Here is a 49894-nt window from a genome sequence, read left to right on the forward strand (position 1 = left end):
TTGCGTGCAGTGGCGACGAGTGGTCCGTACGCGATCAGGGTGACGTCGGTGCCCTCGGTGACCACTCGTGCCCGATGCAGCGGGTACGACGCGTCGGCGTCGAGGTCGATCGGACTCTTCTCCCAGTACCGACGCTTCGGCTCGAAGAACAGCACCGGATCGTCGCTTGCGATGGCCTGCTGAATCATCGAGTAGCCGTCGGCGGCGTTGCTGCACGTGACCACGCGAAGGCCCGCGGTCTGCGCGAAATACCCCTCGGGAGATTCCGAATGATGCTCTACGGCACCGATTCCGCCGCCGTAGGGAACCCGGATGGTCATCGGAATCTTGACGTTGCCACTGGTGCGGTAGTGCAACTTGGCCACCTGCGAGACGATCTGATCGAACGCCGGATAGATGAAGCCGTCGAACTGAATCTCGCACACCGGCCGAAAGCCTCGCATCGCGAGACCGACGGCGGTGCCGATGATTCCCGATTCCGCCAACGGCATGTCGAGTACTCGACCGGGACCGAAGTCCTTCTGCAGGCCGTCGGTGATGCGGAAGACGCCGCCGAGCTTGCCGATGTCCTCGCCCATCAGCAGGACCTTCGGGTCGTTCTCCATCGCCCGTCGCAGACCTGCATTGATGGCCTTGCCCAACGGAAGACTGGTGGGCCGTTCCAGGGTGGTCATGACGTAGCTCCTTCGAATCCGGCCTGGTACGAGGCGAATTGGGCGCGCTCGTCGTCGAGTAGGGGGTGGGGATCGGCGTAGACGTTGTCGAACACCGACATCGCGGTCGGTTCGACGGTCTCGAGGCAGCCGCGACGAAGCTCGGCTGCGACGTCGTCGGCGGTGCGCTTCACCGAGGCGGCGAATGCGTCGTCGAACACGCCGATTCGCCTGAGCAACTTCTCGATTCGATCGATCGGATCCTTGGCGCGCCATTCGTCGTCGGTGGCACCCGAGCGGTATCTCGTAGGGTCGTCGGAGGTGGTGTGCGGGCCCATGCGGTAGGTGACGGCCTCGATGAGCGTCGGGCCGCTACCTTCACGGGCGCGGGCGAGTGCTGCCCTGGTCACGGCCAGGACGGCGAGAACGTCGTTGCCGTCGACGCGGACCGACGGGATTCCGTATCCCTCACCGCGGGCGGCGATGGTCGCCTTCGTCTGCACCGTGACCGGTTCGGAGATGGCCCACTGGTTGTTCTGGCAGAAGAACACCACCGGTGCGTGGAAACTCGCGGCGAAGCCGAGTGCCTCGGAGATATCGCCCTGGCTGGTGGCACCGTCGCCGAAGTAGGTGATGGCCGCGCCCTCGGCACCCTCGAGTTGCATGCCGATGGCGTATCCGGTTGCGTGCAGGCCCTGAGATCCGACGATGATGGCCGGCGTCGTCATGCGGTATTCGTACGGGTCCCAGCCGGAGAGGGTCGATCCGCGCCAGAAGCGCAGCATCTGCGTCGGGTCGACGCCCCGGCAGTAGGCGACCCCGTGCTCGCGGTAGCTGGCGAACACGAAGTCCTCGGTGTCGAGCGCGCGGGCCGAACCGACCTGCGCCGCTTCCTGACCGAGCAGGGGTGCCCACAACCCCAGTTCGCCCTGTCGCTGCAGTGCGGTCGCCTCGGTGTCGATGCGGCGGACGACCACGAGATCGCGGTACAAGTCCATCATCGCGGCCGTGTCGATGTCGGCGACCAGCGGCGAGTAGGTCTCGTTGCGGACCACCGTCCCAGATTCCTTTATCAGCTGCACCAGCGAGGTGGTAGTCATGATCGTCGCACTCTCCGTCGTGATGTGATGTCCTTCACAAGGAGACCACCGACGTCCACCCTGCACAAGTGATGACTTCGTAACTGCGCAGTGTGCACAATATTGGGTAACGACCGAGCTACAGGAAGTGCGCAATGACCGATCTGGACAAGACCGACGCCCGACTCCTTCTCGCCCTCTGCGCCAAACCGCGCGCCACCGGTGTCGAACTCGCCACCACTCTGGGCCTGTCCCGCAACACCGTCCAGGCCCGCCTGGGTCGTTGGGACGACAAGGGATCGCTCACGCCGATCGATCACCGCATCCCACCGAAGTCGTTGGGACGCCCGTTGCAGGCGTTCGTGACCGCACAGGTCAACCAACACACGTTGGCCGCGGTCACCGAGCACCTGCGCACCATCCCGGAGGTGCTCGAGGTGTTCGGACTGTCCGGAGCAGCGGACATGCACATCCGCATCGCAGCCGTCGATGCCGACGACCTGTACCGCATCGCCGGTCTCATTCTCGATATCCCCGGGGTCGAGCGCACCAACATGTCCATCGCGATGAGCGAGTTGATCCAATACCGCACCAAGCCGTTGCTCGAGCAGCTCGCCGAGGACGGTCGTCGCTGAGCAGCCCGACCATCCCGGCTCGATCGATCCGGGATGCACCGTGCAACATGCACATTCTCGGCAACAGCGGTTGACCAGCGTGCACGTTCACGACACCCTTCGGGGACACGAATTCCGGATACCACCCATTTCCGGTACCGCCGCCTCATCACCGAAAGAGACCGCCTGTGTCCGTCGTTGCCGACCACCCCGCCGCATCGAGCACCTCGTCCGATTCCTTCCCCGCCGCGACCGGCGTCTTCGATCGTCCCGACATGCCGCGCGACTGCGCACACGAACGCGTCGTGTTCTGTCAGGACCCCGACACCGGGCTGCGCGCGATCATCGCGGTCCACTCCACGGCCCTCGGTCCGGCTCTCGGCGGAACTCGCTTCTACCCCTACGTTTCCGAGCAGGAAGCGTTGACCGACGTGCTGCGCCTCTCCCGCGGAATGACGTACAAGGCGGCCGTCGCGGGAGTCGATCTCGGCGGCGGAAAAGCAGTGATCATCGGCAACCCCAACGCCATCAAGACCCCGACGCTACTGGGTGCGTACGGCCGGTTCGTCGACTCGCTCGGCGGAACCTACGTCACCGCAGGCGATGTGGGCACCAACAGCGACGATCTCGACATCATCGCCGAGGAGACGGCGCACGTCGTGGGCAAGAACACCACCGCGGGCGGCACCGGCGACAGCGGCCCCCAGACCGCGCTCGGCGTCTTCCTCTCGCTCCTGGCCGCAGCCGAATCCACCTGGGGCTCGGACGATCTGACCGGCAAGCGCGTCGGCGTCGAGGGGGCGGGCAAGGTGGGCTACAACCTCGTCGCACTGCTTCGCGAGGCCGGTGCCGAGGTGGTCGTCAGCGACTCCTACCCGCCTGCCCTCGATCGCATCGCCCTGGACTTCCCCGGTGTCACGGTGGGTTCCGACATCATCGGTGCCGACATCGACGTCTACGCGCCCTGCGCCATGGGTGCCACTCTCGACGCGTCCTCGGTGGCCCGGTTGTCGGCGTCCATCGTGTGCGGCGCGGCGAACAATCAACTCCTCACACCCGATGTCGAGGCCATGTTGGCTGCGCGCGGAATCGTCTGGGTACCCGACTACGTCGCCAACGCCGGCGGCTTGATCCAGGTGGAAGGCGAACTGCGCGGCAAGGATTCGGCCGAGGTGATGGCCACGATCGGCAAGATCCGCGACACCGTCACGGGCATCTTCGCCATCGCCCGCGCCGAGGGCATCCTGCTCGGGGCAGCAGCCGACCGCCTGGCCGAGGATCGAATCGCGGCTGCTCGGAGCTGATCGCAGGCTTGCAACTGTCGCTCCACTCCAGGCTCGAAGTCACGTACTTCCGTGTGCCCGAGCGTGGAGTGGAGCGAAACGTGCAGATATCTACCGGAGCGCGATGTACTTGGTCTCGAGGTATTCCTCGATGCCCTCCGAGCCACCCTCGCGTCCGAAGCCCGATTCCTTTACGCCACCGAACGGGGCGGCCGCGTCGGAGATCGCGCCCCGATTGACCCCGACCATGCCGGTGTCCAGTGCTGCCGACACCCGAAGGGCTCGGTCGAGGCTCTCGGTGTAGAAGTACGCCACCAACCCGTACCGGGTGTCGTTGGCTGCGGCGACGGCCTCGTCCTCGGTGTCGAATCCGATGATCGCCGCGACGGGCCCGAAGATCTCGTCCTGCAACAGCTTCGCGTCGGCGGGGATTCGGTCGAGCACCGTCGGCGCGTAGAAGAAGCCGGGTCCCTCGGGCGCGGCTCCGCCGGTGCGCACCCGGGCTCCCTTCGAGACGGCGTCGTCGACCAGTGCGGTGACCGTTCGACGCTGCTTGTCGTTGATGAGCGGCCCGATGTCGGTGCCGTCTCGGTCACCCGGACCGACCGTGAGCGCGTCGATCCGAGCGGTCAGCTTCGCGGTGAATTCCTCGCGCACCGAGTTGGCAACGTACAGACGATTCGCCGCTGTGCACGCCTCACCTCCGTTGCGCATCTTGGCCAGCATCGCTCCGTCGACGGCGGCGTCGACGTCTGCGTCGTCGAACACGATGAACGGGGCGTTGCCGCCGAGCTCCATCGACGTCCGCAGGAGTCGGTCGGCTGCACTGCGCACCAGCAGTTTTCCCACCCCGGTCGAACCGGTGAACGTGATCTTTCGCAGCCTCGGATCGTCCATCAACGGTCCGGTGACGGACGCGGCGTCGGAGGCCGGGAGTATCGACAGCACGCCGCGGGGCAACCCGGCGTCGGCGAACACCTGCCCGAGGAGCAGCATCGTCAGCGGGGTGTCCTCGGCCGGTTTGACGATGACGGTGCAGCCAGCCGCCAGAGCCGGGCCGATCTTGCGGGTGCCCATGGCCAACGGAAAGTTCCACGGGGTGATCGCCAGAACCGGTCCGACCGGCGACTTGGTGACGAGGATCGAGCCGTTGCCCGCAGGGGCGGGGGTGAACCGGCCGCCGATTCGGACGGCCTCCTCACCGAACCAGCGCAGGAATTCGCTGCCGTACTTCACCTCACCGTGGCTCTCCGCCAACGACTTTCCCATTTCCAGTGTCATCAGCAGAGCGAAGTCGGCAGCACGCTCCTGCAGCAGGTCGAAGGCGCGCCGCAGAATCTCGGCTCGCTCACGAGCGGGCGTCGCCGCCCACCCCGGCTGCGCCGCGGCGGCAAGGTCGAGCGCGGTGATGCCATCGGCCGCGGTGGCGTCGGCGACGGTGGTCAACTCCTCGCCGGTTGCCGGGTTCAGCACAGCGAATCGTGCACCCGACGCCGACGGTGACTGCACGCCGCCGAGCCACAGTTCGGTGGGCAGCTTGGAGATCAGGTCTGTAGCCGACATGTCAGTTCCCCTGTGCCACAGCGCGCAGCGCGTCTTCGAGGACGGTGAGCGCTTCGCTCAGCAACTCGTCGGAGATCACCAGAGGAGGCAGCAACCGGATGACGTTGCCGTAGGTACCGCACGTCAGCACGATCACCCCGGCCGCGAGTGCCGCCGCCGCAACGGCTTTGGTGGCCTCCGGGTTGGGCTCACGCCCACCCGGCACGACGAGCTCGATCGCGAGCATGGCCCCGCGGCCACGCACCTCACCGATGATGCCGACCTCGGCACTCAACGCATTCAGGCGCTCGAACACGATCCGTTCGATGTCGCGGGCGCGGGCGTTGAGGTCGAGGGTCTCCATCTGCTCGATCGACGCCAGGGCCGCGGCGCAGGCGACGGGGTTTCCGCCGTAGGTGCCGCCGAGTCCACCGGGGTGCACGGCGTCGATCAGATCGGCACGGCCGGTCACCGCGGCCAGCGGCATGCCACCTGCAATCCCCTTCGCCATGGTGATCAGATCCGGCACGACGCCTTCGTGTTCGCTCGCGAACCACGCTCCGGTGCGGGTGAATCCGGCCTGCACCTCGTCGGCGATGAACACCACGCCGTTCTCGTGTGCCCAGTCCGCCAGGGCAGGCAGGAATCCTTCTGCGGGCACGATGAAGCCGCCCTCGCCCTGGATCGGTTCGATCAGGATGGCCGCAAGATTGGCGGCGCCCACCTGTTTTTCGATGACCGAGATCGCCCGGGCCGCAGCCTGGGCACCGGTGACCGCGGAACCGTCGGAGTTCAGGCCCTCCCTGAACGGGTAGGACATCGGCGCCCGATACACCTCAGGAGCGAACGGCCCGAACCCGCTCTTGTACGGCATCGACTTGGACGTCAGCGCCATCGTCAGATTGGTACGACCGTGGTAAGCATGGTCGAACACGACGACAGCCGACCGCCCGGTGGCGTGACGTGCGATCTTCACGGCGTTCTCGACGGCCTCGGCACCGCTGTTGAACAGGACGCTGCGCTTGTCGTGATCCCCCGGCGTCAACTCGGCCAGTTTCTCGGCGACCTGGATGTACCCCTCGTACGGCGCGATCATGAAACACGTGTGGGTGAAGTGTGCGACCTGATCCTGCACTGCCGCAACGACTGCCGGGTTGGACGCACCGACTGTCGTCACCGCGATTCCGGCCCCGAGGTCGATCAGCGAGTTCCCGTCGACATCGACCACGACGCCACCGTCGGCGTCGGCCACGTACACCGGCAGCGTCGACGCCACGCCTGCACCGACGACGGCCTTGCGGCGCTGCGCCAACGCCGCCGACTTCGGACCGGGGAAGGCGGTGACGATCTTGCGCTCCTGCGGAAGTCGGTACTCGATCGAGGCCATGGTCGCACCTTTCGTGTGGGCTTGTTCAGCCAGTATGCGACTCTCCGAGCGAGACAGCGGGACGCCATTTCGTACACATCAGGACGAGATCGCACTCCATTTCGGCAGCGACAGGGCTACAGTTCGACTGGTGAGCGTGCAGATGTCCTGGCTGCTGAGGCAGCAACACCTCCGCCTGAGTCATCGCGGCGGACCGGAGCGCAGCACTGCGCCGATCACCTTCGCACAGGCGACCGAACTCACCGATCCGAGCCCCTGGCTGTCCGGCGGTGAACTGATTCTCACGACCGGGCTCGGCTTCGATGCCGACGGCCCGGCTCTGGCCACCTACGTCCGGACTCTTGCGGCCGCGGGTGTCGCCTGCCTCGGGTTCGGAGTCGGGTTGTCCCACAGCACAATTCCGCGTCACATTCTCGACGCGGCCGAGGATGTCGGCCTTCCCGTCGTCGAGGTCCCCTACGACACCCCGTTCGCCGCCGTGATCAGAGCGGTCATGAAGCGCATAGCCGAGCAGGAATACGAGCAGGTTCTGCGCGCGGCCTCGGTCCAGACCCGCATCACTCGGGCAGCGTTGCACGGCGGCGTCGACGCGATCGTTCGCGAACTGGCCGTCGCCACGTCCACGTCGGTGGCACTGATCGGCAATCGCACCGAATCGTTCCATCCCGCCTCCGCAGCCGATCTCGTCGAGCGTGCCCGCGACGTCGCCCGCAGCATTCGCCCGTCGTCGTCACCGGCCACGGTCTCGGTCAGCGAACCGGGGTGCACCGTCACTCTGCACTCCGTCGCGATCTCCGGCGGGGCGTCGAGCTATCTCGCCATTCGAACCGCGGGCCCGGTGACGGGCGTCGAGCAGATCCTGCTCGGGCACGCGGTGTCGCTGGTGACACTCGAACTCGAGAAGCCCACGCGGCTGCGCGCCGAGCAGTCCCGACTCAACACGCTCGCGCTCGGGTTACTACTGGACGGCCATCTACCTTCCCCTGACGGCTCTGCGCTACCGAGCTATCTCGTCGACGCCGCCGACGACGACTCTCGCGTCAGGGTTGCGATGGTCCGCGGACCGGCCGAGCGCGTCGTCGAGGCCATCGATGCCGAGTGCCGGGCCCGGGCGCGGCCCACGTTCGCGCGCAAGACCGATACCGGTGTCGCGGTGTTGTTGCGCGGTACCGACGACTCCGATGTCGTTGCTCGACTGCTCGATTCACTGCCGAGGTCGGTGTGCGTCGGACTGAGTTCCAGCCACCACATCACCGAGACCCCCGTTGCGGCGCAGCAGGCTTCGCTCGCGTGCGCAGCGGCCGGCGCGAGCGATCGGATCGTCGAGTTCACCGGATCGATGCTGTTGGCTTCCGAACCGGTGCAGGAGTCGTTGCGTGCCATGGCTGCCGTCACCATCGCGGTACTGGCCGAGTACGACCGCACCCACTCCGCCGATCTGGTGGCATCACTCCGGGCTTTCCTCGAGGCGAACGGGCATTGGGAAACCGCTGCGGCGCACCTGTCCGTTCATCGTCACACGCTGAGGAACCGGATCACGCGGTGCGAGGAATTGCTCGCGGTGGATCTGGCGTCGGCGCGGGTGCGAGCCGAACTGTTGCTCTCACTGCTTGCCACGACGACGTGAATATCGGCAATCGTGTCAGGATCTCCCGATGACCACGCCTCGTCCCGAACCCCACATTGCCATCGCAACTGCGAAATCGGTTCGGCTCGGAGTTCTGCTGGCGGCAGTCGGTGGATTCCTCGACGCGTACACGTTCATCACCCGGGGCGGCGTGTTCGCCGGCGCACAGACCGGCAACGTTGTCCTGCTCGGTGTCGATGTCGCGGGTGGCCGATGGGTCGAGGCGCTGGCCTTTCTGCCCCCGTTGGCTGCCTTCGTCCTGGGCGTCGCGACCGCAGAATTCATCGCGCTGCCCGCGGTTGCGAAGATCGTACGACGACCGGTGCGGGCGGTTCTGGTGTTCGAGATCCTCGTGGTCCTCGTCGTCGGATTCCTGCCGGCGACGGTGCCCGATGCGGCGGTCTCGGTGATCCTCGCCCACGTTGCCGGCGTACAGGTGACCACCTTTCGCGTACTGGTGGATTCGCCGTTCAACACCACCATGACGACCGGGAATCTCCGCAGCATGGCGATGGCCGCATTCCATCGGGTGGTCGAACACGATCTCGAGGCCGGAACCCGCGCCCGACGGTTCGGCGCGGTGATCTCGGGATTCTTCGGCGGGGCGCTGCTCGGTGCAGTTGCGGTCGAGCTGTTCGGGTTACGGGCGATCTGGGTGGTTGCCCTCATGCTCACCATCGCGCTGGCACTGTTCGTGTTCGACGAGCGCTCCCCCCGGCCGCGATCGACGAAGCACTGAGCGAACGCTAGTCGCCCAATCGAAGTGGTGCGATGGCATCGAACACATCGCCCGGCCCCGGGTTGCCCTCGGCCGACGTTCCTCCCAGATGATGTACGACGCCCCACACCGCATTGAGTGCAGTGTGAATGGCACCCTCGGCCCACCCCGCCGTCCACGAGATGTCGTCGCCGGCAAGGAAGATTCCTCGATGTCGCGGGTCGAGTCGGTGTTGCACGAAGTGCGTGAACAGCCGTTCCTGGTAGCGGTAGTGACCCGGCAGGTTGGCTTTGAAGGCACCCATGAAATCGCGTTCGGTTTCCCAGGACAGCGTCACCGGCGTCGAGATGATGTGACTGCGGAAATCGACGCCCGGGTAGATCTCCTCGAGCGAGCGCAGCATGATGTTCATGCGCTCGGTCGGGTCGAGCGCCAGCAGCTTGAGCGAATCGTCGGACCACGTGTAGGACAGGCAGATCAAGCCAGGCTTGCCCTCGCCCTGGTCGAGTAGGTAGGTGCCCCGGCTCATTCGGTCGGTCAGCGTCATGCTGACCACATCGCGGCCGGTGACCGGATCCTTGTCCTTCCAGAACGGCCGGTCGACTAGTGCGAAAACCTTGGTCGAACCCATGTAGTGGGTGCGTTCGATGGCGGTCCAGTGGTCGATGGGAAACAGATCGTCGTCACACCTGATGTTGCTGAGCAGCATCCAACTCTGGGCGGTCACGACGGCGGCCGCGTACGTGCGAATGTTGCCGCGGTCGTCGTGGATCGTGGTGCCGCCGTCGGTACGTCTGATCTCGGTGACGCGCGACATCGTGGTGCCGCCGTTCAGTGACGCCACCGACGTTCCCGCGGGCCAGTGCGCCATGTTCGCAGGCGATTCGGTCCACAGCCGCATCGGCAGTTGCTGCGAGCCGCCGACGATTCCGCGGTGGTGGTCGTCCGCTGCCGTGATGACGACTCGAAGGATCTCGAGGATCGAGTTGGGATAGTCGGTGTCCCAGCCACCCGTTCCGAAACCGACCTGGCCGAACAGCTCTCGCATCCGAAACGACGAGAAGTGTTCGGATGCGGCCAGGAATCCGTAGAAGGTCTGATCGTCGAACTTCACGATCAGCTCGTTCCAGATTCGCTTGATCTCGGCAACGTCGCGCCTGCGAACGGCACGCTGCAGTGGAATCAGTTCGGCGTGTTCCTCGAGCGTCCGGTTCCACGCGTCGGCGACCTCGGCGAACACCGGCGGTAGATCCTCGAGCTTCTGGGCGTAATGGCTCTCGCCCTTGAGGTCGATCACCGTACTGGGGGTCGCTTCTGCCAACGGGTTCGGAAAGGGCGTGGTCTCGAGGCCGACTGCGTCGAGGTAGTGGAACAGCGCAGTCGACGACGGCGGAAACCGCATCGCACCCATCTCGGCCACCACACCCGGGTGCCCCTCGAAGGGCACCGACCGCATCCGGCCGCCGATCCGATCCGATTCGTAGACAACGGGTTCCAGGCCGAGCCTGAGCAGTTCGTGGGCGACGACCATGCCGGCGAGTCCGCCGCCGATCACTGCGACCTTCGTACCGAGGGCTGCGTCGGGAACGCTGCCGAGGCCGGCCGGGTGCGCCAGGTAGTCGTCGTAGGCGAACGGGAAGTCCGGACCGAACATCGTGAGCGGCTGGTCGGCCTCGGATTCGATCGCGCTGTCCGGGGTGACGGGTGTGGTCATCGGTCGGTCTCCTGCTCGGACCGCGAGGGTCCTGTCGGGTAGAGGTCGGTACGGCGATCGGCCAGGTGGGTGTTGACCGAACGGGATCGAGCGAGCTCGGCCGGATCCAGATCAACCGTCAGAAGCTCCTCGTGCGCGCCTGCTCGCGCGAGGTCGCTGCCACTCGGCGCGACGGCACAGGTCTGTCCGCAGTACGTCAGACTCGTCTCCGTACCACAGCGATTGACGTAGGTGACGAACAGTTGACTCTCGTACGCGCGCGTCGGAACGACGTGGGTTGCGATGATCTCGAACGGAGTCATCAGTCCCGTCGGGACGATCAACCACTGCGTTCCGGCATCGGCGTGCGCACGAACGGTTTCCGGGAATTCGACGTCGTAGCAGGTGAGCAGACCGCAGCGCAGTCCGCCGAAGTCGAACTGCACCAACAGTTCCGGCCCAGGTGTGAAGTGAGCGCGATCGAGTTCACCGAACAGGTGGGTCTTGCGGTAGCGCGCCACCGACCGTCCTGATGCATCGATCACCTGCACCGCATTGAACAGGTTGACACCACTGCGTTCGGGATACCCGTAGACGATTGCGACGCAGTGGGATCGAGCGATCGTCGACACCCTCTCGAAGATCGGTCCGTCGAACGGTTCGGCTCGTTCGAGCACGAGATCACCGATGTCGTATCCACTGACCGACATCTCCGGGGTCACCAGGATCGACGCGCCTGCAGAGGCCGCACGCCTCGCGGCATCGTCGAGTGCGGCGAGGTTCGCGTCGACATCGCCGGCAAGCTCCGGCCCTTGGTACAGCGACACGGTGACGGTCATGCCTGCAACTCCTGTTTCCTCATCGGCAACTCCTCGGGCAGCGCGGGTGCCAACACCCACAGGACCCGAGCACCGTCCTTGCCTTCGGCTCGAAAACTGTGCCTGCGACGCGGCGAGAAGGTGAACGCATCTCCAGGACCGAGCAGCACCTCGTCACCCGCGAACGTACCGTCCGCTTCGGCCTCGAAGGTCACCCGCAACTCGCCCGTGATCACGTGCACGAATGTCACGTCGAGCGGAAGTGTGTACGCCTCGGCTCCGCTGCCGCCACCGGCGTCGATGTGACCCAGCAGCACCTGCACCCGGCGCTCCCCCACCGGCGTCAGTAGGTACTCGGTCATCGCTTCCCCGCCGAACATGATGCGCGGCAACGACTGCGCACGGACCACCTCACCGGACGGCACGTCGTCGAACAGCGATCCGACCGGAAGCTCCAAGGCGGCACAGACTCGAACCAGGGACGCCACCGACGCATTGACCTGGTCGCGTTCGAGCTTGGACAGATATCCCTTGGTCACTCCACAGGCGTCGGCGAGTGCGTCGAGAGTCAGGCGCTTCTTCTGCCGAGCCTCCTTGAGCCGCGCACCGATACGCGGCGCATCGCCGACGACCGACGTAGCAAGGGACACTGCTCTCGCCTCTCAGGAAACTTGTGTTGACAAGATCGAGCATCAGAGTAACGCTTGCCGGGCGAACTGGTCGACCCAACAGTCACCGGACTGATGACAATTCGGAAGGAATCTCGATGAACCCGAGCAATCCCGAGCACCCACCGATCGGTCCGGTCGACGCCACCAAGGTCCCCCGCTTCGCCGAGCCGACCACCTTCGCGCGGCTGCCCCGTCTCGACGAGGTGTCCCGCGCCGACGTCACCATCCTCGGTGTGCCGTTCGATTCCGGCGTGAGTTACCGTCCCGGCGCCCGCTTCGGCCCGGGTCACATCAGAGCGGCCTCGAAACTGTTGCGCCCGTACAACCCTGCGCTGAAGGTCTCACCCTTCGCCCGCCAACAGGTGGCGGATTTCGGTGACATCGGCGTCAATCCGTTCGACATCACCGAGGCCCTGACCACGGTGCACGACGCGGTGACGGACCTGCGCGCCGACGGCTCGTCGGTTCTCACCCTCGGCGGCGACCACACCATCGCACTGCCGATTCTGCGTTCGCTCGCACGCGATCACGGGCCGATCGCGGTACTGCACTTCGACGCGCACCTCGATACGTGGGACACGTATTTCGGTGCTCCCTACACTCACGGCACACCGTTCCGACGGGCAAGCGAAGAAGGTCTGATCGATCTCGAACGCTCACAGCACATCGGCATTCGCGGCCCGCTCTACAGCGAGCAGGACCTCGAGGACGATCGGGTGCTCGGGTTCCAGGTGATTCGGTCCGACGACTACGAGGTCGACGGCGTGGCCAGCATCGTCGAGCGGATGCGTCGTCGCCTCGACGGTGGCCCGGTCTACGTCTCGGTCGACATCGACGTACTCGACCCAGCACACGCTCCGGGCACCGGCACTCCCGAAGCCGGGGGAATGACCTCTCGCGAACTGTTGAACACGCTGCGTGGACTCGTCGGCCTGAACGTGGTCGGTGCCGACATCGTCGAGGTCGCGCCTGCGTACGACCACGCCGAGATCACCGGAATCGCCGCGGCTCACGTGGCCTACGAACTGCTCTCGGTGCTGGCCCTCAACCGATAGAACGTCACCGACGCGGCAGCACCAGGATCGGTACCGGTGAGTGACGAATGATCTTCGTCGCCCGCGAACCGAGGAACACCCGAGCGATGGGCCCCAACGGTCCGGACGATCCGATGGTCAATACTTCGCCGTCCTGCCAGTGCAGTTCGTCGAGGGCTTCGCGCCAACTCCCGGCCGTGGCCAACTCGGTCGTCACCTGTTCGGCCGAAAGCCCCACCGCGACAGCGTCGTCCATCGCTGCGGTCAAGGCCTCGCTCAACCCCACGGCGAGTTCGGCGGCGACGTCGTCCTCGACGCGTAGGCCGACCTCCGGCGGGTACATGGTCGCCCCGCGGACGACGAACGATGCCAGGCGGAGCGGGATGCCCGCGTCTCGGGCGAGTTCGGCTGTCGGACCCACGACCCGCGAGGCCTCGCTGTCGCCGGAGAACGCACACGTGATCCGGGTCAGTGTGGCCCGCTCGCGCATCCGATAACCGCGAGGAGCGAGCGCCACGGTCACCGGGGACGAGTGCAGAAGCTTGTCTGCCGTCGACCCGACGACCACCTGCCCGAGTGCGCCGTCACCCGACGAGCCGAGAACCAGTATCGAGGCCGAGAGGCTGTCGGCCGCCTCGGTCAACGCGGTCGAGACCGAGCGGTGTGCGAATCGGTGGAACGACGCGGTGATGTCGGGTGCCCGGTCTTCGAGGTAGTGGCGCGCTTTCGCCTCCGACTCGGCTGCGGTCGTCGCTGCCCAGTCTGCGAACTCCGCATCCACCCGTGCCATCGACGGAGTCGACCAGGGCTTGGGAACCACGGTCGCCACGTCGATGTCGGTGCCCAACGACCGCGCGAGCTGGGCACCGAGATCGAGGGCACCGACGCTGCCTTTCCCCGGTGCGAATGCGATCAGCACGCTCATCGTGCGTCCTGTTCTGCACCGCGCAGCGTCGAGTGGTGCCGGCCCCAGAACCAGTAGAACGCCAACACCACGGCGAGCCAGAGTCCGAACCAGAACCACGTGGTCCAGTGCAGTCCGGACAGGATGTACAGGCAGGCGAGTACCGACAGCACCGGTGTCACCGGGTATCCCGGAACTTTGAACGGCCGTTCGAGATCGGGCATCGAGCGGCGCAGCACGATCACTCCGATGGACACGACGATGAACGCGACGAGGGTGCCGATGGACACCAGGTCCGCCAGCTTGTCGAGCGGAATGAACGCGGCGAGGATCGAGATCACGACGGCGACGACGATCGTGTTGTTCACCGGCGTGTGCGTGCGGGGGCTGACCTTGGCGAAAGCTTTGGGCAACATGCCGTCTCGGCCCATGGCGAACAGGATGCGAGTCTGCCCGTACATCGTCACCAACGTCACCGAGAAGATGGAGATGACCGCACCTGCGGCCAGAATCGTTGCCGGCCACGCTTGCCCGGTGACGTTGCGCAGGATCTCCGCCAGCCCGGCTTCCTCCTGGCCGGCGAAGTCGGTCCACGGCTGAGTCCCCAGGGCGGCCACGGCCACGACGAGATAGAAGACGATGACGACGATCAGCGCCGCAATGATGGCCCGCGGCATGGTCTTCTGCGGATCCTTCACCTCGTCGCCCGCGGTGGACACCGCGTCGAGTCCGATGAACGAGAAGAAGATCGTGCCCGCGGCCGCCGTCACCCCTGCTGCGCCCAGGGGCATGAAGTCCGAGAAGTTGCCGGAATCGAAGGCGGTGAAGCCGACGATCGCGAACAGAGCCAGCACACCGAGTTTGATGACGACCATGACGGCGTTGACGGCCGCCGACTCGCTCGCGCCGCGAATGAGCAGAACGGCGCACAGCACGATCAGCACCACTGCAGGCAGATTCATGATGCCGGGGTCGGCGTCACCCGGCGCAGCGGACAGCGCGTGCGGGATGGTGAAGCCGAAGAGGTTGTTCAACAGCTCGTTGAGGTAGCCACTCCACCCGACGGCGACGGCAGCGCTGGACACTCCGTACTCGAGCAACAGGCAGGCGGCGACGCCCATCGCGACCACCTCACCCATCGTCACGTACGCGTAGGAGTAGGTCGAGCCCGAAACCGGTACCGCCGATGCCATTTCGGCGTAACAGATAGCTGCGAGACCGGCCGCGATACCCGCGGCCAGGAACGAGAGCACCACTGCGGGACCGGCTTCGGGAACCGCGAGCGAGAGGACGAAGAAGATGCCGGTGCCGATGGTGGCACCGACGCCGAACATCGTCAGCTGGAAGGTGCCGATGGTCCGTTCCAGCCCGCCGCTGCTCTGCTGGTCCGGATCCACGATCGGCTTCTTGCGAAGCAGCTGCGATCGCAGACTCGATGCAGGTCTGTTCGACGATGTCATGGCCGGCACTCCCAACGTGGAGACGAACGGTGCGGATCGGCTGATTGTGCTCCCCGATACCGCCTCTCGCACGCCGAACACGCGGTCGAATCGGTCGACTCCCACACCGATCCGTTTCTCCAGCGCGGCCGCGATGCCTACCATTGGCCTCGAGCCGGATGGGAGACACGAGAACAGATGGTCGGACAGCGCGATGCGCTACCGCTGGATTCGGTCGCTGCGCAGGCAGCGTCGGACGCCGGCGGCCTCGACGTCGCTCTACTGGGTAGCTTCCTCGACGTCCTTGCCGACGCCGTCGATGCCGGCGTCCCACTGAGCCGCGGGCAGCTGCACGAATTTCGAGCGCAGGGCGATACCGCTGCCCGCGCGGGCGTCGCACTGCGGGCGCTGCTGGATCTGTACCTGACCTCGGCGTGGCGACTGTGGCGAGAACTACCCGCTGTCGTCGCCGCCGCGGAGGACCCGGCCGGAGTGGTCACGGCAGGCGAGGTGATGCTGCGCGCGGTCGACGACGCGGTGGCCGAACTGGCCGAGGGATTTCAGCTCGCTCGGCGCACTCTCGTGCGAGCCGAAGTACTCGCCCGCCGTGAATTCGTCGACGATCTGCTCTCGGGCACCTCCGATGTCGCCGGGGTACTCGGGCGCGCACAGACGTTCGGCCTCGACCTGTCGAGCCCGCACGTGGTGGCCGTGGTGACGTCGACCAAGCCGTTCACCGACGCCAGCTCTGCCATCACCCTCGTCGAGCGCAGTGTGCAGGGCAGCAAGGGAGACGCCGAGTTGCTCGTGGCCACCAAGCAGGACCGGCTGATCCTGGTGTTCCCGGCACCCGACCTCGACGCCGTCGACCACGTGCTCGACCGGGTGGGACGGGCCCTCGGTACGTCGGCGTCGAGCGAATCGGTCGACCTCCGTCGCAAAGGTGAGTACGGCCGGACGCAGATCGGGGTCGGCCGACCACGCAGCGGGGCGGTCGGTGTCGCGGCGTCGTACCGGGAAGCCCTCGACGCACTCGATCTCGCCGCCTCGCTCGGATTCGACGCATCCGTGGTCGATGCTCGTGATCTGCTCGTCTACCGCGTCCTGATCAGCGATCGTGCGGCGATCGCCGATCTGGTCGAGACGTTGCTGACACCGTTGCTCGGCGCGCGAGGTGGGGCGGGTCCACTGCTGGAGACGTTGCAGGTGTACTTCGACACCGGTGCCAACACCGCGTCCACCGCGCGCCGGATGCATCTGTCGGTGCGGGCAGTGACCTACAGATTGTCTCGAATAAAGGATTTGACCGGGCAGAATGTGGGCAACCCCGTCGAGGCATTCGCGCTGCACACGGCGGTACTCGGAGCGAAGCTGCTCGACTGGCCCGAGATTCGCTCGCCGTCGTAACGGGTACAGACTGCTCGAATTGCCGTAACCAGGCAACCAAATCGGTCGAAACGTGTCCGCAAAACGACCATGCCTGCAGGAAAGCGAACAGTCACACTGGAGTAGTCGCGGAATGACCAAGCGTTTTCCGCCGAGGCCCGAACGCACGGCCGGAACACCGGTAGGACGAAGACAGACGAGAACGAAAAGGAGCGTGTGACAGATGGCGTCGTTGACACAGAAATTGACATCGTTCGCTCGCAGCCCACAGGGCAAGAAGATGATCGATCAAGCACGTCGGTACGCAACCAAGCCCGAGAATCAGGCGAAGTTGAAGCAACTCGGCAGCAAATTCACGAATAGAGGTGGCCGTTCATGAACGTCGTCCCGTGGTGGGCATGGGCGGCATTCGGTGCCGTCGTCCTGATCCTGTTGGCCATCGACCTGTTGGCGCACCGCGGTGCGCACATCATCGGCTTCAAGGAAGCCGCATGGTGGAGCGCACTGTGGGTCGGCGTGGCGATCATCTTCGGCATCGTGGTGTTCTTCACGTTGGGAACCACGGCCGGAGTCGAATACACGACGGCCTGGTTGCTCGAGAAGAGTCTGTCCGTCGACAACCTCTTCGTCTTCGCGCTGATCTTCGGTTACTTCAAGGTTCCCCGTGAGTACCAGCACCGCGTGCTGTTCTTCGGTGTGATCGGTGCCCTCGTGTTCCGCGCGATCTTCCTGGCCGCAGGTGTGGCCATCGTCAGCAAGTTCGCTGCCGTTCTGTTCGTCTTCGCAGCCATCCTGCTCTACAGCGCCTACAAGCTGATGAAGGATGAGGACGACTCGTACGACCCGAGTACCTCGATCGCAGTTCGCCTGCTTCGCAAGATCATTCCAGTCCGCGACGAGTACGAGGGAACCAAGTTCTTCGTCAAGGAAGCCGGCAAGCGGGTGGCCACGCCACTTCTCGCCGTCGTGGTGGCCATCGAAGCCGCCGACCTGGTGTTCGCTGTGGACAGCGTTCCTGCCGTTCTCGCGGTGACCGACGACCCGTTCATCGTCTACTCCTCGAACGCGTTCGCCATCCTCGGCCTTCGCGCCCTGTACTTCCTGCTCGCAGGGTTGCTCGAGAAGTTCCACTACCTGTCCAAGGGACTGGCGATCATCCTCGCCTTCATCGGCGTCAAGCTGATCCTCCAGGCCGGACACAAGGTCATCAGCACCTCGATCCCCGAGATCCCCTCGCTGGTCAGCCTGGTGGTCATCATCGTGGTCCTGGCAGGCTCGATCATCCTGAGCCTGAAGAATCCCCCGGCCGAAGACACCGAAGACGTCATCGCAGACGTCGCTGCCGACAGCCCGATCGTCGATCCGACGGACGGAACCTCCTCGGCCGGTACCTCGCCGACGGGAACGTCGAGCACGGATTCACCGCGACTCGACAAGTCCTAGCACCGCACGACACATGCCCCGCCGATCTGTTCGGCGGGGCATGTTTGTGTTCCGGGTCGTTGGGGCAAACACTGATCATGGCTGAAAAGAACTCGTACACCGTTCCCGGACTCACCTCGGAAAAGGGCGCGCGCGTCGCCGAGATCTTGCAAGATCGACTGAACGCGTACAACGACCTCCATCTGACGCTCAAGCACATTCACTGGAATGTCGTCGGACCCAACTTCATCTCGGTACACGAGATGCTCGATCCCCAGGTCGAAGCCGTTCGCGGATTCGCGGACGACGTCGCCGAGCGCATCGCGACCCTCGGCTCCTCGGCCAAGGGCACCCCGGGCACCATCGTCTCCGAGCGCAGCTGGGACGACTACTCGATCGGTCGCGCAACGGCCATCGAGCACCTCGGTGCACTCGACCTGGTCTACACCGGAGTCATCGAGACCACTCGCAAGAACATCGAAGAGGTCGGCGAGATCGACCCGGTGACCGAGGACATGCTCATCGGACAGAGCGCGCAGCTCGAACTCTTCCACTGGTTCGTGCGGGCACACCTGGAGAACTCCGGTGGCCAGCTCTCCACCGCCAACGCGACCAGCGAGGTCGACGCGGCGAAGCAAGCAGGCTAGACACCGTCCATCCGAACACCGATCTCGCCGTCACCCGGCGAGGTCGGTGTTTCGTCGTTTCGGAAGGGTCAGTCGGTCGGCCTCGCCTCGTGCCCGCTGCGGCCGTGAGTTCGACGCTTTTCCTTCATCTCGGCCTCGAAGACGTGGCGACGCCCGTCCATCAACTCGTGTCGCACCGCACGCTCGTGTTCGCGCAACGGGCCCCAATATCCGTCGTCGAATTCTTCGACGAGCTGAAATGTCCACCGCCCCGGCGCGATGTTACGACCGATCATGTCCGTGTCGATTCGCTCGGAGGTGGCGGTGTGGCCTGCATCGGCGAGGGCATCGACGGCGTCGCCGAGCAGTAGATCTGCGTGCCCCATCAGCTGGTGAAACGAGTAGAGATGCCCGCGAGCGCGCTCGACACATTCGAGGGCCTCGGAGAGCTTTCCCACAGCGGCCACGGTCGCGTCGTCCACGCCGCTCGGGCGCTGATGTTCGGGCGAGGGCGTATCGGAGGCGGACGTGGCGTCGTTGTCTGGGTCCATGGACCGCGCTTACCCGAATCGGCCCGGCACAACCCGAACGTGCAGCGCATGATTACCGACTCCGATCGCGGGTATAGCTTCCCGTGAACGGACGAAAACAATCGATTTCGAGGAGTTCCCATGGCTGATTTCATCGACAAGGCAAAGCACAAGGCAGAAGAGCTCGTGGGCGAAGCCAAGGAAAAGATCGGCCACAAGACCGACAACGACGACCTTGCTGCCGAAGGCGCGAAGGATCAGGCGTCGGGCAAGACCAAGCAGGTCGGCGACGACGTCTCGGACGCCGCAGGCAACATCAAGGACAAGTTCACGAACTGATCGTCTCGATCGCTCGTATCGAAACCCCGCACCCAGGCCCCGGCCGTCGGAGGTGCGGGGTTTCCTCGTTGTCGGCCACCGATCACATCGGCGGATTCGGCAGCGGCAACGGCCGGCCGAACATCCAGCCCTGTCCGAGGGTTGCGCCCAGCGACCTGGCTCGACGTAGATGCCTGCGGGTTTCTATTCCTTCTGCCAGCAGAACGGCGTCGCTCGTGCGGACGTACGCCCGCACCTGCCGCACCGCGGCGCGCGACCGATACGGGGACCGGATGATCGACGCGTCGAGTTTGACGATGTCCGGCGCGACGGCAGCCAGCAGTTCCAACGTTGCGGGCGTGGCACCCACGTCGTCCATGGCCACCGACATACCGCGAGCGCGGGCTCCTCGAACCAGGGCCATCAGCAACGGCACGTTTCGGTCGAGGTCTCGCTCGGTGATCTCGAGGACGACGTCGAGGTCGTCGCCGATCGCATCGAGGTGGGCGTCGACGTCGCGTTCGTCGACGAAACAACCCGGCTCGATGTTCAGAAAGAAGCGCACCCGGCGTGAGTACTCGCGCTCGCGTGCCGCCCGCAGCGCGGCGGCGCGACACGCGACGTCGACGCGACCCACCATCCCACGCTCTCGGGCCAGCGCGAACACGTCCTCGGGAAGGGCCACGCTCGGAGACGGCCACCTGGCCAGTGCCTCGTACCCGACGACGGTCCCGGTGGCCAGTTCGACAACGGGCTGAAAGAGAGCGGCGACGGACTCCACCGAATCGAGCGCCGCCGATGCTGCGAGCACCGCGCCGTCCGGCGCGGTCACAGTGATCGCTCGTCCACCGGAACGCGACGGGCTTCGAGGCGGTCGGCGATCAGAGCGGCATGCAATCTTCGCAGTCCGGACGGCTTCATCGGATCGAGTCCGGTGAGCTGCTCCACCCTCTTCAGGCGGTAGTCGACAGTGTTGGGATGCACCGTCAGCCAGGTGGCCGTCTTCTTTCGGTTGGAGTCCGAGTCGACGAACGCTTGCAGCGTCGGTAGCAGATCGACCGAATCTCGCAGCGGATCGATCAGTGTCACGAGGTGTTTGCGGCCCAGTCCCGGCCTGCTCACCTGGTACTCGAACACGAGATCCGAGATCCGATATGTCCCGGGTGCGTACCGGAGCCGACGCACGAGCCCGAGCAGTTCGTACAGGTGAGGTGCGGTCGTGGCGATGTCGTCGATCGCGGCCGACCCGGTCGTCGCGGTCACCGCCACCTGACCCGCATCGGCCAGACGATCGACCAGTTCACCGATGTCGACACCGGGGACATCGGGCAGCAGGACGGTTCCGCCGGTGGGACCGATCGAGGCGATGGGCAGGCACTCCGTGTCGAATGTCGCCAGCGCTGTGTGGATTCTGCGCAGTTTTCGAGCCGCCATGATTGCGGCGTCGATCCGTCGTCCACCTTCGTCGGCGTGCGCCGGAAAGTGCAGGGCGACAACGTGATAGTCCTCGGCGAGCAGGGCACCCATCCGATCGGCGATCTTGCGGGCCGTCCCGTCACCGGTGAGCAGCGCGTCGAGCAGTTCCACGTCGTGACGGGGACCGTTCTGAGTCAGCGTCCGGAATTCGGCCAGGTAGGCATCGGACACCGCAGCGGTGACGACGTCCAACAGTTCCAAGACCAGGACGGTTCCGTCGACGAGCCGATCCCCGGCACCCTGACCGACCGAGCGCGGTGTCTGCCGCACGGCCAGTGCGCAGCCCTCGTTGATGGCATGTTGGATACGGCCGAGCGGTACACCGTCTCGGGCCCACCGGGTTGCCGCGTCGCGAAAGACGTCCATGGCACCGGGTATCGGTAGCCGGCCCGATTCGAGAACACCGGTTGCCAGTTCGCAGCAGGTCGTCGCCATGTCGTCGAGCTCACCGCGGGCGCACTCGCGCGGTGGTGGCGTGTCCTCGGGTTCACCGATGTACTGATCGAGCATGCGCGCGGCAGTCTCTCTCGGCGTCCGCAGACGGTCGGAGGCCCGTCGCCCACTGACGTACTCCTCCTGCGACACCTGCACGCTCTCTGCTGCCGTCACCTCGACCCCACCCCTCGAACTCGAAACCTACTTCAGGTTTGTTTCCCCGGCAGACCGGTGTCTCGAAGGATCGCCCGGTCTCGACGTCGCGACTGCGTCCGCATCGATCGAGACCGGGCGAGACGCAGACACACGAACAGTAGAACAACAATCAAACCTGTGGATTGTTTTTACGAATATATCCGGCAGTACGTCCAGATTCAGTGCCCAGGAGCTCAGTTGTGACGCCCTCTCACATATGACACGTCGTTTGCGGGCAGATTCCAAACGCCTGGCAGGAGAGCGCACACGACCGAAATCCGCACTTACTGTTCCGCCTTGTCCAACAACCCTCGTCGAAAGTCAGGCCCCATGACCACTTCTCGGTCCACCTTCCGCACAACGCGGAAGGCAACGACGGTGCGCGCTGCGATGATCGCGGCTATGGCGTGCTCACTCACCCTCGGTACCGGTGTCGCAGCACAGGCACAGCCCGCCACCACGCCCGCCCCTCCCGCCACCGTGCAGGGCGACACGGTTGTTCCGCCCGGCCCGACCGAGGCATCACCGAAGGCCGCCGACCAGGGTATCGCCCAGCCGAACATCGAATCTGCCGCTCCCGCGACCATCACCTACGACCCCCGGACCGAGACCACGGGTTACGGACCGGAACAGAAGAACTTCCTGGCCGGATTCCTCTACAGCATCGTCAACCCCAATGTCGCACCTCAGGGTGCCAACGACTGGAACTGCAAGCCGTCGGCAGCGCATCCGCGCCCGGTCGTGCTGTTGCACGGCACCTGGGAGAACGCCTACAACAACTTCGCGCGGATGTCGCCTGCGCTGAAGAAGGAGGGCTACTGCATCTTCGCGCTGAACTACGGAGACACCGATCCCAGCGTGGTCGGAAACCTCCCGTCGCTGCGCGGCACCGCATCCGTTGCGTCGAGCGCGAAGGAGATCGCGACCTACATCGACGCGGTTCGCGCAGCCACCGGGTCCGCTCAGGTCGACATCGTCGGCCATTCCCAGGGTGGACTCGTGACCCGGCAGTACCTGCGCTTCGAGGGCGGAGCCAATCCGGCCGACCCGACCAAGAACAAGGTGAACACCGTCGTCAGCGTCGCCGGGTCCAACCACGGCACCACACTCGTCGGTATCGGCACCCTGGGTCGCACGATCAACAACCTTGGCCTGAACGTGCTCGGCGTCGTCGGGGCCATCGCCGGACCCGCTGCCTCGGATCAGGTCATCGATTCCGCTCTGGTCAAGGGGTTGGCGGTGGGCGGTGACACCGACCCCGGAATCAAGTACACCGTGATCGGCACCAAGTACGACGAGGTCGTCACCCCGTACAAGACGACGTTCCTCACCGCAGGCCCCGGTGCCACGGTCAACAACGTCACCCTGCAGAACGGTTGCGAGATCGATCTGTCGGACCACCTGTCGATCTCGGTCTCGCCCCGTGCGATCGGCATCGTGAAGAACGCACTGGATCCGAAGGGCTTCCCCACGAAGTCGATCCCGTGTGCCTTCAACTCACCCATCACCGGCGGCTGATCACACCTCGATGAGGGCGATCGGCCGGTGACGCCGATCGCCCTCACTGCTGCGCGGGCTCCCATCCGAGTGCGGGCCCGAGCGTGCGCGCCATGTCGGTCAGAATCTGCACGTAGTCCTCGTGGTCGAAGCTGAACGGCAGTGCGAACGCCACCTCGTCCACCTCACGAAAAGACCTGTTGGCGTACAACTTCTCGGCGATCACGTCCGAAGTTCCGACGAGGTCGGGCGCGAACATCATCCGAGCCGGACCCTGCGGCTCCAGCGTGCGCGCGAATCGCCCACGCGCGTACTCCTCGTACTTGGCCGTTTGTGAAGGGCTCGCACTGTCGGTCGGGATCACCACCAACCCCTGCGAGACTCTCGCATCACCCCCGGCCGGGTGGAACTCACGGAAGCGTCGAATGTGCGAGAGCTGGATGTCGTCGAAGTCGGTCGACTCCTCGGCGCGCACCACGCTGCTGACCAGTAGATTCATCTCGTTCTCACCGGCCCACTGCGCCGACCGCAGGCTCGCTCCTCCGTACCACATCCGGCTACGTAGACCGGGGGAATACGGTTGCACGCGAGCAGAATACGACTCGATGCCCTCGGTCCCCGACCACGTCGACGCCGGCTCCCCGGCGACGAACCCGAGCAACCTCGATACCCGTTCGTACCCGAAATCCTCGGTATCCGCGGTGTCGGGATACAGCGAATGCTTGACCCGCTCGAACTGCATCGGTTGTCCCACACTGACTCCGGGATTGATCCGCCCACCGGACAACACGTCGACCGTCGCCAGATCTTCGGCGAGACGCAGGGGGTTCTCCCAACCCAGTGGTGTCACTGCCGTGCCGAGCGCTATCCGGTCGGTTCGCTGCGAAGCCGCAGCCATGACTGCGATGGGTGACGAAATACCGAACTGCAGGTGGCGATGACGAAGCCATGCACTGTCGAAGCCGAGCCGCTCGCCCAGTTCGATGATGTTCAGCGTCGATTCGTGGCCACGTGCAGGATCGGACTCGTCGAAGAGCCCGATCGTGAGAAATCCGAGCGAACGCAACGGGTGAGAGGGCGCAGGCACGTCGAGACTCCATTCGGCCGAATTTCGACCCAGCCTAAACGAATCCGTCCGCCGTGCGGCGAATCCCGGAGCCGTCGAACTCGACGAGGCCGCGAGCGGCGAAGGCGTCGAGCCAACCGATCATCGGCCACCGACCCCATCGATCGAAGAACGTGCGCGCGTTGGCGACGATGTCGTCGAGATGTTCCACCGGAGGATCGGAGACCGGATGGAATTGGTGGTAGGCGTGGGCCCCACCGACCCACCGCAACCCCATGCCCGACGCCTCCGCGGTGGCTGCGAAATCGGTGTCCTCACCGCCGTAGCCGGTGTAGTCCTCGCAGAAGCCGCCGAGTTCGGCCCAGGTCGCTGCCCCGACCGCGAAGGACAGCGACCAGAACAGATCGAAGTTGTCTCCGTGCTCGACGGTGTCGACCGGTGGGTTCGGCCGCGCCGGATGCGGCGCGGTCAGCGACGTCAGAGCCTCGCCCTCGGCACCGGTGTCCTTTTCTTTGAGGTAGGTCACCGGACCGCAGAGCAGGGATCGCGCGTTGCTGGCCAGTGTCGCCGCACGGCGGTATTTCTCGATCATCTCCGGACCGGGGATACAGTCCACGTCCAGGAACACCAGCAACTCTGCGCCGCGATCGATTGCCTCGGCCGCACCGAGATTGCGGGCGCTCGCCAGCGGGAGGGGGTGCTGTGTGGGCATCTCGATGCACGTCGCTGCGGATCCCGATCGAGCGAGTACGTCGGCAATCGCGTCGTCACCCATGGACACGACGACGTGCTCGACCTGCTCAGCGGTCGATGTACCCAGGCCGCGCACCTGCGCGGCCAAGTGCTCGTGCCGTCCGGACACCACGGTGACGACGACGGTCTTCACTGACGCACCGTTCGAGGTGCGGCCTGCTCGATCGCCCTGGCTGCGCGGGCGGGCGCACCCTCGGTACGCAAGGCCGACCACCGACGGCCGCCGATCTCGAGGGCGCGGTTCGCCGCAGCGTGCCACCGCGAGACGGACGGCCACGTATCGAGCACCTCGGCAACCGACCCGTGGGCCAGGGCCCGTCCGGTGGCCGACTGCTCGTCGAACGGTCGGGCCTGCGGCACCACGATGGCGGGCGCGCCCGAGGCGGCGACGTCGGCGACCGCGTTCTGCCCGGCGTGCGTGACGACGAGTGCTGCCGAACACAGCACCGGCCACACGTCGTCCACCCAGTCACCGCCTGCCACGCCCAGTGCGCGGAACTCGAATCGGGCATCCACCGCCGACCACGAGTCCACCAGGTCTCGGGTCAACTCCGTGCCACCGGCGGCGCCCAGAACCACCACCGTCGGATCGGCGTGGGCAGTGACTCGCTCACGTTCGGCGAAGCGACTGATCGAGCCTGCGTAGGTGGTCTTCTCCTCGAACGGACGGAGCCAGGTCGGGTCGTAGACCTCGCGTGACCACGGCGCGACGATGTGGGTCGCTGCCCGATAGGCGAGGTTGTGGATCGGATCATCCCGCTCCCCCGGTATCGCCATCACGATCACGCGGACACCCATGAGTCGCAGGAACATCGCCACTTCCACCGATACGTCGACCACCACTGCCCGCGGCCGCTCACGCGCCACCCACTCCGCGATGATCGCCATCCGCTCGGTCAGACCGTCCACGTCGTGAGGAGCCCAGTGCAGCACCCCTCCCGCCGAACTGTCGTCCGCCGCATCGCCTTCGACGGAATCGTCGACGTCGAGCGGAAGCGAGATCCACTCGGCGCCCGCATGCGCTGCCGGTCGAGCCCGCGAGGACAGCACCGTCATCGGCTCCGCCATCGACCGTGCGATGGCGTCGGAGCGCGTGACGTGGCCGACCCCGTGGTGGTGCGCGTAATACCCGATCATGCGATCGCGAGCCGGTCGTCGAGCTTCTCGACGTGCGCGTCCAGGGTCGAGTGGTACAGCGCCTCGTACTCGTCCACCATCCGGTCCATCGAGCACACCTGCTCTGCCCGCGCCCGGACGTCGGACCTCCTCAGCGCTGCCGCCGCGGGGATCGCCGCGGCGAGGCCGTGCACATCGTCGGCCGCAACCAGAACTCCCGACGAGGCATCGACGATCTCCGGTATGCCGCCCCTGGCGAATGCGGCGACCGGAGTGCCGCAGGCCAGTGCTTCGGCAACCACCAGGCCGTACGGCTCGGACCACACCGGCGAGACGAGCGCTACCTCGGCACCCGCCACCAATGCCGCCAGGGCGGGCTGATCGAGGTGACCGACGTAGCGGATGTTCTCGTCGAGCATCGGCTCGACGAACTCATGGAAGTACTCGAGATTGCTCAGCGGGCCGGCGATACGCAGCGAGCGGCCTGCTTCCTTGGCAGCCGCAATGGCCAGGTGCACCCCCTTCTCCGGGACCACCCGACCCGACCACACCACGTAGTCACCGCCGGTTCCGAACGGCCAGTCCTCCAACGAAATTCCGTTGCGAATGACGACGGTTCCTGCGGTGACATCGGCCCACTGCGAGGCGGCGAACTCGCTGACCGCGGCAAACGTGTTGGCACCGGGAGGAGCCAGCGCAACTGCGGACTCCAGCCACGCGAACGGAGGTGTGTGCAGTGTCGTCACCATCGGTACCGACAGCGTCGCCGACATCGCCAGCGGCAGGTAGTGCAGGCTGTGGTTGTGCACGATGTCGAAGGACCGAGACAGCGTGCCGGCAAGTTCGAGCATCACCGCCAGATACGCGTGATGCTCGCGAATCGCGGTGGGTGTGATCGCGACGTCGGCGATGGAGATCGGCGTCAGATCCAACGTCCGAACCGGTAGCAGGGTCGCGTCCAGGTCGACGCTCGACCCGTCCGCAGCGAACAGACTCACCTGATGCCCGCGCTCGGTGAGCGCGCGCACCAGGTTGTAGACATGTGCCTCCAGGCCGCCCGCGAAAGGCTGTGCCACCGGAAAACTCGATGACGCCAGCACCGCGATGCGAAGTGGGTTCTCGTTCAACGCATCTCCTCGATTACTGCTGAATAGATCGCCGCATGAGTTGCTGCGATTCGTTGTCGTTGTTCTGCGCGAACACCGGGTTCGACTGCCGGGGTTCGCGCGGCGTGCGATGCCCGCACGGCAGAGACGAGCGAGGCGGGATCGAACGAATCGATTCCCATCCGGAAACTGTGCACCCGCGCCTGATCTGCGTAGAAGCCGCAGTCGGACGCGACGACGGTGGTACCGAGGTCGCGGCAGGCCTCGAGCCAGCCCGAGTGTGTCCCGAATCGATACGGCAGCACCGAGACATCGATCGACGACAGATAGTCCCAGAGAGCGTCGTCGTCGAAACGTTCGTGCACGCGCACGTCGACGTCGGGAAAACTCGTGTAGTCCAGCAACTTTGCGCCGACCGTCGGGCTGTACCAATGACTGGAGGACTCGAACACGTCCTCGTCGATGTCCAACCGGACGGTGGCGTCGGGTAGCGATCGTGCGGCCTCGACCACGGCATCCATCACGGCCGACGGGTCCATGTTGGACCGGAGGTTCTTGGCGTGGACGCCGATGACGAACGAATCCGACGCCGGGCGCGGAAGTGCCATCCGCTCGAGCGGCACGACGTGCGGATGGTCCACCACCGTGGCCTCGATGCCCCATCGATCGCGAATGCAGGCAGCAGCTCCCGCGGTCAGGGTGATGACGGCAGCGGCCGCGCGAACCAGTACGTCCAGCTGTCGCAGGTGATCGGTGTTGTCCGCGACATGGGGATTGTGCAGGTCGTGGACCGTCAGTACCAACGGCTGTCGGTGGGCGCGCAGGTGGTCGACGGTACGGGTGAGCTCGTCCGGGGTGAAGGACTCGAACCCGAAGTGCACGTGCAGGACATCGAAGTGCACGTCGGTCTGCTCGGCGAGCCACCCAGCATCGAGCAGTCGTGGAGGCCACCACTGGCCGGGTACATCGACTCGGACAGGGGCCGGGTCGGGCAGCACGATCACCGACGGGTCGCCCGATGCCGCGCGTGCGGAGTCGCCGACGACGGGCTGCAGGTGTCGGACATAGGCGTGCGAGGACGGAACCGATGCAACGCGAATCATGAATTCCTTCGGGTACAGGCGGGTGGATCGTGCCTGGTCCCGACACGCGATACGTAGCCAGTACCCAGTTGCACCCGAGTTCAACCGGGGTTGGCGAAGCCCGTCCAGCCGGTCTACGTTGACGAGAGAATGGACCAACACGAACGAGCACATGACGTCGGGGCAAGCATGGACGGTCGCACCCGCCACTACGGCGACTTCTACGAACTGGCCGACAACCCGGGTCGCCGCGCCGAGGACGACAGACCCCTCCTGCTCGTCTGGGGAAATTGTCAGGCCGAGGCGCTGCGCATACTCCTCGCGTCCGATCCGGCCATGCCGCTGCGCACGGTGCGCATCCCTCCTGTGCACGAACTCGAATCCTCGGACCTGCCCCACGTCGACCGACTCGTGCGGCAGGCGTCGGTGCTGCTCACCCAGCCGGTTCGAGCCGGCTATCGGTCACTGCCGCTGGGGGTGCCCGACCTCGCCGCTGCACTCGCACCCGACGCCACCGTCGTCCGGTGGCCGGTGCTCAGATACGCGGGGCTGCACCCCTTCCAGGTCATCGTTCGGCACCCGAGCGACCCCGCTGCCGTCCCGAACATGGTGCCCTACCACGATTTACGCACGATCCTCGCCGCCCATCGCGGCCTCGCCTGCGACGCGGACTGGGACGTACCGGTCTCGAAAGACGGCGTGCGAGGGGCAGCCGAGGCGAGCCTCGACGAGTTGCGCCGACGCGAACGCCGGGACACCGACATCGTTGCCTCCGACCTGTTTCGAGAAGCCGGGAGCAACGCCACCCACACGATCAACCATGCGACCAACGTGGTGCTCGGCGCTCTCGCCCAGCGAGTACTCGATCATCTGGACACCGGCAGCACGGTACGAGATCCGGGACGTGAGTTGCTCGGAGGTGTTCGCGCACCCGTCGAGAGACGAGCGCTAGATGCTCTCGGCCTGCACGCCGATCCGCGGCCGAACTGGTCGGTCGACGGCTCTCCCCTGACGCCGGATTCCGTTCACCGCGCTCACCTGCAGTGGTACGCAGCTCGTCCCGAATTCGTCGGTGCGGCCCTCGAACGTCACGCCGAGCTGATCCGAACCCTGGAGCTGACGCCGTGACCGGACCGGTACATCATCTGGTGATGGGGCCCAACGAGCACGGTGTCGTCCGCTGCGCCCGCGAATTGGCCTCCGCAACAGCGAGTCCGGTGATCTCCGATCTCGAGCATCTTCCCCCCGACACGGCAATCCACGTGCACTTCACCGACCGGTTGTTCGGCCGCACTGCACAGGACGCAGCGATTGCGTTCGTCGCCTTCGCACAACAGCACCGCGCACCGATCACCGTCACGGTCCACGATGTGCCGCAGGCATCCGACGGCCACGCATTCGAGGCGCGTAAGGACTGCTACCGACGTGTGATCGGTTGCGCGGCAACGGCGGTGGTCTCCAGCATGCACGAGCGGCTACTGCTCGAGGACGTCCTGGATCGTCGGCATGACGTTCGGGTGATCCCGCTCCCGATCGGACGCGCGACGACGCGGACCGCAGACCGCGTCGCCCCGCGGCGAGTCGTCGGTGTACTCGGGTTCGTCTATCCGGGTAAGGGACACGAAGAGGTACTCGGTGCCATGACGTCGCTGGACGCCGACGTCGACGTTCTCTCCATCGGTTCCGCGTCACCGGGCCACGAATCCATGATCGGCGAACTCGGTTCTGCTGCAGAGAAACTCGGCCGATCGTTCACCTCGACCGGTTTCGTTCCCGACGCCGAGCTGGACGGTATCCTGCGGTCGGTCGCCATTCCCGTCGCGTTCCACCGACATGTGTCGGCATCGGGTTCGATCAATTCCTGGATCGCGGCAGGCCGTCGACCACTCGTCCCGCGCGGTCGGTACGTGGAGGAGATGGAGACCAACTCCCCCGGGGCCCTCTGGATTCACGAGAATTCGATCGAGGGCCTCGCCGCTGCGATGGCAGAGGCTCTCCGCCATCCCGACATGACATGGCAGCAGCACGACGTGGTCACCTACCCCACGCTCGAGCAGGCGGCCGCGCTGTACCGCGCATTGTTCGACGAACAGCGCGCCACAGCGGCGCGCGAGCTACCCGACGGCCGGTGGGTGGTACCGGGCAATCGGTGGGATCTCGCCCCGCCTGTCGATCGCAACCCGCGAGTGTCCGTGGTGATTCCGTACTTTCGTCAGCAACGTCAGCTGGAGTTCGTACTTACTGCGCTGACATTGCAGAGGTACCCGGCCACCCTGCTCCAGGTGATCGTCGCCGACGACGGGTCGCCCGACGCGCCGGACGTCGATGCCTTCCGGCCCGCTCTCGACATCACCGTCGTTCGACAGGAGGATTGCGGCTTCCGTGCAGCGGCGGCACGCAATCTCGGTGCATCGGTCGGCGACGGGGAGATTCTGTGTTTTCTGGACGCGGACACCGTCCCCGAACCCGGGTACATCGCGGAATCGGTACGGCTGACCGGAGCAGTTCCCGATGCCCTCACCGTGGGTCGGCGACGCCACGCCGATCTGACGGGCTGGTCCGGCGAGGACGTTGCCGGGTGGTTCGGCGGCGAATCGTCAGGACCGCCGGAATTGTCCGAACCGAGGTGGCTTCGGGACGCGTACTCCTGCTCGCGCGACCTGCTCGATGCCGATCGACGTTCGTACCGATTCATCATCAGCGCCGTGATGTCGTGCAGCCGTGAATTGTTTTCCGACATCGGTGGATTCGACGAGACCTTCGTCGGATACGGCGGAGAGGACTGGGACTTCGCGCACCGCGCGTACGACGCCGGTGCCGTGCTTGCGCACCTGCCGCGGGCGGTCGCCTGGCACGACGGACCCGAATGGGCCGAGCGTACGGGCGGGGATCGCGAACGCAAGAATCTCGAAGCCCTGGTGCTGTCCTCGCGTATCACCGACCCTGCGGCTCGCACGCACGGCCTGGTCTACGCGATACCCGAGATCGTCGTGGTCGTCGACTCCGCAGGACACAGCTCTGCCTCACTGCTCGCCACGGTCGGATCCGTTCTGCGCGAGCGAGATTGCGCGGTGTGGATCGACGGTCCCGACGCGGCGTCGTTGCGAGAGCAGTGGGGCGACGTCGACCCGCGCATTCATCCGGGTCGGCCCGGCGACACCGGCCGCAGCCACATCGTCGTGCGCGTGCGCGGACTCGTACTGTTCGGTGAGCACTCTTTGCGCCGCATGCTGGCAACCGGTGCCGATCGTATGACCGTGGACGTCGGCGGCAGCGGCGTCGTCGAGTGCCGCAGTTCGCGTTCGAGGGCGCGCGCGGCGCGGTGGGCCGATGCACTCGGTCGTGATCCGCTCGACGTGGCCGAGGATCTCTTCGGGCACGTGCACCGCACGGCCGTCGAGTTCGGGATCTCGACCGGTGAACATCAACCGGATCTGTCCTGGTGACGGCGAATACGGTGCGGCGGCGATTGGTGGAAGAATATGTATCGGCGGTCGTCGGGGACGACGGAACAGCAAGGTCGGGTGGACGATGAACAGAACGCTGTATTCGATGCTCTGGATGATGGCGATCATCGCTCTCATCGCATTGATCTGGGGCACAGTCGGTTACGTGTACGCCGACGAACACCCGCTGCGCCGTGCGGCGTTCGTCGGTGGCGGAGTACTGATCTCGGGATGGCTCATCGTGCTCGCAGCCGTGGGCATCAAGATCTCGCGCCTGAAAGCGCGCCGCAGAGCGAGCAATTCCGAGAACGACTGACGACTCCGCGAGGTGCGGATTGAGAACGCCGTGGGCGGGTACTCCGCTTCGAAGTCTCGACGCGCAACAGCCGGTCACCTGCTCGTCGAGTTCCTCTCAGTCAGTGCCGAGCAAGGGTTCTCGATGGTCAATCAGCGCAGTACGTCGCAGCAACACGGAACGTCGGCACGGCCGGCGACTCGCGACGAGTATCTGTCGACGTGGTCGACGCTGCACAACGGCATCGATCCTTCCTCGTCCGCGTTGGTCTCGGGTTGGCTTCGCGTGGTGTATTCGCTGAGCGCGCCGCTGGTTCGCGCGTCCGTCTCCGCTCACGCCGTCACCCTCACCGCCGTGGTCGTGGCAGGGGCCGCAGTGGCGCTGTCGCGACCCGGTACCTCGGCACCGTTGATCGCCGCTGTACTGATCGTGATCTCCGGCCTGCTGGACGGTATCGACGGCGGGGTCGCGATGATCGGCCGTTCCCAATCTCAGTGGGGGTACCTGCTCGACACCGTCGCCGATCGCTGCAGCGACCTGCTGCTGTTGGCGAGCGGTCTCGCTCTGGGTGCCCCGATGCCGCTCGTCGTCGCGGTCGGCGTGGTGACGTTGCTGCACGAGATGGCCCGTGCCCGCGCGGTGGGTTCCGGCATCGAGGACGTCGGCTTCCTGACGATATGGGAGCGTCCCTCGCGGGTGATCGCGGCTGCGGTCACGGCGACGGTCGCCGGGGCAGCTCCGGCTGCTGCGGGCACGTCGGCGACCATCGGGATGTCGGTGACGTGCGCGCTCGCGGTCGTCGGGTTCACCCAGTTGATGTTCGGGTTGCATCGTCGAGCCGATCGAATTCGGCGGTGACCAGCCAGCCGGCGAGAGCCAGTACATGGAACACGAACATCCACAACATGATTGCGACCCCGCCGCCGATCGCGGTGAGGCCTCCGAACGGCGCACCCAGGTCCACCGGTATCGCCAGGAACAAGATGAATCCGTGTACGAATCCGGTGACGATGGACGAGGTGACGAGTGATCCGACGATCAGCGCCCGCCAGTTCACCGCGCGTGGCGCGATCACGCGATAGGTCCACGCCAAAGGGACAGACAGGATCACCCACAGGCAGTTGAAGCCGAGGAACACGCGCAGCGTCATGGCACCGATTCCGCCGCCCCCGGTCGACGCGTCGAGCAGCCGCGCGACGCAGAGGACCCCGGCCAGCAAGACCGGTGCGGCGGCGAAGAACGGCACCATCGCCAGCCGACCCCGCCAACCGGTGAACGACTCTCGCGTCGGAGCGAACCGCACGATGGCCCGGCGCAGGCCCTCCCCGTAGAACGTTGCGGGGAAGATCGCGATCAGGACACCGATCGGGCCGAGCTCGACTCCGGCCGTGGCCAATCCATTCACTGCCGCACGCGCGCCGAGGGCGTCGGGCAACAAGGCCGACATGGCGTCGAAACCGCCGCGTACCCAGTCCGCCGACACCAACAGGGTGCAGGCGCGAATCGTCAGCAGCAGCAGCGGTACCACCGCGATGACGGCGTAGAAGGTCAGGCCGCCCGCGATCAAGGTGGTGTCCTCGCGGGCGAACCCGGCTTTGATCGCGCCGACTCCCCGCGTTGCCCTGGTACGTATGGAGGTCATCTCGCGCGGGCACCGAGGAACACGCCGACCGTCACGGCATCATTCAAGGGTGATGTCCACTCCGTCGATGACCTTGAGAAACGGGCAGATCGAGGTTGCCTGCGCCAGTACTGCTTCGGCGTCGTCGGTGCCCGGCAGAGAGACCGCGAGAGCGAACGTCGCGTCGTAACCGGATGCGTCCGAGTCGGTGAGTACGACGGTGCCCTTCACGGCGAGGTCGTCGACGCTACCGCCGACGGTTCCGAGCGCGATACGCAGAGATTCGACCAGGCAGCTCGACAGTGCGGCGGCCATCAGTTGCTCGGGGTTGGTGTGCTCCCCCGGCCCTCCGAGTTGCTTCGGTTCTCGCACACCGAGGGACAGAACCCCGTCGTCGGAGGTGACTCCCGTGGCGGTGGCAGAGACAGTTGCTGTGTACAGCTCGGTGTTCATCGATGTCGGATGTCCACTCGGAACCCGATCGAAACCGGCGGAGTCCGCGCGCCCGGGTCGAGACCGATGGGTACGTGTCGATGTTCACACATCGGATACATCAGTTTGACCGAACCTACCGACGGGTAACGCTGCTGTCAGGGCCGAGCATCACGCTGTGACCCACAGGCATCGGCCAGAGAAAATCGACCACCCGACCGAAAGGGGAGCACCATGAGCACATCCACGTTGATCGCACAGTTGCGCATCGCACTGCAGCTGACGAACACGGAAATCCAGATCGCGGAAACTCGCGTCGTTCAGGCGCGCACCGAGGCGGTACGCAGGGAGTTGACCCAGAACGCCGCCAACGGCCGCGAGCGCGCGGCAGCCATCGAAGAAGCCCTTCGCGGACTCGGCGGACTGCCCGAACTCGTCGCACCGTTCCTGGGGCGCACACTCGCCGCAGTCAAGACGGTCGCGGAACAGGCACAGCCGTTCGACGAGGCTCTGCTGGGCGATCTCGCACTCGAGCAGCAGCTGCTGGGCCGCGCCAAGTACATCAAGGCACTGGCCACGGCAGCCGACGAGCCCACCGTCGTCGCACTGGCGACCCGGCTGGCCACAGCACACAGCGCAACGGTGGAATGGCTGGAGACGGTGCTCGCCGAAGACGCCCTCGGCGGACCCGCAGCGCTGCGTCGTACTCCGTTCCAGGCCGCCGCAGGCACCGCGGTCAAGATCGTCAACGCACCGGCAACGTGGTCGGCTCGCGGTCTCGACCGCGCACTGGACGCAGCTCGCGCCACCCCGGACCGCCTTGCCGCACTGCTGGGCCGCGGCGCACACGCAGGCGACGTGGCAGTCAAGACGCTGACGGCAAGTCGCGACGCAGCACTGGAGGCAGCCGAGGACGTCACTCGTAGCGAGGGAGTCGACACCGTCGCCGACGCGATCCACACCGCACGGTCGGCCAGCGGAACCCTGGACGCCGACGAGCTGCCGATCGCAGACTACGACGACCTGAACGTCTCGGACGCCGTCGCCGCCATCAAGGACCTCACGAACCCGACCGACGTTCGCACCGTCGTGACGTACGAAGAGGCACACAAGAACCGCCACGGAGTCGTGTCCGCAGGACAGACGCGCGTGGCAGCAATCGCCAAGGATGTCATCTCGATCGACTGACCTTTTGCGAATACCGATGCGGCCCGTGAACTTCCGGGCCGCATCGCTGTATTCGAAGCAGTTCGCTACGGCTTCAGCAACACCTTGATGGCACCATCCTGCTTCTTCTGGAAGATCTCGTATGCATGCGGAGCCTCCTCGAGCGACAGTTCGTGCGTGGCGAACGAGTCGACGCCGAGAGGATCGTCGTCTCCGAGCAACGGCATGATGTCGTCGACCCACTTCTTGATGTTCGCCTGCCCCATGCGGAGCTGAATCTGCTTGTCGAACATCGTCATCAGCGGCAGCGGATCGGCCATGCCGCCGTACACCCCGATGATCGAGATGGTGCCACCGCGGCGGACGATGTCGATTGCCGAGTACAGCGCGCCGAGTCGATCGACACCGGCCTTCTGCATCATCGGAGCGGCGACGGCGTCCGGGAGCATTCCAACGATCTGCTGGGCGAGTTTGCCGACCGGGGATCCGTGCGCCTCCATGCCCACCGCATCGATGACCGAGTCCGTGCCCCGGCCATCGGTCATCTCGCGGATGACGTCGCCGACGCCACCGCTGTGCTCGGCCAGGTTCACCGTCTCGATTCCCCGTGCCGCGGCGCGGGCGAGTCGCTCGGGAACGAGGTCGACGGCGATCACTCGCGCGCCCTTGTGCTGTGCGATGCGCGCTGCCATGTCTCCGATGGGCCCGAGGCCGAGAACGGTCACCGATCCCCCGTCGGGAATGGCCGCGTACTCGACCGACTGCCAGGCGGTGGGCAGTACGTCGGAGAGGTAGACGAATCGCGAATCCGGCGGTCCCTCCGGCACTTTGATGTGTGTGAACTGTGCCTGCGGGACGCGCAGGTACTCGGCCTGACCACCGGGAACCTGACCGTAGAGCTTGGAGAAGCCGAACAGTGCTGCGCCCATTCCCTGTTCGCGAACCTGTGTCGTCTCGCACTGGGTGTACAGGCTCGAATTGCACATGTAGCAGTGTCCGCAGGAGATCTGGAACGGAATGACCACTCGGTCTCCGACTGCCAGATCGCCTGTCTGCGAGCCGACTTCCTCGACGATGCCCATCGGCTCGTGGCCGAGGATGTCACCTTCGTCCATGAAGGCACCGAGTGTTTCGTACAGATGCAGGTCCGAACCGCAAATGTTGGTGGTCGTGATCTTCACGATCGCGTCCGTGGGCAGTTCTATCCGCGGATCGGGAACGGTGTCCACGCTGACTTTCCTCTTGCCTTGCCAGGTCACTGCGCGCATGTGGGGTCCTTCCGATGGAACGACTCCGAGGTTCGACGTCGTGCACTGCGCATTGCCTGTTGTGACAGGTCACAAACACACAGGCCGTCAGTGGTTGGTACCGGCCGGCAACGGGTAGCCACCACTATGACCGCGTTGTACTCAGTCGACCCGTCCACCGCTCGCTCTCCCGCACTGCCCACACCCTGTGGGCCGATTTCCGAGGCCGTCACTCGGTGCCTGGCCGCAGGTGAGCCCGACGGGACCACGATCGTGCCGACGCCGACCGATGTCGATCCCACGTCAAGAGACGTGCAACTGTCGCTTCTGATCTGTTACGAACTGCACTACCGCGGGTTCGAGGGTGTCTCCGACGCCTGGGAGTGGGACCCCGAACTCCTCCGACTACGAGCAGCGCTCGAGTCCGCGTTTCTGGCGTACATTCGCGAGAACGTGGAACCCGGCACCGACGCGGTTGCCGAGATGGACGCGCTGTCCGTCGAGGCGACCTCGGGATCCGGACCGTCGTGGTTCCTGCGCGACGAGGGGACATGGGAGCAGATGTGCGAGTACTTCGTGCACCGATCCGTTTATCACCTCAAGGAAGCCGATCCGCATGCCTGGGCCATTCCCCGATTGACGGGTCAGACCAAAGCGTCGTACGTGGCAGTCGAATTCGACGAGTACGGCGGCGGCAAGGGCGATCGCCTGCACCAGCATCTGTGGGCAAAATCGATGGTGGCCGCGAACCTCGATGCGTCGTACCTCGGCTACGTCGATCGCGTCCCGGCGCAGACACTGGCCTGGGTGAATCTCATGTCGCTGTTCGGATTGCACCGAGGGCTGCGCGGTGCAACCGTAGGCCACCTCGCGGCAACCGAGATCACCTCGTCGCCCGGCTCTCAGCGCTACGTTCAGGGACTGCGGCGGCTCGACGCCCCCGCGGCATGCATCGCGTTCTACGCCGAGCACGTCGAGGCCGACGCCGTACACGAGCAGGTGCTACGTCACGACGTGGTCGGAAGTCTTCTGCGCCACGAGCCCGAACTGGAGGCAGATGTGGTGTTCGGAATGCGTGCGCTGGATTTCGTCGAGAACGAACTCGCCGACCACGTGATGGGGCGATGGTCGGCCGGTCAGTCCTCGCTGGACTGAGGGGCTCGCATCTTCGCCCGATGGCTCGTGTCGCACAGTGGATAGTTCTTGCTACGCCGACACGTGCACACCGCGACGACGAAGCGATCCGATTCCACGCGCGTGCCGTCGTCGAGTTCGATGTTCACCGGTCCATCGATCAGCATCGGTCCACCGCGGACGATCCTCACCGTGGTGCGCACAGCTGCCGAGTCATCGCTTGTCGCCACGGACAACCACCAACTCCTCTGTTCGACGGCCCGGAGCCAGTACTCCACGCGCTTCGAGCCACTGCGCGCGGCGGTGCATCACGGGCCCGAAATCGATGGTGCGGCGGCTGACCTCGGTCACCGACAGTCCGCTGTCGGCGAGCATGTTCACGGTGCGTCGGGGTCCGGAGAACTCCGAGTGGACGACGAGCAACACCCCGCCCGGAGCCAGCAAGGACGCAGCGGCTCGGCAGAGCGGATCGAGCACCATCCGGCCGTCCTCGCCTGCGTCCCAGGCACGGTACAGCCCCATTCCGGTCGGCACGACCTCGGACGGGACGTAGGGAGGATTGCAGAGCACCACATCGAACGATTCCAGCTCGGCGGCCTCGGCCAGCGATCCCATCCGGACGTCCACCTCGACCCCTACCGAGCGCGCGTTGCGCTGGGCACAGTCGACTGCGCGGGGCGAGATGTCGAACGCCACCACCTCACGCGCGCCCAGCAGCGCAGCAGTGATGGCCACGGCACCACTGCCGGTGCACATGTCCAGTACTCGCGCGCCGGGAACGATGCCCGTCGTTGCGGCGATGTCGCACAGCAGAAGCGAATCCTCCTGTGGTTCGTACACTCCCGGATCGGCGTGCACCGAGGTCAGGGTTCGAACGTGATCGGATTCGGCTGTCGTCATCGGCGTGCCTCCCACGGTGTAGCGATCGTCCTCGTATTCCCGTCGAGCCCGCAGTCAAACCCGTTGCCGTTTCGAGGCTTACGAACACCCCACCCCGGGTAGTCGTGTGAAGCGTGGTTGAGGAGTAGCCCGCGATCCCCGTATGTCGACTGTCGACTCCCCCGTGCGCCGGGCGAGGAGTTCGACTGCTCAGGAGTGTGTTCATGATCGTCGTACCGTCCATTACGTCCCCGCTCGCGGAAGTGATTCCGTCGCTGACCGACTCGCACAGCCTCGACACCGAGATGACACTGTCGGTCGACGAGAGCGCAGGTGCCGACATCGTCGTACGAGTGATCGGCACGATCGGTGACTCGGACGTTCCCGTTCTGGCCGAAACGCTCGGTGAGGTCGCCGAGCGCGGGCGAGCGTTGATCCTCGACCTGTCGTCGGTGACAGGCGTCGCCGCAGGTGTCCGCTCCGTGCTCGACGCCACCGCGATCCGGCTGGGACGGTGGAATCAGCAACTGGCAGTGGTGCTTTCACCAGATCTGCAGCGGTCCGTCATCGGTCTCGTACCGGAGCGAGTCGAGGTCCGTCGGTCGACGACCGAGTCCGTGGTGGCACCGACAGCAGACACTCGATGATCCGTTCGGCGACGGCAAGGGCACCCGCCGATTCGCGAGAGGTGTTGTCAGTGCTCACCCCTGACACGACCTACGACGTGCTGGTCGTCGGCGGAGGCAATGCAGGCATCAGCGCGGCTGCGCGACTGCTGAAGAAGGGCATCTCCGACGTCGCGGTCATCGAGCCCAAGCAGGTGCACACCTATCGTCCTCTGCTGTCGTACGTGGGCTCGGGTCAGGCAGCGCTGACCGAGGCGGAGCGCACGCAGCGTTCGGTGATTCCGACCGGATGCGTCTGGCTGGAAGACTCGGCGACAGCGATCGACCCGGTGAATCGCCTGGTGCGATGTGCGTCGGGTACGGAATACGGCTACCGCGATCTGGTGCTCGGTCAGGGTCTCGTCGTCGACACCGACGCGCTGCCCGGGGTGTGGGCTGCACTCCGATCCCCCGCTGTCGCCAGCAACTACCTCGACCGAGCCGAACGCACCTGGCAACTGGTACGCGATCTGCCTGCCGGCAGCAGTGCGGTGTTCACCGTGCCGCGCCCGCCGGTCGGGTGCACCGGCACCACACTCAAGCCGTTGTTTCTAGCCGCAGACCACTGGACCCGTACCGGCCGTATGCCGGACATCGACATCACGCTGGTGGTCGATCGTCATCGACTGTTGGGTGTGCGCGAGCTCGACGCCATCGTCGTCGGCCGACTACGCGAGCTCGGCGTGCGCATCCTCCCCCGCACCGCGGTGACGGCTCTGCATCCGGAGAGCGGACACATCACCGTCACGGACCACGACGGTGTCGACGAGCGCATCGGCTACGACATGCTGCACCTCGTACCGCCGTTCCGCGGTCCGACGTGGCTGGAGGAATCGAACCTGACCGGGTCTGTGCCGCACGGTGTCGTCGACATCGACGCTCGAACTCTGCGCCACCGGGTGTATCCGGAGGTCTGGGCCGCGGGTGACGGCGCAGCAATCGACACCGACTCCTCGGGTGGCGCACTGCGCAAGCAGATCTCGATTCTCGTCGACAATCTGATCGCAGCGCGAAGCGGTAAACCGTTGTCGGAGTACGACGGCTACACCGTTGCCCCCATCGCCGTCGGCGCACACAGCTTGATCGCCGCCGAGTTCGACCGCACCGGGACCCTGACGCCGTCGTTGCCGTCGTTCGTCGATTCGCTGAAGCCGAGGCGCTCCGCCTGGGCCTTCGACCGATACGGCCTACCGCTGTCCTACTGGAACATGATTCTCGCCGGCCGACTCTGACCGGTCGGGCGACTCCATGAACCTGTCAGGGTCGTGAGCGACGACCCCATGTCCGTCGCCTTCCAGGGCGCGAAACGCATCGCGCAGGAGCCGTCGAGCCGCGCCGTCGATGGCACGTACCTCACTGAAATCAACCTTTGTACAAGTACTTTCGCCGAAACCGTCGACCAACCGAGACGTGACCGCCTCTGCACCTGCGAACCGAAGATCGCCCTGTAGCTCCACGGTCGTCACGCCGTCCGCCTCGGTCACGCTGCGGATGGCCGATTCACCGCTGGGCGCGACGTGCATCATGTGCAGGCCCAGATCGCGCGAGAGTCTCTCGAACACCGCCACCCCGCGCACACTGTTGCCGTGCTCGTTCAGTCTGGGTGAGACGACGGCAATGCCCACTTGACCCGGCAACACACCGATGATCGCGCCGGCCACCCCGCTCTTGGCGGGTATGCCCACGGTCGCGAGCCAGCTGCCACTGCCGTCGTACATTCCACAGGTCGCCATGACCGCCAGTACGTGGCGATCGATCGCCGAGTCGAGTACCTGTTCACCCGTCCGAGGATCTTTGCCGCCGTTCGCCATCACCGCGGCGATCCGGGCCAGGTCGTTACAGGTCACGGTCACCGCGCACTGACGCGCATAGCCGTCGACGACATCGGCCGGTTCGGCTCCGAGGTGGCCGACCGACTTCAGTAGGTGCGCGATCGCGGTGTTCCGGTCGTCGGATTCCAGTTCGGCCTCGTACACCTGACGGTCGACGGAGAGTTCGCGGCCGGCCATCGCGCTCAGAAGGTCCGCCATTCGCCCCGCCCGCTCTTCGCTCCCGTGGCCTCGAATCATCGAATGCACCGCCAGCGCACCGGCATTGATCAACGGGTTCCGTGGTCTTCCGGTCTCCGCTTCCAGCGATATCTCGTTGAACGAATCGCCCGACGGTTCGACGTCGACGGCCTCGAGCACCGCCTCGATGCCGTTGTCCTCGATGGCGAGCGCGTACGCGACCGCTTTGGCTATCGATTGGATCGAGAATTCGGTGTCGGTATCGCCCGCTCCGTGCAGCGATCCCCCGACGGTGGCGAGGGCGACCGCGAACGTGTCGGGATCCGCCGAGGCCACCACCGGGTTACCCTCGGTCACGGTCCCGCCGTCGAACGCTCGGCAGTCCTCCAACACGGACGCGAGGTATTCGGGAACAGGCGATCTCATGTGTCCACGCTAGTCCTCGACGAACAGGCCTTGACATCACGGCCGTACTGCCGCTTACACTCCTGGTTCCTCAACCGTTGTAGGGCCCCCTCCCGCAAAGATCGGATTACCTGACGTGCGATTGCGACGCCTGATCGCTGCCGACTCGACAGATCGTCTGGCCGTGTACGCACCCGAATCCGGTGCCTGGGTCGATCTCGATGCCGCAGTGTCGACGCTGGGTGCCGACGAGGCTCTGCGCCCACTCACCCGCACCGTGCTCGGGTTTCTCGATGCCGGCGAACGCGCACGCGACTCGGCGTCGGCCGTGGTGCAGCGCGCGGTGTCCGAGGGAGTCGCGGTGGTGGACCGACCGGCACCGACGCTGCCGGTGGTGCCGGCGTCGCTTCGGTGCTTCCTGGGCTGGGAGGCGCACTGGGATCTGGCTGCGCACAACCTGGTTCGCCGCAACCTCCCGAAAGCGGTCCCCTTCATCCGCGGGTTCGAAGCGGTCACACGGTCGACGTTCCCTGCACTCCGTCCAGGGCCGGGATTCGACGACCATCCGGTCTACTACACGGGCAATCACCTCACCGTCGTCGCCGACGAAGCTCCGGTCGAGTGGCCGTCCTACAGCCGGGCACTGGATTTCGAGCTCGAGTTCGGAGCCGTGGTGACCAGGCCCGTTCGCGATGTGTCCGAGCGAGAGGCCGCCGCTGCGATCGGCGGGTTCGTGGTGTTCGACGACATCAGCGCCCGCGATACCCAGTGGGAGGAACAGCGCCGCACCCCGTTCGGCCCGGTGGTCAAGACCAAGACCTTCGCCAGCTCCATGGGAGCCGATATCGTCACCGCCGACGAGGTGGCACCGTATCTGGATTCGTTGACGGCCACCGTCACGGTCAACGACGAACTGTGGTCGACGACCGGCACCGCAGGCATGCGGTACTCGGTCGGAGAATCTCTCGCGTACGCCAGTCGCGGCGAAAGCGTCTACCCCGGTGAGTTGTTGACCTCCGGCACGCTTCCCCGCGGATGCGGCCTCGAACTCGAACGCTGGATAGCTCCGGGCGATCGCGTCGAACTGAGCATCGAACGAATCGGTTCGGTCACCAATACGATCGGGACTCGCTGACGATTCAGCGCTCGATGTCGGACTTGTCGGTGGAGGCATCCTGGAACATCTCGAGGAACGACCCGAAGCCGGATGCTCCCTTGCGTGATTCGTCCATGTTGTGGTCGACGGCTCCTGCCGCCCCCTCGTCGTGTGTCATGCCCCGAGCTTGCCGCTCGCACATTGCAGCGAGCCGGGGGCCGAGGACACGAATTGGCAACGAAAGATAACGGACCGATAACGACGAACTCGAAGCTATGGATGGATCGAGCACGGTTTCCATCCATAACTTCGAGTTCGGTAGAGAAGATCAGGCCAGCTCGAACCGATCGAGCATCATGACCTTGTCCCAGGCAGCGACGAAGTCCGCAACGAACTTGTCCTTGGCGTCGTCGCAGGCGTAAACCTCAGCGAGAGCGCGCAATTCGGAGTTCGATCCGAACACCAGGTCGTTGCGGGTTCCGGTCCACTTCGTCTCACCGGTCGCCGCATCCTTGGCCTCGTAGATGCCGTCCTCCGCGGCGGGGACCCATTCGGTGCCCATGTCGAGGAGGTTGACGAAGAAGTCGTTGGTGAGCGTTCCGACCTTGTCGGTCAGGACGCCGTGCGACGACTTTCCGAAGTTGGCTCCGAGCACACGCAGTCCGCCGACGAGCACGGTCATCTCGGGTGCACTGAGCGACAACAGATTTGCGCGGTCGACCAGGGAGTACTCAGCCGGAAGCTTCTGACCCTTGCCCAGGAAGTTACGGAAACCGTCCGCCTTGGGCTCGAGGTCGGAGAACGAATCGACGTCCGTCTGCTCCTGCGTCGCATCCATGCGGCCCGGGGTGAACGGAACGCTGACTCCGGCCGCCTTCTCCAGTGCAGCAACGCCACCGAGGACGACGAGGTCGGCGAACGAGACCGTTCCGGAGAACGACTGCTGGATGCCTTCGAGCACGCGGATGACCTGTGCGAGCTCATCGGGTTCGTTGACCTCCCAGCCTGCCTGCGGCTGCAGACGCAGACGGCCACCGTTGGCACCGCCGCGCTTGTCGCTGACGCGGAACGACGACGCCGCGGCCCACGCAGCCGAAATCAGCTGATCCTGAGTCAGTTCGGAGTCGAGGATCGTCTGCTTGAGCTCGGCGATCTGTGCTTCACCGATCAGCTCGTGATCGACGGCCGGGATCGGGTCCTGCCAGAGCAGGGTCTCCGAGGGAACCTCGGGGCCGAGGTAGCGCGAGACGGGTCCCATATCGCGGTGGGTGAGCTTGAACCAGGCCTTCTGGAACTCTTCTGCGAGCTCCTCGGGGTGGTCGAGCCAGCGACGGGTGATCTGCTCGTAGATCGGGTCGACACGCATCGCGATGTCGGAGGTCAGCATCGACGGGTGGCGACGCTTGGTGGGATCGGCGGGGTCGGGAACGAGATCTGCGCCCTCACCGTTCTTCGGACGCCACTGGTGCGCGCCTGCGGGGCTCTTGTAGAGCTCCCACTCGAATCCGTACAGCGTCTCGAGGAAGCTGTTGTCCCACTGGGTGGGGGTTGGCGTCCAGATGACCTCGAGGCCACTGGTGATCGCGTCCGCACCGACACCGCTCTGGTAGCTGTTCTTCCAGCCGAGGCCCATCTGCTCGATGGGTGCACCCTCGGGCTCGGCACCGATGTGCTCGTCGGGATCAGCTGCACCGTGCGTCTTGCCGAACGTGTGCCCACCGACGGCCAGTGCCGCGGTCTCGATGTCGTTCATGGCCATCCGGCCGAAGGTCTCGCGGATGTCCAGCGCGGACTGCACGGGGTCCGGGTTGCCGTTGGGGCCCTCGGGGTTGACGTAGATCAGACCCATTTGCACTGCGGCAAGCGGGTTCTCGAGGCTCGTACGATCACCGTCGTAGCGCTCGTCGCCCAGCCAGGTCTGCTCCGGGCCCCAGTAGACGTCCTCGTCCGGCTCCCAGGCGTCGACGCGTCCGCCGGCGAAACCGTAGGTGGGCAGACCCATCGATTCGATGGCGACGTTGCCGGTGAGCACGATGAGGTCGGCCCAGGAGAGCTTGCGGCCGTACTTCTGCTTGATCGGCCAGATCAGCCGGCGAGCCTTGTCAAGGCTGGCGTTGTCCGGCCAGCTGTTCAGAGGGGCGAAGCGCTGCATGCCCGCTCCGGCGCCGCCGCGTCCGTCCTGCTTGCGGTAGGTGCCCGCGGCGTGCCACGCCATGCGGATGAAGAAGGGGCCGTAGTGACCGAAGTCGGCAGGCCACCAGGGCTGCGAGTTGGTCATGAGGGCTTCGATGTCGCGCTTGACCTCGGCGAGATCGAGGGAGTTGAACTCGGCGGCATAGTCGTAATCGGCACCCATCGGGTCGCCGACGGCCGGATTCTTCTTGAGAATCTTGAGGTTCAGAGCCTTGGGCCACCACTCGCGGTTGCTACCGCCCTCGACGGGCATCGGCATCGAGTCGTGCATGACGGGACACTTGCCACCCGACTCCTGTGGCTGATCCTCGTTCATCTCTTTTTCGCGTGTTGTGTGATCTTCTGACACGTGCTTCCTTCCAAGGTGTGACGATCGGGCTGTGATCGAGGTCGGTCACGAACTGTGCTGTGTCCGTGAACCGGGAGGGAACGAAACAGGAGCTGTCGACTGCCCTCGAGCAGTCGAACACTGTGCGCAGAAGCCCCAGTAGATGACTTCCGCCTCGTCGATCGTGAAACCGACGGAGTCCGATGCGGTGAGACACGGCGTTTCGCCGACCGCGCAGTCCACGTCGGCGATGACGCCGCAGGAGCGGCACACCGCGTGGTGGTGATTGTCGCCGACACGAGATTCGTACCGAGCAGGAGATCCTGCCGGTTCGATTCGCCGCACCAGGCGCGCCGCGGTCAACGCATTGAGCACGTCGTACACGGTTTGCCGCGACACCTCGGGCAGCACCGATCGCACGAGTCCGAGGATCGTGTCGGTGTCTGCATGAGGATTGGATCCGACGACCTCGAGCACTGCGACCCTGGGACGGGTCACGCGCATGTCGGCGGTGCGTAACAGCTCCGCGTACGGTGAGATCGGCATCACAGCAATACTATCCTCCGCTTTTCTGGACAAAGTCAAGTATGCAACCGAATTCGCCGAATGTCGACCTGAACATCGCACAACAGCGCCGTCACCGAGCAATCGCGACCCCCACTGTTCGCTCTCCCTACACCCCTTGGTCGGATTCGGGACGGGATCAGGCCAGTGCCAGGAACAGCTTCTCCAGTTCGGCCTCGGTCATCGGCTCCTTCTCGCCCGCACTCTCACCCGTCATGCATTCACGCAGGCCGGTTGCCACGATCTTGAATCCGGCCTTGTCCAGCGCTCTGGAGACAGCAGCGAGCTGGGTGACCACGTCCTTGCAATCGCGTCCGTTCTCGATCATCCCGATCACGCCGGCAAGCTGACCGTGCGCACGCTTGAGCCGGTTCAATACCAGTGCGATGCTGTCTTCGTCGCCGATCATGTCGATCCCCTCGATGGTTGTGGTGGTGAACCCGATGGTACCCCCGGGGGCATCAAGCGGGATCGGATCCGGTACCGCCCAGTGCCGCGATCGCCGCCTGCAGTTTCTCGGTGGCCTCGGAGGCGACCGCACCCAACTCGGGCTCACCCGTGACCTCGACCATGATGGCCGGATTCATCGCCTCGACGACGACGGATCCCGCTACTGCCGTGTTCTCGCGGACCACCACGTTGCACGGCAACAGCAGACCGATCTGCTTCATCACTCCGACGGCGCGATGAGCAAGTCCCGGGTTGCATGCCCCGAGAATCACGTAACGCTCCATGTCCTCGCCGAGCTTGGCTTTCAGGGTGGCCTGCATGTCGATTTCGGTGAGAACTCCGAATCCTTGCTCCGACAACGCCTTTCTGGTGCTGTCGATCGCAGTGTCGAAATCGGTGTCGGTCAGCGTGGTGGACAATGCGATGTTCATGGTGACTCCTCGGAGAATTGTTGTGTCAGTGCGAAAAGCGAATGGAGGGCAGCACCGCGCGTAACCATGCCGGCGACCACCACGCACCGTGTCCGGTCAGCCGTAGCAGGACCGGAAGCAGCACAAGTCGAACGAGGAACGCGTCGAGCAGTACCGCAACGCCGAGGATGATGCCCATCTCCTTCGGGGGCAACGGATCCGACAGTGCGAATGTGAAGAACACTGCCACCATCACCGCCGCGGCAGCAAAGATGACTCGCCCCGAGTGAGCCAAGCCGTCGACCTGGGCGACCTTGGAATCACCGGTGCGCTCGTAGTGCTCCTTGGCGGTGGCCAGCAGGAACACCGTGTAGTCCATGGCGATGGCGAAGATCATCGCGAAGAAGAACACCGGGCCCCAGCCGTCCAGGAATCCCTGCGGGGTGAAACCGAGCAGTGACGCGCCGTGGCCTTCCTGGAAGACCAACTGGGCGACTCCGAAGGCCGCCGCCGTGGACAGCAGGCTCACCAGAGTGCCGAGCAGCGCGATCAGCGGAGCCTGCAGCGCGACCAGAAGCAGCACGAACCCGAGGACCAGGATGATCCCGACGACGATCGGCAGGTAGTCGTTCAGAGCCTGCTGAAGGTCCAGGTTCTCCGCGGGCGCTCCGCCGACGAGTGCCGAATCGGGCAGCGTGGATCGCAGATCGGCGACAATGGCACCCATCGATTCGTCGGACGGATCCACCGACGGAATTGCTTGCAGCAGAGCAAATCCCGAACCGTCAGCCGCACTCTGCGGCGGCGTCACCATCGAGATCCCGTCCACCCCGGCCGCGGCGGTCGCGGTGCCGAGAGCATCGGCGTCGGGAACCACGATCTGCAGCGCTCCCGGTGCACCCGGCCCGAACTGGGCCTGTACTAGCTCGTAGCCCTGGCGCACCGGTGCGTCCTCCGGCACAACCGCAATCGACGGCATCGCCACCTTCAATCCGAGCACCGGAAGCGCCAGGGCGATCAGAATTCCCATGGAGACCACGGCGAACGGCCACGGGTGCTTGTGCAACAACTCGCCCCAGGCCGCGAACTTCGGGGATCGATGCTCCTGCCGCTCGGCGTACGGCAACGAGGCGGCATTGACCTTGGAGCCGAGCGCACCCAACGCCGCAGGCAGCAGCGTCATGGTCGCCAGCAACACGAAGGCGACGGCCAGCATGATTCCGACAGCCATGGTGCGCACCGCAGGCGCGGGGACGAGCAGCACGGCGGACAGACTCACCAGCACCGTCAGCCCGGACAACACGACGGCTTTGCCTGCGGTGTCCATGGTCTCGGCCACTGCCGCCCGAGGGTCTGCGTTACGCAACGCGTCGCGGAATCGAGCGACGATGAACAGCGCGTAGTCGATTCCCAGCGCGAGCGCGAACATCATCGCGAAGTTCATGGCCCACACAGAGATCGGCGTGACTCCGTTGAGCAGAACGAGACCACCAGCGGATGCGACGAGTCCTGCAACGGTGAGCAGCAGCGGCAATCCGGCGGCGACGAGTGATCCGAACGCAAGCACCATGATCGCCAATGTGACCGGCCACGAGAACAATTCGGCTTGGATCATCGCGTCGTGGTTCGCCTTGTTGAAGTCCGACCACAGGGCCGACGAACCGGTGGGGTACACCTCGATTCCGTCGGTCGAGAGCGCGGTCAACCGCTCCTTCACATCGTCGACGGCTTCGACCATCTCGTCGGTCGTGCCGTTCGCCCCGGCGATGACGATGCCGGTTCGGCCGTCCGGGCTGATCGTCATCCCCGGTTGCGGCGCAACGACGTCCCCGAACCTGTTGTCTCCGGCGAACACATCGGACACGTCGGCAATCACGTTCTGAACAGCGGGATCGGTGATGGGTTCCGCGTCGGAGTGGACGACCACCTGCACCGCGGCGGAGGAATTACCGCCGAAGTGCTGCTGGGCCAATTCTCGAACCTGAACGGATTCGGATCCGTTCGCCTGCCATCCCGCTCCGGCGAGGGACGAGAACACCGAGGGCGCAAACGAACCGAGGCCGACGAGCGCGATGAGCCACACACCGAACACCCAACGTCGGTGGGTCACCATCGAGCCGCCCGCGCGGCCGAGTAGGCCCGGCTCGGCCACAGGCCGATCATCCGGTGGACGAAGAACTTCGGCATCACGCAGCGACATTGTGCTCCTATACGGGTGGGGGTATCGAACAGGGCAGACGGCACCCCGGATCGATCGAACGTTCCCACCATCGCACATACCCAAGGGGGTATGCAAGTACCCCTGGGGGTATCAGCCCAGGGGTACTTGCATTCAGAGCCGAAGGCCCGGCGTTGTCACCCGCCGGTCAGCGCCGACCGTTCCACTGCTTCTCGATGCCGCGCAACACCTCGAGCGTCCGAGCAGAATCGGCATCGACCGCCATCCTCGACCGAGCGCGTTCGAGCGCACGCTCGGCCCGAGTGACCGCACGATGCCCCGAGTCGGTGGCCTCGACCATGTACTGCTGCCGATTTCGCGGATTGACGCTCCGCACCAGCAGCCCCGACTCGACGAGGCTGGCCGTCGTGGCGGTGATACTCGTCCGGTGCCGCACCAACTCCCGCGAGAGCGCACTGTAAGACATCGGCCCTCGCCTGGACACCAGTTCAAGCACCTCGTACCTCGCCCAGCTCAGCCCCTGCGCGTCCAGTGCCTCCGCCAGACGAACCCGCGCGGCCGACGCCATGCGTAGCACCGTGGACACGATTTCGAGCTCGGTGGAGTGCACTGGAGAGGTACCACCGTCGAACGATTCAGCGAGGGCAGTCATCGGACACTCCCCTACTTGATCTCTGCGAGGACGGTGCCTTGAGTGATGGCGTCGCCTGCGCTCACGGTCAGGCCGGTGATGGTGCCTGCTTTGTGGGCGTTGACGGGGTTTTCCATTTTCATCGCTTCCAGGACGGCGATGAGGTCCCCGGCTTCGACGCTCTGGCCTTCGTCGACGGCGACCTTGACCACGGTGCCCTGCATCGGTGCGGTCACCGCGTCACCGGAGGCCGCGCCGGCTCCGGCACCACCA

50 protein-coding genes (1 of these 50 running past the window's edge) are annotated in these 49894 nt (G+C 65.4%); 19 read left to right on the plus strand and 31 right to left on the minus strand.

Going from position 1 to position 49894, the window contains the following annotated elements:
* Both CH251_RS03770 and pdhA read right to left on the minus strand, forming a co-directional pair.
* Positions 1-674, minus strand: partial view of an alpha-ketoacid dehydrogenase subunit beta gene (locus CH251_RS03770; RefSeq protein WP_094611879.1) — the 5' portion only. Its footprint begins 322 nt before the window's first position; the window shows 674 of its 996 coding nt (coding positions 1-674); the start codon lies at positions 672-674; its stop codon lies beyond the left edge, outside the window.
* Positions 671-1753 carry a pyruvate dehydrogenase (acetyl-transferring) E1 component subunit alpha gene (pdhA, locus tag CH251_RS03775; protein ID WP_094611880.1) on the minus strand — a complete coding sequence of 361 codons (1083 nt, stop codon included), beginning with the start codon at positions 1751-1753 and terminating at the stop codon, positions 671-673. Before pdhA ends, CH251_RS03770 begins: the two co-directional genes overlap by 4 nt.
* A 134-nt stretch (positions 1754-1887) precedes the next feature.
* Between pdhA and CH251_RS03780 the strand changes: the two genes are divergently transcribed.
* Both CH251_RS03780 and CH251_RS03785 read left to right on the plus strand, forming a co-directional pair.
* The gene (locus CH251_RS03780) at positions 1888-2367 is read left to right on the plus strand and encodes an Lrp/AsnC family transcriptional regulator (RefSeq protein WP_068050387.1); all 480 of its coding nucleotides are present in this window, start codon (positions 1888-1890) and stop codon (positions 2365-2367) included.
* Positions 2368-2534: 167 nt separating this feature from the next.
* On the plus strand, positions 2535-3650 hold the full coding sequence (locus CH251_RS03785) for a Glu/Leu/Phe/Val dehydrogenase (protein WP_373454906.1): 1116 nt from the start codon (positions 2535-2537) through the stop codon (positions 3648-3650).
* Positions 3651-3740: 90 nt separating this feature from the next.
* Here the strand turns inward: CH251_RS03785 and CH251_RS03790 are convergent, their stop codons facing one another.
* Both CH251_RS03790 and gabT read right to left on the minus strand, forming a co-directional pair.
* A complete protein-coding gene (locus tag CH251_RS03790) occupies positions 3741-5192 on the minus strand; it encodes an NAD-dependent succinate-semialdehyde dehydrogenase (RefSeq protein ID WP_094611881.1) in 1452 nt (483 codons plus the stop codon).
* Position 5193: 1 nt separating this feature from the next.
* On the minus strand, positions 5194-6558 hold the full coding sequence (gene gabT, locus CH251_RS03795) for a 4-aminobutyrate--2-oxoglutarate transaminase (RefSeq protein ID WP_094611882.1): 1365 nt from the start codon (positions 6556-6558) through the stop codon (positions 5194-5196).
* A 130-nt stretch (positions 6559-6688) separates the two neighbouring features.
* On the opposite strand from gabT, the gene CH251_RS03800 reads away from it, so the two are divergent.
* A complete protein-coding gene (locus CH251_RS03800) occupies positions 6689-8185 on the plus strand; it encodes a PucR family transcriptional regulator (RefSeq protein ID WP_094611883.1) in 1497 nt (498 codons plus the stop codon).
* 28 nt (positions 8186-8213) lie between these two features.
* Positions 8214-8924 (plus strand): YoaK family protein, encoded by a 711-nt coding sequence (locus CH251_RS03805; protein WP_094611884.1) that lies wholly within the window; start codon positions 8214-8216, stop codon positions 8922-8924.
* A gap of 7 nt (positions 8925-8931) precedes the next feature.
* Here CH251_RS03805 and CH251_RS03810 read toward each other — a convergent pair whose 3' ends face one another.
* Genes CH251_RS03810 through CH251_RS03820 form a run of 3 tightly spaced genes read right to left on the minus strand, consistent with a single transcriptional unit; the run spans position 8932 to position 12064 of the window.
* Positions 8932-10617, minus strand: coding sequence for an NAD(P)/FAD-dependent oxidoreductase (locus CH251_RS03810; RefSeq protein ID WP_094611885.1), 1686 nt, complete (start codon positions 10615-10617; stop codon positions 8932-8934).
* Complete coding sequence (locus tag CH251_RS03815; RefSeq protein ID WP_094611886.1) at positions 10614-11435, minus strand: carbon-nitrogen hydrolase family protein; 822 nt, start codon at positions 11433-11435, stop codon at positions 10614-10616. Before CH251_RS03815 ends, CH251_RS03810 begins: the two co-directional genes overlap by 4 nt.
* Positions 11432-12064, minus strand: a complete 633-nt coding sequence (locus CH251_RS03820; protein WP_094611887.1) for a helix-turn-helix domain-containing protein — start codon at positions 12062-12064, stop codon at positions 11432-11434. Before CH251_RS03820 ends, CH251_RS03815 begins: the two co-directional genes overlap by 4 nt.
* A 116-nt stretch (positions 12065-12180) precedes the next feature.
* On the opposite strand from CH251_RS03820, the gene speB reads away from it, so the two are divergent.
* The gene (gene speB / locus CH251_RS03825; protein ID WP_032405057.1) at positions 12181-13140 is read left to right on the plus strand and encodes an agmatinase; all 960 of its coding nucleotides are present in this window, start codon (positions 12181-12183) and stop codon (positions 13138-13140) included.
* Between the two features lie 4 nt (positions 13141-13144).
* Here the strand turns inward: speB and CH251_RS03830 are convergent, their stop codons facing one another.
* Both CH251_RS03830 and CH251_RS03835 read right to left on the minus strand, forming a co-directional pair.
* On the minus strand, positions 13145-14044 hold the full coding sequence (locus tag CH251_RS03830) for a universal stress protein (RefSeq protein ID WP_094611888.1): 900 nt from the start codon (positions 14042-14044) through the stop codon (positions 13145-13147).
* A complete protein-coding gene (locus CH251_RS03835) occupies positions 14041-15483 on the minus strand; it encodes an amino acid permease (protein WP_094611952.1) in 1443 nt (480 codons plus the stop codon). Before CH251_RS03835 ends, CH251_RS03830 begins: the two co-directional genes overlap by 4 nt.
* Before the next feature lie 177 nt (positions 15484-15660).
* On the opposite strand from CH251_RS03835, the gene CH251_RS03840 reads away from it, so the two are divergent.
* The 3 genes from CH251_RS03840 to CH251_RS03850 all read left to right on the plus strand — a co-directional run bounded on the left by CH251_RS03840 (position 15661) and on the right by CH251_RS03850 (position 18917).
* A complete protein-coding gene (locus tag CH251_RS03840; RefSeq protein ID WP_094611889.1) occupies positions 15661-16869 on the plus strand; it encodes a CdaR family transcriptional regulator in 1209 nt (402 codons plus the stop codon).
* Between the two features lie 354 nt (positions 16870-17223).
* On the plus strand, positions 17224-18291 hold the full coding sequence (locus CH251_RS03845) for a TerC family protein (protein ID WP_094611890.1): 1068 nt from the start codon (positions 17224-17226) through the stop codon (positions 18289-18291).
* Positions 18292-18368: 77 nt separating this feature from the next.
* Positions 18369-18917: a Dps family protein gene (locus CH251_RS03850; RefSeq protein ID WP_094611891.1), complete on the plus strand. Its 549-nt coding sequence runs from the start codon at positions 18369-18371 to the stop codon at positions 18915-18917.
* A gap of 68 nt (positions 18918-18985) precedes the next feature.
* Here CH251_RS03850 and CH251_RS03855 read toward each other — a convergent pair whose 3' ends face one another.
* Positions 18986-19447 (minus strand): hypothetical protein, encoded by a 462-nt coding sequence (locus tag CH251_RS03855; protein ID WP_094611892.1) that lies wholly within the window; start codon positions 19445-19447, stop codon positions 18986-18988.
* A gap of 120 nt (positions 19448-19567) precedes the next feature.
* On the opposite strand from CH251_RS03855, the gene CH251_RS03860 reads away from it, so the two are divergent.
* Positions 19568-19765, plus strand: coding sequence for a CsbD family protein (locus CH251_RS03860; protein WP_027496220.1), 198 nt, complete (start codon positions 19568-19570; stop codon positions 19763-19765).
* 82 nt (positions 19766-19847) lie between these two features.
* On the opposite strand, the gene CH251_RS03865 is transcribed toward CH251_RS03860, so the two are convergent.
* Positions 19848-20576, minus strand: coding sequence for an EAL domain-containing protein (locus CH251_RS03865; RefSeq protein WP_256978784.1), 729 nt, complete (start codon positions 20574-20576; stop codon positions 19848-19850).
* Positions 20573-21829: a CdaR family transcriptional regulator gene (locus tag CH251_RS03870; protein WP_094611893.1), complete on the minus strand. Its 1257-nt coding sequence runs from the start codon at positions 21827-21829 to the stop codon at positions 20573-20575. The genes CH251_RS03865 and CH251_RS03870 overlap by 4 nt, the downstream gene beginning before the upstream one ends.
* Positions 21830-22180: 351 nt before the next feature.
* Here CH251_RS03870 and CH251_RS03875 point away from each other — a divergent pair, with 351 nt between their 5' ends.
* A complete protein-coding gene (locus CH251_RS03875; RefSeq protein WP_094611894.1) occupies positions 22181-23368 on the plus strand; it encodes a triacylglycerol lipase in 1188 nt (395 codons plus the stop codon).
* A gap of 43 nt (positions 23369-23411) precedes the next feature.
* Here CH251_RS03875 and CH251_RS03880 read toward each other — a convergent pair whose 3' ends face one another.
* From CH251_RS03880 to CH251_RS03900, 5 genes are read right to left on the minus strand one after another with little or no spacing between them, the layout of a single operon-like run.
* Positions 23412-24434: an LLM class flavin-dependent oxidoreductase gene (locus CH251_RS03880; protein WP_094611895.1), complete on the minus strand. Its 1023-nt coding sequence runs from the start codon at positions 24432-24434 to the stop codon at positions 23412-23414.
* Positions 24435-24468: 34 nt separating this feature from the next.
* Positions 24469-25299, minus strand: coding sequence for a glycosyltransferase family 2 protein (locus CH251_RS03885; protein ID WP_094611896.1), 831 nt, complete (start codon positions 25297-25299; stop codon positions 24469-24471).
* Positions 25296-26303, minus strand: coding sequence for a glycosyltransferase (locus tag CH251_RS03890; RefSeq protein ID WP_094611897.1), 1008 nt, complete (start codon positions 26301-26303; stop codon positions 25296-25298). Before CH251_RS03890 ends, CH251_RS03885 begins: the two co-directional genes overlap by 4 nt.
* Positions 26300-27409, minus strand: a complete 1110-nt coding sequence (locus tag CH251_RS03895) for a glycosyltransferase (RefSeq protein ID WP_094611898.1) — start codon at positions 27407-27409, stop codon at positions 26300-26302. Before CH251_RS03895 ends, CH251_RS03890 begins: the two co-directional genes overlap by 4 nt.
* On the minus strand, positions 27406-28491 hold the full coding sequence (locus CH251_RS03900) for a hypothetical protein (RefSeq protein WP_094611899.1): 1086 nt from the start codon (positions 28489-28491) through the stop codon (positions 27406-27408). Before CH251_RS03900 ends, CH251_RS03895 begins: the two co-directional genes overlap by 4 nt.
* Before the next feature lie 168 nt (positions 28492-28659).
* Here CH251_RS03900 and CH251_RS03905 point away from each other — a divergent pair, with 168 nt between their 5' ends.
* The 4 genes from CH251_RS03905 to CH251_RS03920 all read left to right on the plus strand — a co-directional run bounded on the left by CH251_RS03905 (position 28660) and on the right by CH251_RS03920 (position 33069).
* The gene (locus CH251_RS03905; RefSeq protein WP_256978785.1) at positions 28660-29598 is read left to right on the plus strand and encodes a WcbI family polysaccharide biosynthesis putative acetyltransferase; all 939 of its coding nucleotides are present in this window, start codon (positions 28660-28662) and stop codon (positions 29596-29598) included.
* Complete coding sequence (locus CH251_RS27760) at positions 29595-31916, plus strand: glycosyltransferase (protein ID WP_256978786.1); 2322 nt, start codon at positions 29595-29597, stop codon at positions 31914-31916. The genes CH251_RS03905 and CH251_RS27760 overlap by 4 nt, the downstream gene beginning before the upstream one ends.
* A gap of 85 nt (positions 31917-32001) precedes the next feature.
* Complete coding sequence (locus CH251_RS27360; RefSeq protein ID WP_230596994.1) at positions 32002-32232, plus strand: hypothetical protein; 231 nt, start codon at positions 32002-32004, stop codon at positions 32230-32232.
* A 12-nt stretch (positions 32233-32244) separates the two neighbouring features.
* Positions 32245-33069: a CDP-alcohol phosphatidyltransferase family protein gene (locus CH251_RS03920; RefSeq protein ID WP_094611901.1), complete on the plus strand. Its 825-nt coding sequence runs from the start codon at positions 32245-32247 to the stop codon at positions 33067-33069.
* Here the strand turns inward: CH251_RS03920 and CH251_RS03925 are convergent.
* Together CH251_RS03925 and CH251_RS03930 are read right to left on the minus strand one after the other, a co-directional pair.
* Positions 33017-33853, minus strand: coding sequence for a YihY/virulence factor BrkB family protein (locus CH251_RS03925; RefSeq protein ID WP_094611902.1), 837 nt, complete (start codon positions 33851-33853; stop codon positions 33017-33019). The two genes, CH251_RS03920 and CH251_RS03925, sit on opposite strands and share 53 nt — an antisense overlap.
* A gap of 39 nt (positions 33854-33892) precedes the next feature.
* Positions 33893-34285, minus strand: coding sequence for an OsmC family protein (locus CH251_RS03930; protein WP_094611903.1), 393 nt, complete (start codon positions 34283-34285; stop codon positions 33893-33895).
* Positions 34286-34498: 213 nt separating this feature from the next.
* On the opposite strand from CH251_RS03930, the gene CH251_RS03935 reads away from it, so the two are divergent.
* Positions 34499-35452 (plus strand): hypothetical protein, encoded by a 954-nt coding sequence (locus tag CH251_RS03935; RefSeq protein WP_094611904.1) that lies wholly within the window; start codon positions 34499-34501, stop codon positions 35450-35452.
* Between the two features lie 65 nt (positions 35453-35517).
* On the opposite strand, the gene CH251_RS03940 is transcribed toward CH251_RS03935, so the two are convergent.
* Positions 35518-36699, minus strand: a complete 1182-nt coding sequence (locus CH251_RS03940) for a zinc-dependent alcohol dehydrogenase (RefSeq protein WP_094611905.1) — start codon at positions 36697-36699, stop codon at positions 35518-35520.
* A 126-nt stretch (positions 36700-36825) separates the two neighbouring features.
* Between CH251_RS03940 and CH251_RS03945 the strand changes: the two genes are divergently transcribed.
* Positions 36826-37833, plus strand: coding sequence for an iron-containing redox enzyme family protein (locus CH251_RS03945; protein ID WP_094611906.1), 1008 nt, complete (start codon positions 36826-36828; stop codon positions 37831-37833).
* Here the strand turns inward: CH251_RS03945 and CH251_RS03950 are convergent.
* Together CH251_RS03950 and CH251_RS03955 are read right to left on the minus strand one after the other, a co-directional pair.
* Positions 37815-37979 (minus strand): CDGSH iron-sulfur domain-containing protein, encoded by a 165-nt coding sequence (locus tag CH251_RS03950; RefSeq protein ID WP_094611955.1) that lies wholly within the window; start codon positions 37977-37979, stop codon positions 37815-37817. The genes CH251_RS03945 and CH251_RS03950 overlap by 19 nt on opposite strands.
* A gap of 46 nt (positions 37980-38025) precedes the next feature.
* Positions 38026-38712 carry a HemK2/MTQ2 family protein methyltransferase gene (locus CH251_RS03955; RefSeq protein WP_094611954.1) on the minus strand — a complete coding sequence of 229 codons (687 nt, stop codon included), beginning with the start codon at positions 38710-38712 and terminating at the stop codon, positions 38026-38028.
* 203 nt (positions 38713-38915) lie between these two features.
* Between CH251_RS03955 and CH251_RS03960 the strand changes: the two genes are divergently transcribed.
* Positions 38916-39338, plus strand: a complete 423-nt coding sequence (locus tag CH251_RS03960; RefSeq protein WP_143537928.1) for a hypothetical protein — start codon at positions 38916-38918, stop codon at positions 39336-39338.
* 44 nt (positions 39339-39382) lie between these two features.
* Entirely contained in the window at positions 39383-40588 is a 1206-nt protein-coding gene (locus CH251_RS03965) for an NAD(P)/FAD-dependent oxidoreductase (RefSeq protein ID WP_373454913.1), read from the plus strand.
* Here the strand turns inward: CH251_RS03965 and glsA are convergent.
* Positions 40544-41791: a glutaminase A gene (gene glsA, locus CH251_RS03970; RefSeq protein ID WP_094611909.1), complete on the minus strand. Its 1248-nt coding sequence runs from the start codon at positions 41789-41791 to the stop codon at positions 40544-40546. The two genes, CH251_RS03965 and glsA, sit on opposite strands and share 45 nt — an antisense overlap.
* Positions 41792-41906: 115 nt before the next feature.
* On the opposite strand from glsA, the gene CH251_RS03975 reads away from it, so the two are divergent.
* Positions 41907-42905 carry a fumarylacetoacetate hydrolase family protein gene (locus CH251_RS03975; RefSeq protein ID WP_179273642.1) on the plus strand — a complete coding sequence of 333 codons (999 nt, stop codon included), beginning with the start codon at positions 41907-41909 and terminating at the stop codon, positions 42903-42905.
* Positions 42906-42909: 4 nt separating this feature from the next.
* Here the strand turns inward: CH251_RS03975 and CH251_RS27765 are convergent, their stop codons facing one another.
* From CH251_RS27765 to CH251_RS04010, 8 genes are all read right to left on the minus strand, one after another.
* Positions 42910-43044 carry a hypothetical protein gene (locus CH251_RS27765; RefSeq protein WP_254923937.1) on the minus strand — a complete coding sequence of 45 codons (135 nt, stop codon included), beginning with the start codon at positions 43042-43044 and terminating at the stop codon, positions 42910-42912.
* A gap of 150 nt (positions 43045-43194) precedes the next feature.
* Entirely contained in the window at positions 43195-45375 is a 2181-nt protein-coding gene (katG, locus tag CH251_RS03980) for a catalase/peroxidase HPI (RefSeq protein WP_256978794.1), read from the minus strand.
* Positions 45376-45453: 78 nt separating this feature from the next.
* Entirely contained in the window at positions 45454-45933 is a 480-nt protein-coding gene (locus tag CH251_RS03985; RefSeq protein ID WP_094611912.1) for a Fur family transcriptional regulator, read from the minus strand.
* 157 nt (positions 45934-46090) lie between these two features.
* Complete coding sequence (locus CH251_RS03990; protein ID WP_032397635.1) at positions 46091-46360, minus strand: metal-sensitive transcriptional regulator; 270 nt, start codon at positions 46358-46360, stop codon at positions 46091-46093.
* Positions 46361-46412: 52 nt separating this feature from the next.
* On the minus strand, positions 46413-46832 hold the full coding sequence (locus tag CH251_RS03995) for a DUF302 domain-containing protein (RefSeq protein WP_094611913.1): 420 nt from the start codon (positions 46830-46832) through the stop codon (positions 46413-46415).
* 25 nt (positions 46833-46857) lie between these two features.
* Positions 46858-49011: an MMPL family transporter gene (locus CH251_RS04000; RefSeq protein ID WP_256978788.1), complete on the minus strand. Its 2154-nt coding sequence runs from the start codon at positions 49009-49011 to the stop codon at positions 46858-46860.
* 166 nt (positions 49012-49177) lie between these two features.
* The gene (locus tag CH251_RS04005; RefSeq protein ID WP_094611914.1) at positions 49178-49642 is read right to left on the minus strand and encodes a MarR family transcriptional regulator; all 465 of its coding nucleotides are present in this window, start codon (positions 49640-49642) and stop codon (positions 49178-49180) included.
* An 11-nt stretch (positions 49643-49653) separates the two neighbouring features.
* Positions 49654-49894: biotin/lipoyl-containing protein (locus tag CH251_RS04010; RefSeq protein ID WP_143537927.1), on the minus strand; the 241-nt coding region annotated here is incomplete at its 5' end.

Origin of the sequence: Rhodococcus sp. 06-462-5, assembly GCF_002258315.1 — a bacterium.
Classification (GTDB): Bacteria; Actinomycetota; Actinomycetes; order Mycobacteriales; family Mycobacteriaceae; genus Rhodococcoides.

Bases quoted from the DNA above. Each gene is read 5' to 3' on its own strand.
- pdhA (WP_094611880.1), bottom strand. From the start codon at position 1,753: ATGACTACCACCTCGCTGGTGCAGCTGATAAAGGAATCTGGGACGGTG.
- CH251_RS03780 (WP_068050387.1), top strand. From the start codon at position 1,888: ATGACCGATCTGGACAAGACCGACGCCCGACTCCTTCTCGCCCTCTGC.
- CH251_RS03790 (WP_094611881.1), bottom strand. From the start codon at position 5,192: ATGTCGGCTACAGACCTGATCTCCAAGCTGCCCACCGAACTGTGGCTC.
- gabT (WP_094611882.1), bottom strand. From the start codon at position 6,558: ATGGCCTCGATCGAGTACCGACTTCCGCAGGAGCGCAAGATCGTCACC.
- CH251_RS03805 (WP_094611884.1), top strand. From the start codon at position 8,214: ATGACCACGCCTCGTCCCGAACCCCACATTGCCATCGCAACTGCGAAA.
- CH251_RS03810 (WP_094611885.1), bottom strand. From the start codon at position 10,617: ATGACCACACCCGTCACCCCGGACAGCGCGATCGAATCCGAGGCCGAC.
- CH251_RS03815 (WP_094611886.1), bottom strand. From the start codon at position 11,435: ATGACCGTCACCGTGTCGCTGTACCAAGGGCCGGAGCTTGCCGGCGAT.
- speB (WP_032405057.1), top strand. From the start codon at position 12,181: ATGAACCCGAGCAATCCCGAGCACCCACCGATCGGTCCGGTCGACGCC.
- CH251_RS03830 (WP_094611888.1), bottom strand. From the start codon at position 14,044: ATGAGCGTGCTGATCGCATTCGCACCGGGGAAAGGCAGCGTCGGTGCC.
- CH251_RS03835 (WP_094611952.1), bottom strand. From the start codon at position 15,483: ATGACATCGTCGAACAGACCTGCATCGAGTCTGCGATCGCAGCTGCTT.
- CH251_RS03840 (WP_094611889.1), top strand. From the start codon at position 15,661: ATGGTCGGACAGCGCGATGCGCTACCGCTGGATTCGGTCGCTGCGCAG.
- CH251_RS03845 (WP_094611890.1), top strand. From the start codon at position 17,224: ATGAACGTCGTCCCGTGGTGGGCATGGGCGGCATTCGGTGCCGTCGTC.
- CH251_RS03850 (WP_094611891.1), top strand. From the start codon at position 18,369: ATGGCTGAAAAGAACTCGTACACCGTTCCCGGACTCACCTCGGAAAAG.
- CH251_RS03855 (WP_094611892.1), bottom strand. From the start codon at position 19,447: ATGGACCCAGACAACGACGCCACGTCCGCCTCCGATACGCCCTCGCCC.
- CH251_RS03860 (WP_027496220.1), top strand. From the start codon at position 19,568: ATGGCTGATTTCATCGACAAGGCAAAGCACAAGGCAGAAGAGCTCGTG.
- CH251_RS03875 (WP_094611894.1), top strand. From the start codon at position 22,181: ATGACCACTTCTCGGTCCACCTTCCGCACAACGCGGAAGGCAACGACG.
- CH251_RS03890 (WP_094611897.1), bottom strand. From the start codon at position 26,303: ATGATCGGGTATTACGCGCACCACCACGGGGTCGGCCACGTCACGCGC.
- CH251_RS03900 (WP_094611899.1), bottom strand. From the start codon at position 28,491: ATGATTCGCGTTGCATCGGTTCCGTCCTCGCACGCCTATGTCCGACAC.
- CH251_RS03905 (WP_256978785.1), top strand. From the start codon at position 28,660: ATGGACGGTCGCACCCGCCACTACGGCGACTTCTACGAACTGGCCGAC.
- CH251_RS27360 (WP_230596994.1), top strand. From the start codon at position 32,002: ATGAACAGAACGCTGTATTCGATGCTCTGGATGATGGCGATCATCGCT.
- CH251_RS03925 (WP_094611902.1), bottom strand. From the start codon at position 33,853: ATGACCTCCATACGTACCAGGGCAACGCGGGGAGTCGGCGCGATCAAA.
- CH251_RS03930 (WP_094611903.1), bottom strand. From the start codon at position 34,285: ATGAACACCGAGCTGTACACAGCAACTGTCTCTGCCACCGCCACGGGA.
- CH251_RS03935 (WP_094611904.1), top strand. From the start codon at position 34,499: ATGAGCACATCCACGTTGATCGCACAGTTGCGCATCGCACTGCAGCTG.
- CH251_RS03940 (WP_094611905.1), bottom strand. From the start codon at position 36,699: ATGCGCGCAGTGACCTGGCAAGGCAAGAGGAAAGTCAGCGTGGACACC.
- CH251_RS03945 (WP_094611906.1), top strand. From the start codon at position 36,826: ATGACCGCGTTGTACTCAGTCGACCCGTCCACCGCTCGCTCTCCCGCA.
- CH251_RS03950 (WP_094611955.1), bottom strand. From the start codon at position 37,979: ATGCTGATCGATGGACCGGTGAACATCGAACTCGACGACGGCACGCGC.
- CH251_RS03955 (WP_094611954.1), bottom strand. From the start codon at position 38,712: ATGACGACAGCCGAATCCGATCACGTTCGAACCCTGACCTCGGTGCAC.
- CH251_RS03960 (WP_143537928.1), top strand. From the start codon at position 38,916: ATGATCGTCGTACCGTCCATTACGTCCCCGCTCGCGGAAGTGATTCCG.
- glsA (WP_094611909.1), bottom strand. From the start codon at position 41,791: ATGAGATCGCCTGTTCCCGAATACCTCGCGTCCGTGTTGGAGGACTGC.
- CH251_RS27765 (WP_254923937.1), bottom strand. From the start codon at position 43,044: ATGACACACGACGAGGGGGCGGCAGGAGCCGTCGACCACAACATGGAC.
- katG (WP_256978794.1), bottom strand. From the start codon at position 45,375: ATGAACGAGGATCAGCCACAGGAGTCGGGTGGCAAGTGTCCCGTCATG.
- CH251_RS03985 (WP_094611912.1), bottom strand. From the start codon at position 45,933: ATGCCGATCTCACCGTACGCGGAGCTGTTACGCACCGCCGACATGCGC.
- CH251_RS03990 (WP_032397635.1), bottom strand. From the start codon at position 46,360: ATGATCGGCGACGAAGACAGCATCGCACTGGTATTGAACCGGCTCAAG.
- CH251_RS03995 (WP_094611913.1), bottom strand. From the start codon at position 46,832: ATGAACATCGCATTGTCCACCACGCTGACCGACACCGATTTCGACACT.
- CH251_RS04000 (WP_256978788.1), bottom strand. From the start codon at position 49,011: ATGTCGCTGCGTGATGCCGAAGTTCTTCGTCCACCGGATGATCGGCCT.
- CH251_RS04005 (WP_094611914.1), bottom strand. From the start codon at position 49,642: ATGACTGCCCTCGCTGAATCGTTCGACGGTGGTACCTCTCCAGTGCAC.